This is a genomic window from Streptomyces sp. NPDC013157 (assembly GCF_042899865.1).
Taxonomy (GTDB): Bacteria; Actinomycetota; Actinomycetes; order Streptomycetales; family Streptomycetaceae; genus Streptomyces.
Window position 1 is genome coordinate 115,344 of the sequence record NZ_JBIBAK010000007.1, and the last position, 57,425, is coordinate 172,768.

The 57,425-nt window shown below is 71.3% G+C and carries 50 protein-coding genes and 1 pseudogene (1 of these 51 only partly in view); 39 read left to right on the forward strand and 12 right to left on the reverse strand.

What is annotated here, in order from left to right:
- From ACFY6U_RS21925 to ACFY6U_RS21960, 8 genes are all read left to right on the forward strand, one after another.
- Window positions 1-183, forward strand: the 3' portion of a protein-coding gene (locus tag ACFY6U_RS21925) for an enhanced serine sensitivity protein SseB C-terminal domain-containing protein (protein ID WP_390040605.1). Its footprint begins 615 nt before the window's first position; the window shows 183 of its 798 coding nt (coding positions 616-798); its start codon lies beyond the left edge, outside the window; it ends in the stop codon at window positions 181-183.
- 356 nt (window positions 184-539) lie between these two features.
- Window positions 540-1,538, forward strand: coding sequence for an ABC transporter permease (locus tag ACFY6U_RS21930; RefSeq protein ID WP_390040607.1), 999 nt, complete (start codon window positions 540-542; stop codon window positions 1,536-1,538).
- 37 nt (window positions 1,539-1,575) lie between these two features.
- Window positions 1,576-3,351 (forward strand): ABC transporter substrate-binding protein, encoded by a 1,776-nt coding sequence (locus ACFY6U_RS21935; RefSeq protein ID WP_390040609.1) that lies wholly within the window; start codon window positions 1,576-1,578, stop codon window positions 3,349-3,351.
- Between the two features lie 72 nt (window positions 3,352-3,423).
- Entirely contained in the window at window positions 3,424-4,431 is a 1,008-nt protein-coding gene (locus ACFY6U_RS21940) for an ABC transporter permease (protein ID WP_390040611.1), read from the forward strand.
- Window positions 4,428-5,519, forward strand: a complete 1,092-nt coding sequence (locus tag ACFY6U_RS21945; RefSeq protein ID WP_390040613.1) for an ABC transporter ATP-binding protein — start codon at window positions 4,428-4,430, stop codon at window positions 5,517-5,519. The genes ACFY6U_RS21940 and ACFY6U_RS21945 overlap by 4 nt, the downstream gene beginning before the upstream one ends.
- Window positions 5,516-6,892, forward strand: coding sequence for an ABC transporter ATP-binding protein (locus tag ACFY6U_RS21950; protein WP_390040615.1), 1,377 nt, complete (start codon window positions 5,516-5,518; stop codon window positions 6,890-6,892). The genes ACFY6U_RS21945 and ACFY6U_RS21950 overlap by 4 nt, the downstream gene beginning before the upstream one ends.
- Window positions 6,893-6,993: 101 nt before the next feature.
- The gene (locus ACFY6U_RS21955) at window positions 6,994-8,439 is read left to right on the forward strand and encodes a M1 family metallopeptidase (protein ID WP_390040617.1); all 1,446 of its coding nucleotides are present in this window, start codon (window positions 6,994-6,996) and stop codon (window positions 8,437-8,439) included.
- A gap of 47 nt (window positions 8,440-8,486) precedes the next feature.
- On the forward strand, window positions 8,487-9,146 hold the full coding sequence (locus ACFY6U_RS21960) for a trimeric intracellular cation channel family protein (protein WP_388924634.1): 660 nt from the start codon (window positions 8,487-8,489) through the stop codon (window positions 9,144-9,146).
- On the opposite strand, the gene ACFY6U_RS21965 is transcribed toward ACFY6U_RS21960, so the two are convergent.
- On the reverse strand, window positions 9,055-10,278 hold the full coding sequence (locus tag ACFY6U_RS21965) for an alpha/beta hydrolase (RefSeq protein ID WP_390040619.1): 1,224 nt from the start codon (window positions 10,276-10,278) through the stop codon (window positions 9,055-9,057). The two genes, ACFY6U_RS21960 and ACFY6U_RS21965, sit on opposite strands and share 92 nt — an antisense overlap.
- Window positions 10,279-10,443: 165 nt before the next feature.
- On the opposite strand from ACFY6U_RS21965, the gene ACFY6U_RS21970 reads away from it, so the two are divergent.
- Both ACFY6U_RS21970 and ACFY6U_RS21975 read left to right on the forward strand, forming a co-directional pair.
- Entirely contained in the window at window positions 10,444-11,295 is an 852-nt protein-coding gene (locus ACFY6U_RS21970; RefSeq protein WP_390040621.1) for a thioesterase family protein, read from the forward strand.
- Between the two features lie 234 nt (window positions 11,296-11,529).
- Window positions 11,530-11,895: a hypothetical protein gene (locus ACFY6U_RS21975; protein WP_390040623.1), complete on the forward strand. Its 366-nt coding sequence runs from the start codon at window positions 11,530-11,532 to the stop codon at window positions 11,893-11,895.
- Window positions 11,896-11,955: 60 nt separating this feature from the next.
- Here the strand turns inward: ACFY6U_RS21975 and ACFY6U_RS21980 are convergent, their stop codons facing one another.
- Window positions 11,956-12,630 (reverse strand): TetR family transcriptional regulator, encoded by a 675-nt coding sequence (locus ACFY6U_RS21980; protein ID WP_390040625.1) that lies wholly within the window; start codon window positions 12,628-12,630, stop codon window positions 11,956-11,958.
- 120 nt (window positions 12,631-12,750) lie between these two features.
- Here ACFY6U_RS21980 and ACFY6U_RS21985 point away from each other — a divergent pair, with 120 nt between their 5' ends.
- The 4 genes from ACFY6U_RS21985 to ACFY6U_RS22000 all read left to right on the forward strand — a co-directional run bounded on the left by ACFY6U_RS21985 (window position 12,751) and on the right by ACFY6U_RS22000 (window position 15,133).
- Window positions 12,751-12,918, forward strand: a complete 168-nt coding sequence (locus tag ACFY6U_RS21985; protein ID WP_390040627.1) for a hypothetical protein — start codon at window positions 12,751-12,753, stop codon at window positions 12,916-12,918.
- Window positions 12,919-12,953: 35 nt separating this feature from the next.
- Window positions 12,954-13,232 (forward strand): DUF4190 domain-containing protein, encoded by a 279-nt coding sequence (locus ACFY6U_RS21990; RefSeq protein ID WP_390041116.1) that lies wholly within the window; start codon window positions 12,954-12,956, stop codon window positions 13,230-13,232.
- A gap of 153 nt (window positions 13,233-13,385) precedes the next feature.
- Window positions 13,386-14,549, forward strand: coding sequence for a cysteine desulfurase family protein (locus tag ACFY6U_RS21995; protein ID WP_390040629.1), 1,164 nt, complete (start codon window positions 13,386-13,388; stop codon window positions 14,547-14,549).
- A gap of 143 nt (window positions 14,550-14,692) precedes the next feature.
- Entirely contained in the window at window positions 14,693-15,133 is a 441-nt protein-coding gene (locus tag ACFY6U_RS22000; RefSeq protein WP_390040630.1) for a hypothetical protein, read from the forward strand.
- Here ACFY6U_RS22000 and ACFY6U_RS22005 read toward each other — a convergent pair.
- On the reverse strand, window positions 15,120-16,748 hold the full coding sequence (locus ACFY6U_RS22005) for a multicopper oxidase family protein (RefSeq protein ID WP_390040632.1): 1,629 nt from the start codon (window positions 16,746-16,748) through the stop codon (window positions 15,120-15,122). The genes ACFY6U_RS22000 and ACFY6U_RS22005 overlap by 14 nt on opposite strands.
- A gap of 223 nt (window positions 16,749-16,971) precedes the next feature.
- The gene (locus tag ACFY6U_RS22010; RefSeq protein ID WP_390040634.1) at window positions 16,972-17,634 is read right to left on the reverse strand and encodes an N-acetylmuramoyl-L-alanine amidase; all 663 of its coding nucleotides are present in this window, start codon (window positions 17,632-17,634) and stop codon (window positions 16,972-16,974) included.
- Between the two features lie 60 nt (window positions 17,635-17,694).
- Here ACFY6U_RS22010 and mnmA point away from each other — a divergent pair, with 60 nt between their 5' ends.
- The gene (gene mnmA, locus ACFY6U_RS22015; RefSeq protein WP_390040636.1) at window positions 17,695-18,831 is read left to right on the forward strand and encodes a tRNA 2-thiouridine(34) synthase MnmA; all 1,137 of its coding nucleotides are present in this window, start codon (window positions 17,695-17,697) and stop codon (window positions 18,829-18,831) included.
- On the opposite strand, the gene ACFY6U_RS22020 is transcribed toward mnmA, so the two are convergent.
- A complete protein-coding gene (locus ACFY6U_RS22020; RefSeq protein WP_388924662.1) occupies window positions 18,807-19,133 on the reverse strand; it encodes a DUF427 domain-containing protein in 327 nt (108 codons plus the stop codon). The two genes, mnmA and ACFY6U_RS22020, sit on opposite strands and share 25 nt — an antisense overlap.
- 162 nt (window positions 19,134-19,295) lie before the next feature.
- Here ACFY6U_RS22020 and ACFY6U_RS22025 point away from each other — a divergent pair, with 162 nt between their 5' ends.
- Both ACFY6U_RS22025 and ACFY6U_RS22030 read left to right on the forward strand, forming a co-directional pair.
- A complete protein-coding gene (locus ACFY6U_RS22025; protein WP_390040638.1) occupies window positions 19,296-19,835 on the forward strand; it encodes a TIGR00730 family Rossman fold protein in 540 nt (179 codons plus the stop codon).
- A gap of 15 nt (window positions 19,836-19,850) precedes the next feature.
- Window positions 19,851-20,549 (forward strand): SDR family oxidoreductase, encoded by a 699-nt coding sequence (locus tag ACFY6U_RS22030; RefSeq protein ID WP_390040640.1) that lies wholly within the window; start codon window positions 19,851-19,853, stop codon window positions 20,547-20,549.
- 99 nt (window positions 20,550-20,648) lie between these two features.
- On the opposite strand, the gene ACFY6U_RS22035 is transcribed toward ACFY6U_RS22030, so the two are convergent.
- The 3 genes from ACFY6U_RS22035 to ACFY6U_RS22045 all read right to left on the reverse strand — a co-directional run bounded on the left by ACFY6U_RS22035 (window position 20,649) and on the right by ACFY6U_RS22045 (window position 23,984).
- Window positions 20,649-21,872: a cytochrome P450 gene (locus tag ACFY6U_RS22035; RefSeq protein WP_390040642.1), complete on the reverse strand. Its 1,224-nt coding sequence runs from the start codon at window positions 21,870-21,872 to the stop codon at window positions 20,649-20,651.
- A 157-nt stretch (window positions 21,873-22,029) separates the two neighbouring features.
- Entirely contained in the window at window positions 22,030-23,205 is a 1,176-nt protein-coding gene (locus tag ACFY6U_RS22040) for a cytochrome P450 (RefSeq protein ID WP_390040644.1), read from the reverse strand.
- Window positions 23,206-23,333: 128 nt separating this feature from the next.
- Window positions 23,334-23,984, reverse strand: coding sequence for an IclR family transcriptional regulator (locus tag ACFY6U_RS22045; RefSeq protein ID WP_390040646.1), 651 nt, complete (start codon window positions 23,982-23,984; stop codon window positions 23,334-23,336).
- Window positions 23,985-24,363: 379 nt separating this feature from the next.
- Between ACFY6U_RS22045 and ACFY6U_RS22050 the strand changes: the two genes are divergently transcribed.
- The 4 genes from ACFY6U_RS22050 (at window position 24,364) to ACFY6U_RS22065 (ending at window position 33,001) form a co-directional block, all read left to right on the forward strand.
- A complete protein-coding gene (locus tag ACFY6U_RS22050) occupies window positions 24,364-27,327 on the forward strand; it encodes a BTAD domain-containing putative transcriptional regulator (RefSeq protein WP_390040648.1) in 2,964 nt (987 codons plus the stop codon).
- Between the two features lie 9 nt (window positions 27,328-27,336).
- Entirely contained in the window at window positions 27,337-28,338 is a 1,002-nt protein-coding gene (locus ACFY6U_RS22055; RefSeq protein WP_390040650.1) for a methionine synthase, read from the forward strand.
- A 13-nt stretch (window positions 28,339-28,351) separates the two neighbouring features.
- On the forward strand, window positions 28,352-30,547 hold the full coding sequence (gene ligA / locus ACFY6U_RS22060; protein WP_390040652.1) for an NAD-dependent DNA ligase LigA: 2,196 nt from the start codon (window positions 28,352-28,354) through the stop codon (window positions 30,545-30,547).
- A gap of 213 nt (window positions 30,548-30,760) precedes the next feature.
- Window positions 30,761-33,001 (forward strand): putative bifunctional diguanylate cyclase/phosphodiesterase, encoded by a 2,241-nt coding sequence (locus ACFY6U_RS22065; protein ID WP_390040654.1) that lies wholly within the window; start codon window positions 30,761-30,763, stop codon window positions 32,999-33,001.
- A 151-nt stretch (window positions 33,002-33,152) separates the two neighbouring features.
- Here ACFY6U_RS22065 and ACFY6U_RS22070 read toward each other — a convergent pair.
- Window positions 33,153-33,727 (reverse strand): annotated as a pseudogene (locus tag ACFY6U_RS22070) (TetR/AcrR family transcriptional regulator).
- A gap of 96 nt (window positions 33,728-33,823) precedes the next feature.
- On the opposite strand from ACFY6U_RS22070, the gene ACFY6U_RS22075 reads away from it, so the two are divergent.
- From ACFY6U_RS22075 to gatB, 6 genes are all read left to right on the forward strand, one after another.
- Window positions 33,824-34,195 (forward strand): DUF4267 domain-containing protein, encoded by a 372-nt coding sequence (locus ACFY6U_RS22075; protein ID WP_390040656.1) that lies wholly within the window; start codon window positions 33,824-33,826, stop codon window positions 34,193-34,195.
- A gap of 38 nt (window positions 34,196-34,233) precedes the next feature.
- Complete coding sequence (locus ACFY6U_RS22080; RefSeq protein WP_390040658.1) at window positions 34,234-34,725, forward strand: cupin domain-containing protein; 492 nt, start codon at window positions 34,234-34,236, stop codon at window positions 34,723-34,725.
- Between the two features lie 103 nt (window positions 34,726-34,828).
- The gene (gene gatC, locus ACFY6U_RS22085; RefSeq protein ID WP_293990396.1) at window positions 34,829-35,125 is read left to right on the forward strand and encodes an Asp-tRNA(Asn)/Glu-tRNA(Gln) amidotransferase subunit GatC; all 297 of its coding nucleotides are present in this window, start codon (window positions 34,829-34,831) and stop codon (window positions 35,123-35,125) included.
- A gap of 6 nt (window positions 35,126-35,131) precedes the next feature.
- The gene (gene gatA / locus ACFY6U_RS22090; protein WP_390040660.1) at window positions 35,132-36,625 is read left to right on the forward strand and encodes an Asp-tRNA(Asn)/Glu-tRNA(Gln) amidotransferase subunit GatA; all 1,494 of its coding nucleotides are present in this window, start codon (window positions 35,132-35,134) and stop codon (window positions 36,623-36,625) included.
- On the forward strand, window positions 36,622-36,864 hold the full coding sequence (locus tag ACFY6U_RS22095; protein WP_123973960.1) for a hypothetical protein: 243 nt from the start codon (window positions 36,622-36,624) through the stop codon (window positions 36,862-36,864). The genes gatA and ACFY6U_RS22095 overlap by 4 nt, the downstream gene beginning before the upstream one ends.
- A gap of 15 nt (window positions 36,865-36,879) precedes the next feature.
- The gene (gatB, locus tag ACFY6U_RS22100; RefSeq protein ID WP_390040662.1) at window positions 36,880-38,394 is read left to right on the forward strand and encodes an Asp-tRNA(Asn)/Glu-tRNA(Gln) amidotransferase subunit GatB; all 1,515 of its coding nucleotides are present in this window, start codon (window positions 36,880-36,882) and stop codon (window positions 38,392-38,394) included.
- Between the two features lie 56 nt (window positions 38,395-38,450).
- Here gatB and ACFY6U_RS22105 read toward each other — a convergent pair whose 3' ends face one another.
- A complete protein-coding gene (locus tag ACFY6U_RS22105) occupies window positions 38,451-39,260 on the reverse strand; it encodes an SAM-dependent methyltransferase (protein WP_390040664.1) in 810 nt (269 codons plus the stop codon).
- A 186-nt stretch (window positions 39,261-39,446) separates the two neighbouring features.
- Between ACFY6U_RS22105 and ACFY6U_RS22110 the strand changes: the two genes are divergently transcribed.
- From ACFY6U_RS22110 to ACFY6U_RS22135, 6 genes are all read left to right on the forward strand, one after another.
- Window positions 39,447-39,773 carry a hypothetical protein gene (locus ACFY6U_RS22110; protein WP_390040666.1) on the forward strand — a complete coding sequence of 109 codons (327 nt, stop codon included), beginning with the start codon at window positions 39,447-39,449 and terminating at the stop codon, window positions 39,771-39,773.
- Window positions 39,774-39,874: 101 nt separating this feature from the next.
- The gene (locus ACFY6U_RS22115) at window positions 39,875-40,450 is read left to right on the forward strand and encodes a GNAT family N-acetyltransferase (RefSeq protein WP_390040668.1); all 576 of its coding nucleotides are present in this window, start codon (window positions 39,875-39,877) and stop codon (window positions 40,448-40,450) included.
- Window positions 40,451-40,485: 35 nt separating this feature from the next.
- Window positions 40,486-41,103 (forward strand): hypothetical protein, encoded by a 618-nt coding sequence (locus tag ACFY6U_RS22120; protein WP_390040670.1) that lies wholly within the window; start codon window positions 40,486-40,488, stop codon window positions 41,101-41,103.
- A 207-nt stretch (window positions 41,104-41,310) separates the two neighbouring features.
- The gene (locus ACFY6U_RS22125; protein ID WP_351501137.1) at window positions 41,311-41,514 is read left to right on the forward strand and encodes a hypothetical protein; all 204 of its coding nucleotides are present in this window, start codon (window positions 41,311-41,313) and stop codon (window positions 41,512-41,514) included.
- A 161-nt stretch (window positions 41,515-41,675) separates the two neighbouring features.
- Window positions 41,676-44,711 carry an AAA family ATPase gene (locus ACFY6U_RS22130; RefSeq protein WP_390040672.1) on the forward strand — a complete coding sequence of 1,012 codons (3,036 nt, stop codon included), beginning with the start codon at window positions 41,676-41,678 and terminating at the stop codon, window positions 44,709-44,711.
- A 22-nt stretch (window positions 44,712-44,733) separates the two neighbouring features.
- A complete protein-coding gene (locus ACFY6U_RS22135) occupies window positions 44,734-44,955 on the forward strand; it encodes a DUF6191 domain-containing protein (RefSeq protein ID WP_390040674.1) in 222 nt (73 codons plus the stop codon).
- A 21-nt stretch (window positions 44,956-44,976) separates the two neighbouring features.
- Here ACFY6U_RS22135 and ACFY6U_RS22140 read toward each other — a convergent pair whose 3' ends face one another.
- Both ACFY6U_RS22140 and ACFY6U_RS22145 read right to left on the reverse strand, forming a co-directional pair.
- Window positions 44,977-46,155, reverse strand: a complete 1,179-nt coding sequence (locus ACFY6U_RS22140) for a PQQ-dependent sugar dehydrogenase (RefSeq protein ID WP_390040676.1) — start codon at window positions 46,153-46,155, stop codon at window positions 44,977-44,979.
- Between the two features lie 135 nt (window positions 46,156-46,290).
- Window positions 46,291-47,292, reverse strand: coding sequence for an aldo/keto reductase (locus ACFY6U_RS22145; protein ID WP_390040678.1), 1,002 nt, complete (start codon window positions 47,290-47,292; stop codon window positions 46,291-46,293).
- A gap of 74 nt (window positions 47,293-47,366) precedes the next feature.
- Between ACFY6U_RS22145 and ACFY6U_RS22150 the strand changes: the two genes are divergently transcribed.
- The 6 genes from ACFY6U_RS22150 to serA all read left to right on the forward strand — a co-directional run bounded on the left by ACFY6U_RS22150 (window position 47,367) and on the right by serA (window position 57,321).
- Window positions 47,367-48,317 carry a 2-hydroxyacid dehydrogenase gene (locus ACFY6U_RS22150; protein ID WP_390040680.1) on the forward strand — a complete coding sequence of 317 codons (951 nt, stop codon included), beginning with the start codon at window positions 47,367-47,369 and terminating at the stop codon, window positions 48,315-48,317.
- 402 nt (window positions 48,318-48,719) lie between these two features.
- A complete protein-coding gene (locus ACFY6U_RS22155; protein ID WP_390040682.1) occupies window positions 48,720-51,722 on the forward strand; it encodes a putative bifunctional diguanylate cyclase/phosphodiesterase in 3,003 nt (1,000 codons plus the stop codon).
- Window positions 51,723-51,965: 243 nt separating this feature from the next.
- Window positions 51,966-53,816, forward strand: coding sequence for an acetolactate synthase large subunit (locus ACFY6U_RS22160; protein ID WP_390040684.1), 1,851 nt, complete (start codon window positions 51,966-51,968; stop codon window positions 53,814-53,816).
- Between the two features lie 20 nt (window positions 53,817-53,836).
- Window positions 53,837-54,361, forward strand: a complete 525-nt coding sequence (gene ilvN / locus ACFY6U_RS22165) for an acetolactate synthase small subunit (protein WP_046726929.1) — start codon at window positions 53,837-53,839, stop codon at window positions 54,359-54,361.
- 141 nt (window positions 54,362-54,502) lie between these two features.
- Window positions 54,503-55,501: a ketol-acid reductoisomerase gene (gene ilvC, locus ACFY6U_RS22170; protein WP_351961305.1), complete on the forward strand. Its 999-nt coding sequence runs from the start codon at window positions 54,503-54,505 to the stop codon at window positions 55,499-55,501.
- 230 nt (window positions 55,502-55,731) lie between these two features.
- Window positions 55,732-57,321, forward strand: coding sequence for a phosphoglycerate dehydrogenase (serA, locus tag ACFY6U_RS22175; RefSeq protein ID WP_390040687.1), 1,590 nt, complete (start codon window positions 55,732-55,734; stop codon window positions 57,319-57,321).
- The last annotated feature ends 104 nt before the right edge of the window (window positions 57,322-57,425 follow it).

A 57,425-nucleotide genomic window follows, 5' to 3' on the forward strand; every position in this document is an offset into this window, starting at 1 on the left:
TCGATCGGGGCGGTGCCGGACGGGCTGCCGGTGTCGACGGTCGCGATGACCGACGAGTACGACCCGGTCGTGATGTGGATGCGGGCGACGGCACGGCCGTTCTACGACCGCGAAGCCCACGCGGCGCTGCCGCCGGCGCCGGCGACGGGGTACGGGTATCCACCGGCCCAGGGCGGTTACTGACGCGACGGGGCGCTCTCCCCTCGGGTCGGCCGAGGGGGTTCACAAGATTTACGTAACGAACACATTTCTCCGCGCGTAGATGACGCCGGAACGTTCCGTTCCGACCGAATTCGGCGTTATGTCCCAACTGGCCTGCGTCCGAGGGGCGTTACCCACTGTTCGGATAACGGAATCCCTCGGACTGCATCACGGTTGCGCATACTTTCTTCGCCAGATCTGGCGGGTGATCGCGACGACGCTGAAGACTCGCCAGTCAGACATGAGGTCGGTTTAAACCTCATGATCGAGCAAGTCGACAAAGCCGCAATCCGCGGCTGGCGTAGGCCGGTCACCGCCGGCGAGAGGGGTCGCTCACCGTGACCGCACCGATCGAGACCACCGGGGCGGCAGCCGAGGCACAGCCGGAGGCTGTGCTGGAGGGTGCCGGTAAGGGGCAGATCGAGGGTCGTTCCCTCGGGCAGATCGCCTGGACCCGGTTCAAGAAGGACAGGGTCGCCGTGGCCGGCGGCATCGTTGTCGTTCTGCTGATTCTCGTCGCGATCCTCGCCCGCCCCATCCAGGCCCTCTTCGGTCTCGACCCCAACGCCTTCCACCAGGAGCTGATCGACGCCAACACCTCGCTGCCCAACGGCGGCTGGGGCGGTATGAGCCTTGATCACCCGCTGGGCGTGGACCCGAAGTTCGGCCGTGACATCGCCACCCGCATCCTGGAGGGCTCCTGGGTGTCGCTGGTGGTCGCCTTCGGTTCGACGATCCTGTCCAACGTGATCGGCGCGATCATGGGCGTCGTCGCGGGCTACTACGGCGGCCGGGTCGACTCGGTCATCAGCCGCCTGATGGACACCTTCCTGGCCTTCCCCCTCCTGCTGTTCGCCATCGCCATCTCCGCCACCCTCCAGGGCGGCGCGTTCGGCCTGAACGGACTGCCGCTGCACCTGAGCGTGCTCATCTTCGTCATCGGCTTCTTCAACTGGCCCTACCTGGGCCGGATCGTGCGCGGCCAGACCCTGGCCCTGCGGGAGCGCGAGTTCGTCGACGCCTCCCGCGGCATGGGCGCCAAGGGCCCGTACATCCTGTTCCGCGAGCTGATGCCCAACCTGGTCGGCCCGATCATCGTCTACTCGACCCTGCTGATCCCGACCAACATCCTCTTCGAGGCGTCCCTCAGCTTCCTCGGCGTCGGCATCCAGCCCCCGCAGGCGTCCTGGGGCGGCATGCTCCGCGAAGCGGTGACGTACTACCAGGTCGATCCCGAGTACATGATCGTGCCCGGCCTTGCCATCTTCGTGACCGTGCTGGCGTTCAACCTGCTCGGTGACGGTCTCCGCGACGCTCTCGACCCGCGCAGCCGCTGACGCCTGCTGTCACCGAGAGCCCGAAAAGTTTCCGACAATGGAGGGGAACCCGCCCATCATGCGAAGGTCAGCGCTGGCCGCGATCGCGGCCATCGGCTCCGCCACCCTGCTGGTTGCAGGGTGCAGCAAGGCCGATGACAACAAGGACGGCAACGGCGGCGGTAGCTCCGCCGCGGCCAACGCCGCTACCAAGGGTGTCGTCAACGCGTCCGACAAGAAGGGCGGGACGGTCACCTACGAGCTGTCCGACGTCCCGGACTCGTTCGACCCCGGTAACACGTACTACGCCTACATGTACAACTTCAGCCGGCTGTACGCCCGCCCGCTGATGACGTTCGAGCCCGGCCCCGGTTCCAAGGGCAACACCCTGGTCCCGGACCTCGCCGCGAGCAAGGGCGTTCCGAGCGACGGCGGCAAGACCTGGACGTACAAGCTGCGTTCGGGTCTGAAGTACCAGGACGGCACGGCGATCACGTCCAAGGATGTCAAGTACGCCGTCGAGCGCTCCAACTTCGCGCGTGACGTGCTCTCCCTCGGCCCGAACTACTTCCAGCAGTTCCTGGTCGGCGGCGACAAGTACAAGGGTCCCTACAAGGACAAGAGCGCCAAGGGCCTCGCGTCCATCGAGACCCCGGACGACACCACGATCGTCTTCCACCTGAAGCAGGCCTTCCAGGAGTTCGACTACCTGGTCTCGGCCCCGCAGACGGCCCCGGTCCCGCAGGCCAAGGACAACGGCGTCGACTACGTCAAGAACATCGTGTCCTCCGGCTCGTACCAGTTCCAGAGCTACCAGGACGGCAAGCAGGCCGTGCTGGTCCGCAACAAGAACTGGGACCCGAAGACCGACCCGCTGCGCAAGCAGCTGCCGGACAAGATCGTCGTCAACCTGAAGGTCAACGCCGAGACGATCGACAAGGACGTCCAGGCCGGCGACGCGATCGACCTCGGCGGCACGGGTGTCCAGGCCGCCACGCAGGCCCAGGTGCTCACCGACGCCAGCAAGAAGGCCAACACGGACAACACCTACGGTGGCCGTCTGGTCTACATGGCGATCAACACCAAGCTGAAGCCGTTCGACAACGTCGCCTGCCGCAAGGCCGTCGAGTACGCGATCGACAAGGTCTCGGTGCAGACCGCCGAGGGCGGCCCGATCCGCGGTGACGTCGCCACCACGGTGCTGCCGCCGGACATCCCGGGCTACTCGAAGGCGGACGTCTACGCCACCACCGGCAACAAGGGCGACGTGGCCAAGGCCAAGGAGCAGCTGAAGGCCTGCGGCAAGACGTCGATCAACACCAACATCACGGCCCGTTCGGACCGCCCGCAGGAGATCGACGCCGCCACGGCGATCATCAACTCGCTGAAGAAGGTCGGCATCAACGCCACCCTCAAGCAGTACCCCTCGGGCAAGTACTTCACCGACTACGCCGGTGTCCCGAACTTCGACAACAAGCAGAACGTCGGCCTGATGATGATGCAGTGGGGTGCCGACTGGCCGTCCGGCTACGGCTTCCTGCAGCAGATCCTGAACGGCCAGGCGATCAGCCAGTCCGGTAACACCAACCTGTCGCAGTACGACAACAAGACGGTCAACGGTCTGCTGGAGAAGGCGATCGGCACGCAGGACGACGCCGAGCGCAACAGCATCTACACGCAGATCGACAAGCAGACCATGGACGACGCCGCCCTGGTGCCGCTGACCTACTTCAAGGTCCTGCTGGCCCGCCCGACCACCTTCACCAACCTGGTCTCCACGGCGGCCTTCAGCGGCCAGTACGACTACCTCAACATCGGCGTCGCGTCGAAGTAGCAGCCCCGGAAGGCAGGTGAAGGCATTGGTGCCCGCGGGTCTCACGGCCCGCGGGCGCCAGCGCCGATCCCCGTGATCTCGTACATCCTCCGTCGGACGCTCGCAGCGGTGATCCTGCTGCTGGTCGTCTCCGCGGTCACCTTCGCCATCTTCTTCGTGCTGCCACGGCTGGCCGGGCAGACCGCCGACCAGTTGGCACAGCAGTACATCGGCAAGAGCCCGTCGAAGGCGGACATCGCCGCGGTCAAGCACAACCTCGGTCTGGACCAGCCCGTCTACGTCCAGTACTGGCACTTCATCAAGGGGATCGTCTCCGGCGCCACCTATGATCTGGGCCCCTCCACGGTGCACTGCGACGCACCGTGCTTCGGCTACTCCTTCAAGACCCACCAGGCGGTCTGGCCGCAGCTGACCTCCCGGATGCCGGTGACCCTGTCGCTGGCCCTCGGCGCGGCCGTGCTCTGGCTGGTCTCCGGCGTGGCGATCGGTGTGATCTCCGCGCTGAAGCCCCGCTCCTTCTTCGACCGCACCTTCATGGGTGTGGCCCTCGCCGGCGTCTCCCTGCCGATGTTCTTCACGGGCAACCTGGCGATCCTGCTCTTCACCTACCAGTGGCCGATCTTCGGCCGAACGTACGTCCCGCTCACCGAGAACCCGGCGCAATGGGCCAACACCCTGATCCCCGCCTGGTGCTCGCTCGCTCTCCTGTACTCGGCCATCTACGCGCGGCTCACCCGCTCGGGCATGCTGGAGACGATGAACGAGGACTACATCCGCACGGCCCGCGCCAAGGGCCTGCGCGAGCGCAAGGTCGTCGTCCGGCACGGACTGCGCGCCGCGCTCACCCCGATCATCACCGTCTTCGGCATGGACCTCGGTCTGCTGCTCGGCGGCGCGGTGATCACCGAGACCGTGTTCTCGCTGCACGGCATCGGCCAGTACGCGGTGCAGGCCATCGACGACAACGACCTGCCCCCGATCCTCGGCGTGACCCTGCTCGCCGCCTTCTTCGTCGTGATCGCAAATCTCCTGGTGGATCTGCTCTACGCGGCCGCCGACCCGCGGGTGAGGCTCTCGTGACCGAACTCTCCAAGACCGGCGCCGCCGTGGGCGAGCCCACGCCGGCCGCCCCGTCCGACGCCTTCCTCGAAGTCCGCGACCTCAAGGTGCACTTCCCGACCGACGACGGCATCGTCAAGTCGGTCGACGGCCTCAGCTTCTCGCTGGAGAAGGGCAAGACCCTCTCCATCGTCGGCGAGTCCGGCTCCGGCAAGTCCGTCACCTCGCTCGCCATCATGGGCCTGCACCGGCTCGGCGCCCGCGGCAAGAACGTCCGGATGTCCGGCGAGATCTGGCTCGGCGGCAAGGAGCTGGTGAACGCGTCCCCGGACGAGGTGCGCCGGCTCCGCGGCCGCGAGATGTCGATGATCTTCCAGGACCCGCTGTCCGCGATGCACCCGTACTACAAGGTCGGCGACCAGATCGTCGAGGCGTACCGGGTGCACCACAACGTCAGCAAGAAGGTCGCCCGTACCCGCGCCATCGAGATGCTCGACCGGGTCGGCATCCCCGAGCCCGCCAAGCGCGTCGACGGCTACCCGCACGAGTTCTCCGGCGGTATGCGCCAGCGCGCCATGATCGCCATGGCCCTGGTCAACAACCCCGAGCTGCTCATCGCGGACGAGCCGACCACCGCGCTCGACGTCACCGTCCAGGCGCAGATCCTCGACCTGATCCGCGACCTCCAGAAGGAGTTCGGCTCCGCGGTCATCCTCATCACCCACGACCTGGGTGTGGTGGCCGAGATCGCCGACGACGTCCTGGTGATGTACGGCGGCCGGTGCGTGGAGCGCGGCCCGGTCGACGAGATCTTCGAGAAGCCGCAGCACCCCTACACCTGGGGCCTGCTGGGCTCGATGCCGCGCATCGACCGGGAGACCTCCGACCGGCTCATCCCGGTCAAGGGCCAGCCGCCGAGCCTCATCAACGTCCCCTCGGGCTGCGCCTTCCACCCGCGCTGCCCGTACGCGGACCTCCCCAAGGGGAACGTCACCCGCACGGTCCGCCCCGAGCTGGAGCTGGTCGACGGCGGCCACTGGTCCGCCTGCCACCTCTCGGCCGAGGACCGCACGCGGATCTGGACCGAAGAGATTGCGCCGAAGCTGTGAGCGACACGAAGAAGACCGATGACGCCGTCATCCCGCAGCAGGCGTCGGCTCCCGAGAAGGCCTCCGGAGACCGGGAGGTGCTGCTGAAGGTCGAGGGCCTGCAGAAGCACTTCCCGATCAAGAAGGGCATCCTGCAGCGTCAGGTCGGCGCGGTGAAGGCCGTCGACGGCATCGACTTCGAGGTGCGCAAGGGCGAGACCCTGGGCGTGGTCGGCGAGTCGGGCTGCGGCAAGTCGACCATGGGCCGGGTCATCACCCGGCTCCAGGACCCGACCGGCGGCAAGGTCACCTTCGAGGGCCAGGACATCACGCACCTGTCCACCGCGAAGATGCGCCCGCTGCGCCGCGACATCCAGATGATCTTCCAGGACCCGTACGGCTCCCTGAACCCCCGGCACACCATCGGCTCGATCGTCTCCGCGCCGTTCCGGCTGCAGGGCGTCGAGCCGGAGGGCGGGGTCAAGAAGGAGGTCCAGCGCCTCCTGGAGCTGGTGGGCCTGAGCCCCGAGCACTACAACCGCTACCCGCACGAGTTCTCCGGCGGCCAGCGCCAGCGCATCGGCATCGCCCGCGCGCTCGCCCTGAAGCCGAAGCTGGTGGTGGCCGACGAGCCCGTCTCCGCCCTGGACGTGTCCATCCAGGCGCAGGTCGTCAACCTCATGGACGACCTCCAGGAGGAGCTGGGCCTGACCTATGTGATCATCGCCCACGACCTCTCCGTGGTCCGGCACGTCTCGGACCGGGTCGCGGTGATGTACCTCGGCAAGATCGTCGAACTCGCCGACAGCACCAAGCTGTACGAGTCGCCGATGCACCCGTACACCAAGGCGCTGATGTCGGCGGTGCCGGTCCCGGACCCGAAGCGGCGCGGGCAGAAGAGCGAGCGCATCCTGCTCCGCGGTGACGTGCCGTCGCCGATCGCCCCGCCGTCCGGGTGCCGCTTCCACACCCGGTGCTGGAAGGCGACGGAGATCTGCAAGACGACGGAGCCGCCGCTCCTCGAACTCCGTCCGGGCCAGCGGGTGGCGTGCCACCACCCCGAGAACTTCGCCGACCAGGCCCCGCAGGACACCGTTCTGCTGACGGCGGCGAAGGAGGCCTCGGAGCTGGTGGGCGAGGCGGTCCTGGAGGAGTCGGCGGAGCCGGCCGCGACCACGGAGGCCGCGACCACGGAGGCCGCGACCACCGAGCCGGCCGCGACCACGGACGCTCCCGAAGCCGAAGCCGAAGCCGAAGCCGAAGCCGAAGCAGCCGAGGAGCCGGTGGCCGACGAGCCGGTGGCCGACGAGGCTGCCCCCGAGGACGCGGAGAAGTCCGCGGCCGGTGAGGCCACAGCCGATGCACAGACGTCACAGGAGTCAACCGACAAGTAGCGCATGACACAACTGGGCAAAGTCATGTACATGCCTTAACGGGAGAGCGCAGAGTCGACCGTGTCCGTCCAACTGACCGGCACGCTCGAAAGGGACGACTCATGCGCCTCTCCCGTTCGGCACGTCTGGCGGCCGCCCACCCGTCGCCCGCCACCACCCTCAAGCGACGCGCTACGCGCGGAAGCGCCCTTTTAACCGCGGCGGCCGCCTCCTTCGTCATAGCCGCCGCCCCTGCCCCCACCCCGGGCGCCGACGGCATCGGCGACCCCTACTTCCCCCAGCTCGGCAACGGCGGCTTCGACGCCCGCCACTACGACCTCGACGTGGCCTACGCCCCGGACACCGGCCGCCTGGACGGCCGTACCACCCTCACCGCCCGCGCCACCCAGAACCTCTCCGCCTTCGATCTCGACCTCCAGAAGCTGGAGGTCACGAAGGTCGAAGTGAACGGCAGACGCGCCGGGTTCACGCGCACCGGCGACGAGATCACCGTCACCCCGCGGGACGCGCTCCGCAAGGGCCGTGACTTCACGGTCTCCGTCACCTACGGCGGGGTCCCCGAACCCCTCAACGGGCCCATCGTCTTCGGCTCCGACTACGGCTGGATGAAGACCCCCGACGGCGTCTTCGTCGCCTGTGAGCCCAACGCGGCCTCCACCTGGTTCCCGTCCAGCGACCACCCCTCGGACAAGGCCACCTACGACATCCGCATCAAGGCCCCCGCGGGCCTGACCGGGGTCTCCAACGGCCGGCTGGTCTCGACGTACGACAAGGGCGGCTCGACGTACACCCACTGGCACGAAGGCAGGCCGATGGCGACCTACCTCGCCACCGCGACCATCGGGAAGTTCGACGTGCGGACGGGGAAGACCCCCTCCGGGATCCCCATCTACGTCGCCATCGACCCGGTCCTCGCGAACAGCAACAGCGTCGACGTGTACGCCGTCACCGCGGCCGCCACCGACTACTGGTCGCAGCTCTTCGGGCCGTATCCCTTCGAGGAGACCGGGGCCATCGTCGACGACATGCCCGAGGCCGGGTTCTCGCTGGAGGTGCAGAGCAAGCCGGCCTACTCGGCGGTGCGCAGCGAGACGACGATCGTGCACGAGCTGGCCCACCAGTGGTTCGGGAACTCGGTGAGCGTGGCGCAGTGGAAGGACGTCTGGCTCAACGAGGGCTTCGCCACGTACGCCCAGTGGCTGTGGGCGGAGCACCAGGGCACCAGGTCCGCCCACGACTCGTTCCTCGCCGCCTACAACTCCCGGGCCGCCGACAACCCCTTCTGGCAGACCGTCGTCGCCGACCCGCAGCGCGACACCATGTTCGCCTCGGCCGTCTACCAGCGCGGCGCGATGACCCTCCAGATGCTGCGCGAACGCATCGGCGACACGGCGTTCTTCAAGCTGCTCCCGGCCTGGACGAAGCTGCACCGCTACGGCAACGCCGACACCGCCGACTTCGTCCGCCTCGCGGAGAAGGTCAGCGGGCAGCAGCTGGACGACCTGTTCCAGACCTGGCTGTTCACCACAGGGAAACCCGCCCTGTAGACCTGGGTTTGTAAGGTTCATGCACCCTGACAGGTCACAATGTCAGGGTGCAGCTCCAGCAACTCTTCTCTCCCTCCGTCCAGCACACGCTCGACGTCATCGGCATCTTCGTGTTCGCCATCTCCGGCGCGCTGCTGGCCGTCCGCAAGAACTTCGACGTCTTCGGCATCGGAGTGATGGCCGAGGTCACCGCGCTGGGCGGGGGGATCTTCCGGGACGTGATCATCGGGGCCGTGCCCCCTGCCGCCTTCACGGACCTCGGGTACTTCATGACCCCGCTCATCGCCGCCCTGGTGGTGTTCTTCCTGCACCCGCACGTCGAGCGGATCCAGTCGGCGGTCCTGGTCTTCGACGCGGCCGGCCTCGGCCTGTTCGCCGTCAGCGGCACGACGAAGGCGTACTCCTACGGCCTCAACCTCACCGCCTCCGCCGCCCTGGGGCTCGCCACCGCGGTCGGCGGTGGCGTGCTCCGGGACGTGCTCGCCAACGAGGTTCCCTCGCTGCTGCGCTGGGACCGCGACCTGTACGCGGTCCCGGCGATCGTCGGGGCGACGACGGTGGTGCTGTGCATCCGCTACGACGCGCTGAACCCGTTCACCAGCGGGCTCGCCGTCGTCACCGCTTTCGTACTGCGCCTGCTCGCGATGCGGTACCACTGGCGAGCGCCGCGTGCGTGGAACCGGCGCTCGACGGTTCGAGAGGAGTAGTGGAGCGGCCCCCGACGTGGCTCTGGCCCATGTTCACCGTGAGCCACTCGAACACGGTCGTCACCTGGGGCCGCCACAGCGCCATGTTGTGGCCGCCGTCGCTGCGCGGCAGGTACACCACGTGCACGGTGGTCGGCGCCTTGGCGATCTGTTCGAGCGCCACCCCGGCCTGGTAGCCGTCGCCGGACTCGCCGGAGAGGTAGAGGGCGATCCGGGGCGGGCTGACCGCCTTCCGCAGCAGCAGGTAGGGGTTGTTCTGCTCGCGCAGGGTCACGCTCTGCGCGGCGAGCGAGTTGCGCTCGCCGATCGGGTCGTTGTAGCCGGACAGGCTGACCGCGGCCCGGTAGCGGTCCGGGTGGGCGACGGCCAGCTTGACCGCGCAGTGCGCGCCGGCCGAGTAGCCGGCGGTGGCCCAGTTCGCCGGGGCGGCGGCGGCCCGGAAGTTGTCGGTCACCATCTTCGGGACGTCGATGCTCAGCCAGCTGTCGGCGTTGACCGTGCCCGGGATGTTGGCGCAGCCGGTGTCCACGCCGGCCAGCAGATTGGTGCGCGGCGCGACCAGGATGAAGGGCGCGACCCTGCCGCTCCTCATCAGCGGTTCCAGCTGGGCGGTCACCTTCATCGAGCCGAACCAGGCCTTGGCCGAGCCGGGGTAGCCCGGCAGCAGCTCCACGACCGGGAACTTGTGGTTCCGGTACTTCGGCTCGTTGTACTGGGGTGGCAGCCACACGTAGACCTCGGCGTTCACCCCGGAGATCCGGCCCTTGAGCTGGGTGACCCGCACTCCGCGCATGCCCGGTCCGCTGGCCGCGGTGAAGGACTGCTTCACCTTGGGCAGCGTTTTCAGCGCTATGCCGCCGGTACCGTCCTGGCCGAGGTTCGCGGCCTGCTGGACGTGGTTGCCGGTACCGAGGAGGTCGGCCCAGTTGTCGTACAGGTTGTTCTCGTTGTTGACCAGCACGAAGATCAGCGTCACCGCCGTGGCCTGGGCGAACAGCAGCATCAGGACCCGGGCCGTGGTACGCACGACCTTGGGGCCCCGCATCCGCGACCACAGGAAGAGCGGCAGTATGAGGGCGACCACCGACAGGACGATGGACGTGTAGAGGAACGGAGTCCCGGTGAGGCTCATGTCCCCATAGAGGGGAATCACGGGCCCCGGGTTACGGACGTGTCCGGACACTTACCTAGAAATTGCCGGAACCTCACTCGGTGGAGGGATCCCTTACCGGACGGCACGCTGGTGCGTGGATCACAAAAGCTACCGCTTAGTAATCACTTCTTGTACTGTTCAGGCATGCCAGAAGCAGCATCAACGCGGGCCGTGATCGGTGACAGCGAGTTCGACCGCGACACCGCGGTCATCCGGCGAGCTCCCGGCGTCTACGACATCGACCTCTCGGCCGGCTGGACCATCATCAGTGCCGTGAACGGCGGCTATCTCCTTGCCGTGCTCGGCCGGGCGCTCGCGGACACGCTCCCGCACCCGGACCCGTTCACCGTCTCGGCGCACTACCTGACCGCGTCCCAGCCGGGCCCGGCCGTGATCCGCACGGACACCGTCCGCACCGGCCGCACCCTCTCCACCGGCCAGGCCTCGCTCTTCCAGTACGACGACGAGGGCAACGAGGTCGAACGCATCCGCGTCCTCGCCGCCTACGGCGACCTCGCCACCCTCCCCGACGACGTCCGTACGACGGCGACCCCGCCCGCCTTTCCGCCCATGGAGCACTGCTTCGGCCCGGAGGACGGTCCGGCGCCGGTCGACGGCAGCTCCGCCATCACCGAGCGCCTGATGCTCAAGCTGGACCCGGCCACCCTCGGCTGGGCTCTCGGCGCGCCCTCCGGCAAGGGCGAGATGCGCTCCTGGTTCGGCCTCGCGGACGGCCGTGACGCGGACCCGCTCTCCCTCCTCCTGGCGGTGGACGCGCTGCCGCCCACCGCGTTCGAGATCGGCCTCAAGGGCTGGGTCCCCACGGTCGAACTCACCGTCCACGTCCGCCACCGCCCCGCCCCGGGCCCGCTGCGCGTCTCCATCACCACCCGCAACCTGGCCGGCGGCTTCCTCGAGGAGGACGCGGAGGTCTGGGACACCGAGGACCGCCTGGTGGCCCAGTCCCGCCAGCTGGCCCGGGTCCGGCTCGGCTGAGCCCGGCCCCGGACCGGCGTGTCACCGTTTCGACAGCGGGTACCTCGTTCTGTCACGGGCGTGTACCAGCGAGTAGGTGCGGCCTCAGCGTGAACTGCCAGGTCAGCGCTGCCTCTTGGGAAGCGCTTTACCTCGTTGACAGGCGGCGAACAGTGCGGGCCCAAGAAGGCCTTAAGCGCCGTTGATTGAGTGCCACTCCTCAGGACTCCCTCATCCTCAATGGAGTTGTCTCTCATGAAGCGTGTACGTCTCGTCCCCGCCGTGGCTCTGCTCGCGCTGTCCCCGCTGCTGCTGACCGCGTGCGGCGGTTCGGGCGACTCGTCGTCCTCCGGCAGCGGCAACTCCGGTCAGTCGCAGTCCTGTCAGGCTCCGTCCGGCATGCCCACCGGCAACGCCTCGGGCAGGCCCAGCGGCGCCCCGACCGGCAACTCCACCGCCAAGCCGACCGGTACCCCCACCGGCATGCCGAGCGGTGCGCCGGGCGGCGGCCAGGGCGGCCCCGGCGGCGGCATGGGCGGCTGCGGCGGTGGTCAGGGCGGCCCCGGTGCCGGCGGCGCGGCTCCCAGCGGCGCGCCGACCGCGCAGGCGACGAAGAGCTGACCGCAGGGGTCGTACGACAGGGGCGGCGCGTCCGGCGGACGGACGCGCCGCCCCTGTGCGTCACGGCTCCTGGTCCAGCCAGTGCTGCCGGCCGAGGCTGATCAGCCGCAGCTGCCGGGTGGCGACCTGGACGACGCGCTGCCGCTGCGCCTCCGAGGGCTCCGGGCACTCCGGCGACTCCGCGGACTCCGGCGACTCCGCGGACTCCAAGGTCTCCAGGAAGAGGGAGGCGGTGATGAGCATCTGGTCCACGTAGAGGTGGGCGAGCATCAGCAGGTCGTCGTCGTTCCACCCCTCGGCCTCGGGGTCCTTGGCCAGCTCGGTCTTGACCTCCTCGGCGAACCGGGCGAGCTGGGCCCGTATCGCCTCCCGCACCGGCTGTACCCCGCCGTGCCGCTCCCGGGCGATGAACCGGACGTGCGCCGGGTGCGCGGCCACGTGGTCGGCGATCAGCTGCACGGCCCGGGTGATGCGCTCCGCGCCGGCCGTCGCGACCGTGGTGCGGACCATCGGATGCAGGCTGCCCAGCGCCTCGTCGACGAGGGCGACGCCGAGGTCGGCGGTGGAGCGGAAGTGCCGGTAGAAGGCGGTCGGGGCGACGCCCACGGCCCGGGTGACCTCGCGCAGTCCCAGGCTGCTCAGGCTCTGCTCCTCCAGCAGGGCGAGCGCCGCGTCCAGGAAGGCCTGGCGGGTCTTCTGCTTCTGGGCCTGTCGGATGCCGAGGGTGTGACTCATGTCATCCAGTTAACAACTGTTCTCCGGAATTGAAAAGCCGTGCGAGTTGCTAGACTCGAAGTCAGTGAACAACTGTTACTACAACCGTTCACCCAAATGTAACGGAGGGGGATCGACCCCATGCTGTTCCTCGTCGCCGCACTCATGCTGCTCGGCGTGGTGCTGGGCACCGTGGCCCACGCGCCGCTCGACGTCACCGCAGGACTCGCCGCCGTGATCGTCGTCTGGCTGGCCGGCTTCGCAGCCCGCGAGCGCCTCGCCCGCCGCCGCCACACCCCGACCAACTGACCTTCCGTCCCCGCTCGCTTGAGGAGCTGAGCATGATGCAACTCACCGCCCCGGCCAACCCCCGCCCCGAGACCCGCACCGGCACCCGCGACGCCGACGGCATGGCCGTCGCCTCCTTCATCCTCGGTCTCCTCGGCCTCCTGGTCCTGAACCTGTTCCTGGGCCCGATCGCGATCATCCTGGCCCTGGTCTCCCTGTGGCGCCGCACCGCCCGCAAGGGCCGCGCGTACCTGGGCCTGGCCCTGGGTGTCGCCGACCTCGCGGTCCTGGCGATCGCGGTGGAGGCGTCGAACACGATCTCCTGGAGCCTGTAGACGTGATCTCTGAAGCGCCGTTCGCGGGGGCGCCCCTTCAGGGGCGCGGGGAACTGCGCGACCGGCCAGGAACCACCGGCACCCGCACACCGGCACAGGCCACCTACGGCGGCTAGGCGACCCTTACCCCGCCCCCCGTAGAATCGACCCACCATGGCCTACCTCGACCACGCAGCCACGACCCCGATGCTCCCGGAAGCGGTGGAAGCACTCACCGCCGCCCTCCGCGTCACCGGCAACGCGTCCTCCCTGCACGCCTCCGGCCGCAAGGCCCGCCGCACGGTCGAGGAATCCAGGGAGACCCTCGCGGAAGCGCTCGGCGCCCGCCCCAGCGAGGTCGTCTTCACCTCCGGCGGCACCGAGGCCGACAACCTCGCGGTCAAGGGCCTCTACTGGTCCCGCCGCGACGCCGACCCGGCCCGCACCCGGGTGCTCGCCAGCCCCGTCGAACATCACGCGGTCCTGGACGCCGTCCACTGGCTCGGCGAACACGAGGGCGCGACGGTGGAGTACCTCCCCGTCGACACCTACGGCCGGGTCCACCCCGAGGCGCTGCGCGAGGCGATCGAGCGCAACCCGGACGACGTGGCCCTCGCCACCGTCATGTGGGCCAACAACGAGATCGGCACGGTCCTGCCGGTCCGCGAACTAGCCGCCGTGACCAACGGGTTCGGCATCCCGCTGCACGCCGACGCGGTCCAGGCCTTCGGCCAGGTGCCGGTGGACTTCGGCTCCTCCGGCCTCGCCGCGATGACCGTCTCCGGCCACAAGGTCGGTGGCCCGTACGGCATCGGTGCCCTGCTCCTCGGCCGTGAGCACACCCCCGTGCCGGTCCTGCACGGCGGCGGCCAGGAGCGGCACGTCCGCTCCGGCACCCTCGACGTCCCGGCGATCGCCTCGTTCGCGGTGGCGGGGCGGCTCGCCGCCGAGCGCCGCGAGTGGTTCGCCCGGGAGATCGGCGCCCTGCGCGACGCGCTGATCGACGCCGTCCGTACGGCCGTACCGAACGCGATCCTGGGCGGCGACCCGGTGGACCGCCTGCCCGCCAACGCGCACTTCACCTTCCCCGGCTGCGAGGGCGACTCGCTGCTCCTGCTGCTGGACGCCCAGGGCATCGAGTGCTCGACGGGCTCCGCGTGCACCGCCGGGGTCGCCCAGCCGAGCCATGTCCTGCTGGCCACCGGCACCGACCCGGACCTGGCCCGCGGCACCCTGCGCTTCTCGCTCGGCCACACCTCCACCCAGGCCGACGTCGAGGCGGTCGCGAAGGCGATCGGACCGGCGGTGGAGCGGGCGCGGGCCGCCGGACTGTCGTAGCGGACGGCTCCCCGCAGCCCTCCCCGACACGCGGAGTTGGTCCCAACTGCGGTCCATCATGCGCAACTTGACGGGTTCTTCCGCAGCGACCCCACGGTGCGCGGCCATGGCTGACCTCAGCTCGGTCCGTAGGTTCTGCTGACATGACGGACAATGCCTCTGGCTCCGGGCAGACCCCCGAGCCCCTTTCCTCCGACGACTCCGCCACCGAGGCAGGCGGCCGCCACCGGATGGACAACACCATGAAACGGCGGCGCGTGCTGATCGGCGGCGCCACCATGGCCGCGGCCGGCGGGCTGATGGCCGCGGGCCTCGCCTCCGCCGACACGACCACCTCGGAGACCGGCTCCGACGCCTCCACCACCGCCACCGGCGACGCCTCCTCCGGCGTCTGCAGCCTCATCGCCGAGGTCACCGAGGGCCCCTACTCGCTCACGGGTGCGCTGGTGCGCGAGGACGTCCGCGAGGACAAGGAGGGTGTCGAGGTCCAGTACACCTTCACCGACGCGAACGGCTGCCGCCGGCACTTCCACTGCCGGCGGCAGCCTGCTCAGGAGGCCCGGGCGGCGGCTAGCTGTCCGTGACCATGAGGGACGCCATCATGCCCTCGTCTTCGTGCTGCAGCAGATGGCAGTGGAGCATGTACATGTACGTGTCGTCGGAGAAGTCCGTGAACTCCATGGCGATCTCGATGGAGCCGCCGCCGACCACCTCGTAGGTGTCGTACCAGCCGAGCTGGACGCCGGTCGGATCCGCTCCGTTGATGGAGATCAACTGGTAGGGCACGTCGTGCAGATGGAACGAGTGCTCCAGCTGTGTGCTGTTCTTGATCGTCCAGATCTCCTTGGACCCCAGCGTGGTGCTGATCATGGCCATCGAGGACATGCTCGTCCCCGCGGAGCCGTTGATCAGCATGGTGCCGCCGTTGTTGCCGAGGGTGATCGTGCGGGCGGTGAAGTCACTGGTGTCGTACCGGTCGATGGTCCGCAGCGAGGTGGGCAGGTCGTCCGGCGAGTCGGTGCCGCTCGCGGTGACGGCCAGGAAGTCGTACGTGCCGCTGCCGCCGCGGATCCAGCCGGTGGTGATGACCGCCTGGAGGGTGACGTCGTCCGACATATCCATGACCATCTCGGCGCGGGCGCCGGCCACCAGCCGGATCGTGGTCACGTCCGCCGCCTCGGCCAGGTAGCCCTGGTCGCTGGCGATCTGCGTCATCGTGCCGCCGTCGCTGCGCTGGATGACGATGATGTCCGACGGTGAGGCGTTGAGCAGCCGGAACCGGGTCCGGGTCTTGGTCGCGGTGAAGGTGAGGGTGGTGTCGTCGACGTTGGTGCCGTTGACCAGCAGCGGGAACTGCGTGGCGGCCAGATAGCCGGTGACGTCGTACTTGATGTCGCCGGCGTCGTCCACGGCCAGGGACTGGAAGATCAGCGGGATGTCGTCCGTGCCGTAGGTGGTGGGCAGCGCGGCGCTGGTGGTGTTGTCGCTGTCGTCGACGATGATCATGCCGGCCAGGCCGTGCACCGCCTGCTTCGCCGTGGTGCCCAGCGCGTGCGGGTGGTACCAGAGCGTCATCGGCTCGTCCTTGACCGTGAAGGTCGGCGACCAGGTGTCCCCGTCGGAGAACGCGACCTGGGGACCGCCGTCCATCTTGGCCGGGACGTGCGCGCCGTGGAAGTGGACCGTGGTGTCCTCGCCCAGGCTGTTGGTGATGTTGAGGACGTTGACGTTGCCCTTGGTCCACTTCATGGTGGGGCCGAGGAACGACTGGTTGTAGCCGGCGGTGGTGCTGGTGACGCCGCTGAGCACCTCGGCGCTGCCGGTCTTCGCCTCCAGGGTGAAGGTGGTGGTGCTGTCGGAGGTGGTGCCCTCCAGGAGGTCGGGGATGCTCAGGGTGGCGGTGTTGGTCGCCGCGCCCGCCTTGTTGCCGTTCGCGTCGGTCAGGAGGGCGAAGGTGGAACCGGCCGCGGCGACGGCGCCCAGACCGACGCCGGCCATGCCGCCGAGGAACTTCCGCCGGTGAACTCCCTTGCCGCGCTTGGCCGTCCCCTCCCTGGAGTGCTCGGCGTCCGTGACGCGCTCCGCCTTCGAGTGCTCCGCCTTGGCGGGCTGCGTGCCCTTGGCGCGCCGGCGCCTGCCGCCGGTGACCTGCTCTTCGTTCCTGTCCGCCCCGGAGGCGGGATCTGTGGTGTGGGTCATGGCCCCGGATGTTTGACCTGGGGACTGTGTGAAATCTGAGGCGAAGTTAGGAGCGAACCCGCCGGACTGTGAGGCGGCCGTGAACGCTGGTAATGCTTAACTTCCTTGAAAAAGGGCCGAGTTGAGCAGCCGCAGCTGGCGCCCCGGGTGCGGGACGCAACGGACACAGACCGCGTGCAGCACAGACACAGGATAACGATTGAGTCACAGGTGGAACCGGGGGTCAGGCCTGTCCGACGCGCCGAACAAGCCCCATGTAGCGATCCCAGTCCCAGTGCTTTCCCGGGTCGGTGTGATCCGTCCCCGGCACCTCCACGTGCCCGATCACGTGCTCGCGGTCCACGGCCATGCCGTACCGCCGGCATATCGCGGCCGTCAGCCGCGCCGAGGCCGCGTACATCGCGTCCGTGAAGTCCTCCGGGCGGTCCACGAACCCCTCGTGCTCGATCCCGACGCTGCGCTCGTTGTACGACCTGTTCCCCGCGTGGAACGCCACGTCCAGCTCGCGGACCAGCTGGGTGATCCGCCCGTCCTTGCGCACGATGTAGTGCGCCGCCGCCTGGTGCGCCGGATCCTGGAAGGCCTGCACCGCGCTCGCGTAGCCGCCCTGGGTGACGTGGACGACCACCCGGTCGACCGGGTAGTCGGACGGCCGGTCCGCCGTCCGGTAGTTCGCCGGGGACGCCGCCACCCAGCGCGCCCCCTTGAAGTCCACCGCGCCCGCCACCCGCGCCTTGCGCACCCCCGGCAGCCGCCAGTACAGCCGCGCCAGCTCGTCCCTGGTCAGCGCCACCGTGCCCGCGGCCGCGGCCGCCCCGCCGACCAGCAGCGCCCGCCGCCCGAGCCTGCGGTCACCGTCACCCGCCACTGCCTGATTCGCCCCCATGCGATCCCCAACGGATACTCGCGCGCCCCGGTTCCCGCGCCCCCGTACCCTGGAGGGGCTATGACTGACACCCCGCAGCGCACCCGCCCCCTCCGCGTCCTCGCCGCCATGTCGGGCGGCGTGGACTCCGCCGTCGCCGCCGCCCGCGCGGCCGAGGCCGGCCACGACGTCACCGGCGTCCACCTCGCGCTCTCCGCGAACCCGCAATCCTTCCGCACGGGCGCCCGGGGCTGTTGCACCATCGAGGACTCCCGCGACGCCCGTCGCGCCGCCGACGTCATCGGCATCCCGTTCTACGTCTGGGACCTCGCCGACCGGTTCCGCGAGGACGTCGTCGAGGACTTCGTCGCCGAGTACGAGGCCGGCCGCACCCCCAACCCGTGCCTGCGCTGCAACGAGAAGATCAAGTTCGCGGCCCTGCTGGACAAGGCCCTCGCGCTCGGCTTCGACGCCGTCTGCACCGGCCACTACGCGAAGATCGTGACGCTCCCCGACGGCTCCCGCGAGCTGCACCGCGCCTCCGACATGGCGAAGGACCAGTCGTACGTGCTCGGCGTCCTGGACGAGCGGCAGCTCGCCCACGCCCTCTTCCCGCTCGGCGACACCCTCACCACCAAGGACGAGATCCGCGCCGAGGCCGAGCGCCGGGGCCTCGCGGTCGCCAAGAAGCCCGACTCGCACGACATCTGCTTCATCGCCGACGGCGACACCCAGGGCTTCCTCGCGAAGCGCCTCGGCAAGGCCGAGGGCGACATCGTCGACGAGTCCGGCACCAAGGTCGGCACCCACGAGGGCGCCTACGGCTTCACCATCGGCCAGCGCAAGGGCCTGCGCATCGGCCACCCCGCCGCCGACGGCAAGCCCCGCTACGTCCTCGACATCTCGCCGGTGGACAACACGGTGACGGTCGGCCCGGCCGCCGCCCTCGACGTCACCGGCCTCACCGCGATCAAGCCCCGCTGGTGCGGCACCGCCCCCACCGCCCCCGGCGTCTACACCGCCCAGCTCCGCGCCCACGGCGGCGAGACCGAGGTGAGCGCCGAGCTGGTCGCCGGCGAACTGCACGTCACGTTCACCGAACCGGTCCGCGGCGTCGCCCCCGGCCAGGCGATCGTCCTGTACGACGACACCCGCGTCGTCGGCTCGGCGACGATCGCCTCGACGGTCCGGCGTCAGCCGGTGACGTCGACCTCGTAGAAGCAGAGGTGGTCCTTGATCTGGGCGACATCCGCCTTCGGCTCGGGATACGCCCAGACCAGGTCCGGCGCGTCCGGCAGGGACCAGTAGGACGCGGTCCCCTTGAAGGGGCAGACGGTGTGCGTCTCGGAGGGCGTGAGGAGGTCCAGACGGACGTCCTCGGCGGGGATGTAGTAACGCACGGGCGACCCGGTCTCACGCAGCACGAGAGGCCGATCGCTCTCGGCGAGGACGAGGTCCCCGTGCGTGACACGGACGTGCTGCTGGGACTGCTCGATGGTGATCGTGTGTCCAGAGGCCATGTAAGGGTGACGCCGACGGAGGCTCACTTGTTCCCGCCCGGTGCGCAAGCGCCCTGCTTCTAAGGGGCGCGGGGCTGTATTCGATGAGCGGCTGCCGCCGCGTGGGCGCGACCAGCCCCCACGCACCCGCACCCGCCGCACCACGGGTCCTACCCTGACCGCATGCGAATCTGCGTCTTCCTCTCCGCCGCCGACCTGGACGACCGCTACACCCGCCCCGCCCGCGACTTCGCGAAACTCATCGGCAAGGCCGGCCACTCCCTGGTCTGGGGAGGCTCCAACGTCGGCCTCATGAAGGTCGTCGCCGACGGCGTCCAGGAAGCCGGCGGCAAGCTGATCGGCGTCTCCGTCGGCTTCCTTGCCAACAAGGCCCGACCCGGCGCCGACGAGATGGTCGTCGCCGCCGACCTCGCCGAGCGCAAGCGACTGCTCCTGGAGAAGGCCGACGCCGTGGTCATCATGGTCGGCGGCACCGGCACCCTCGACGAGGCCACCGAGATCCTGGAGCTGAAGAAGCACGGCCGCACCGACAAGCCCGTCGTCCTGCTGAACACCGCCGGCTTCTACGACGGCCTGAAGGAACAGTTCCACCGCATGGAGGCGGAGGGCTTCCTGCCCCGCCCCCTGGCGGAGCTGATGTTCTTCGCCGAGGAACCCGCCGAGGCGCTCGCGTACCTGGAGACGGGCCGCAGCACCGGCTGATGCGAGCATGGCCCCATGGCAACTCATGTGATCACCGGCGCCGGTTCCGGCATCGGCGCCGCGGTGGCCCGCCGCCTGCACGCGCGCGGGGACGACGTCGTACTGCACGCGCGCGACGCGGGCCGCGCGAAGGAACTGGCCGCCGGGTTCCCCGGCGCCCGCACCCTGGTCGGCGACCTGGCGGACCCGGACAAGCTCTCCTGGGCCTTCTCCCACCAGACCCTCCCGGACCGGGTGGACTCGCTGCTGCACATCGCCGGCGTCGTCGACCTGGGCGAGGTCGGCGAGCTGACCCCGAAGTCCTGGCGCCACCAGCTCAACGTCAACCTGATCGCACCGGCCGAGCTGACCCGGCACTTCCTGCCCCAGCTCCGCGCCGCCCGCGGCCACGTGCTGTTCGTGAACTCCGGCGCGGGACTCAACGCGCACGCGGGCTGGTCGGCGTACGCGGCCTCCAAGCACGGCCTGAAGGCCCTGGCCGACTCCGTCCGCGCCGAGGAACACGGCAACGGCGTCCGCGTCACCTCGGTCTACCCGGGCCGCACGGCGAGCCCGATGCAGGCCAAGGTCCACCAGCAGGAGGGCAAGGAGTACGACCCGGCGCGCTGGATCGACCCGGAGTCGGTGGCGACCACGATCCTGGCCGCCCTGGACCTGCCGAGGGACGCGGAGATCAACGACCTCACCGTGCGCCCTGGCCCGCTTCCCGGCTGAGCCTTTTCGCAGCGCCCCAAAGGGGCGCGCGGCTGTATTCGATGTGCGGCTGCCGCCGCGTGGGCGCGACCAGCCACGACGGCGCCGCGGACGACATGCTCACCGCAGGACCAGTCGCCCCCGGAAGTTCTCCGGTACCGGCGCGAACCGGAGAGCCATGGTGATCGCCTCCGGGCGGTCCACGGTCAGCCGGTAGCGGGTGCACAGCAGGTGGCACAGGGCCATCAGCTGGACCACGGCGATGTTCGCGCCGATGCACTTCTTCGGCGCCCAGCCGAACGGCACGTAACAGCTCCGGTCGGCAGGGCCGTGCGGCGCGCCCGGCAAGAAGCGGTCCGGGTCGAAGACGTCGGGCTGCTTCCACACCCGTTCGTCACGGTGGATCAGGTGCGGGCTCAGCAGGTACCACTGCCCCGGCTCCAGCCGGGTCGTCCCCAGGTCGAACGCGAACGTGGAGCGGCGCACCAGCAGTAGCGGCGGGCTCCACATCCGCAGCACCTCCTTCACGAACCGGTGGGTGACCGGGGCCGCCCTGGTGGGTGCCGTACGGAACTCCACCGGGTCCACCGCGCCCAGCTCGGCCTCGAGCCGGCGCCGCCACTCCGGCTGCCGTACGAACTCGTACAGGACGCTCGCGGCGGCGGTGCCGGGCGGCCCGCCGATGGCGGTGAGGACGGTGGTCACCACGTCCAGGGCGCGGTCCATGCCGAGCTCCGGCAGCAGGTCCACGAACGGGTCGGCGAGGTCGGGCTCGCGCCCGCGCCGGCCCCGGGCCCGCTGCCGCAGCACCCGGCGCACCACCAGCCCGGCCCGCACCTGGACGGCGACGTGCCGCAGGTGGTGCAGGACGCCGCCCGGCGCGGGCGACACCAGTCGCGCCAGCTTCATCTCCAGGTCCCGGCGGACCAGGTCCGCCTCGCCGTCGGTGAGCCCGCCGAGCGCGACGGGCAGCAGCGACCGCAGCGCCACGTCCTGCATCAGCATGGTCAGGTCGGTGTCCTGCCCGGTCCGCGCGTCCAGCACCCGCTCCATGCGCTCGATCAGCAGGCCGTGCTGCTCCGCCGTCGCGAGCGCGTGCAGCCGGGTCATCCAGGCGGAGCGGATCCGGCTCCACCGCATCTCGGGGCTGCGCCGCCGGCGCACCATGTCGACCAGCCGGTCGTGCATCACGTACCGCTGCCAGTTGACGGCGCTGACCCTGCGGGCCGCCTCCGGCTCGAAGACCCCGAGCCGCTGGTCGTCGACCCAGAAGATCCCGTCCTCCTGGGCGCTGCGCAGCCGCATGGAACTCAGGAAGTCCTCGGGGTGCTGCGGGGTGGTCATCGTGAGCGTTCCCCTCGTGGGAGCGCGGGGAGCCGACCGGCTGTCGCCTCCCCGCGCGGGCCGGTCAGATGTGGTGGTACAGGTACCAGAACTGCCCGTACGTGCGTCGGACGTTGAGGACCGACTTCGTCTTGAGGTACAGCGCGCGCATGCTGGTTCACCTCCTCTCGGGACAGCCGTCGGGACGGCTCAGCACCGCGGTGAACCGCGGCGGAGCCAGCGCCGGACCCACCTGGGGCCCGCCGCCGTCAGAGGTGACCGACACCCGCCAGTCACGGGTGAGGAGGCCGACCAGGTCCTCCAGCAGCCGTACGGTGACGGTCGCGCCGGCACAGGTGTGCGGACCGAGGCCGAACGGCAGGTACGCCCCGTCGGGCGTGCCCGCGGCCCAGCGCTCCGGGACGAACTCGTCGGGCCGCTCCCAGTGCCCGGGGTGCCGGTGCACCAGGTAGCTGCAGACCATCAGCGGGTCCCGGGGCGTGACCGGCGTGCCGCCCAGCTCCTGCGCGCGGCTCGGGGTACGGGCGAACAGCCACGCCACCGGCCACAGCCGCAGGGCCTCGCGGACGGTCCGGCCCGGGTCCGCGGCGGCCCGGTCCGGGTGCGTGCCCAGCAGCAGGACCGACCAGCCGAGCGCGAACCCGATCGAGCCGGCCACGGCGAACAGGAAGGAGAGGTAGACCTCGACGAGTTCGTCCGGATGCCCGGCCGGGCCGCTCCCGCCGACGACGACGTCGAGGAGGTCGCGCGGGCCCGCCGGGTGGTCGAGCGGCCGGGCCGCGCGCTGCCTCGCCCGTACTTCGGTGTGCAGGGCGTGCAGCGCACGGCGCCGGAACAGCAGCCGGGACGGGGCGGAGCGGCGCTGCCTGGCGCCTGCCAGCACCGAACGGGCGACGATCGCCTCCACCGTCCGGTGCAGGCGGGGCGGGGCGTCCGGGTGCAGCAGCACGTCGCGCAGGTGCTCCAGGACGAGCAGGTTGCCGGCGTCCGGCCACTCGCTGCGCGGCGCCAGCCGCCCGGCGACCAGCCCCGGCAGGTCGGCGCGCCGGGCCTGGAGATGACGCTGCATCAGGCTCCGGGCGGCGCGGCCGATCGTGATCTGTGCCGGGCGCGGTCCGAAGACGCCGTGCCGGTGGTGGTAGAAGTCGGAGGTGTCCGCGACGACGCCGTGCCGGTTTCCCATCACCGCGCGGGCCGCCTCGGGACCGGCCACGCACACGGCGCCGCCCAGCGCCGAGCGCCACACGTCCGACCCGCCCTCGAACGCGGTCGCGAACTCCGCCTTCAGCAGCGCCAGTTCGTCACCGGGCGCGGGACGTTGCGACGACGTCATGAGTGTCCTCCCTGAGCGGTGGCGGGGCCACGGAGCCGGTCCGCGATGCCCGACCCAGACTGCGGAGCGGGCCGCGCCCTGTCGCCCGCTGTGCCGTTGAGCGGAACGAGCGGGGCGGAGAGCCCGGGTCAGCGGCGGCCGAGCCCGGCCGTGACGGCCGACGCCGCGCGGCGGGCCGTGTCGGCGAGGCGCTCCAGGTGGTGTCCGGGGCCGGTCAGCAGGCACAGCGCCGCCACCGGGACACCGCCCGGCGCGGCCACCGGGACGGCGGCGCAGCACACCCCCTCCAGCACCTCCTCGCGGTCGTAGGCGGCCCCGGTCTCGCGGATCCGCGCGGCCTCCTGCGGCCAGGCCCGGGGCAGCGGGCCGGACGCCGCGCCGGGGCGGGCCCAGGCGGCCAGGACCTTGCCGGCCGCCGTGTACCAGGGCCAGACCGGCCGGTCCTCGGGCAGCGGGTACGGCGCGTCCGCGGGCGCCGTCGAGTCCAGGAGCAGCGTCTGACCCCGGTGCAGCACGGCGAGGGCCGCCGTCGCCCCGGTCACGGCCGTCAGCCGCCGCAGCGGCCGCCGGGCGGCCGGCCGCAGCCCCGGGTGCGGCTGCCAGCCCTGGCCCAGCCGGAACATGCCCGGTCCGATGCGGTAACGGCCCGCACTGCGCTCTACGGCACCCAGCTCCGCCAGCTGGTCGAGCAGCCGGTACGCGGTCGTCTTGGGCAGACCGCACACCTCGGCCAGCGCGGTCACCCCGGCGTCCTGCTCCTGCTGCACGGCGTGCAGCAACGCGAAGGCTCCTTCCAGAACCCCGCGCCCGGCCGCACCGGACAAGGGCCCGTCGGGTCCGGCCGGGGACACCGTCCCCGGTGGCCTGGTCCGTGGCGGTGCCGGGGCGGTCGCGGTCGCCCTCTCCGATCGGTGCACGTGTCTACCCCCGTGGTCACGTGTGAGCCCCGTCCGGTGCCGGACCGGGGTGCGGTGGCGGGTGCGACACGCCGACGAACCGGCGCGGCACCGCCCGGACCAGGGTGGGTTGCGCGCATGGGCTGATTCTTTGCCGAAAGGTTGTCGCCCAGCCCAGGGATGTGAGGAGACTGTGAAACCGGGGCGGACGGGGGTGGGCCCAATGCTGCGGTTGTGTCTGTCGGGACCGGTGGAAGTGCTCGTGCGCGAGGCGCCGGTCGATCTCGGTCCGCCCCAACGCCGGGCGGTGCTCGCCGCGTTGGCCGTGGACGTCGGCCGGCCCGTGCCGGTGGAGGCGCTCGTCGACCGGGTCTGGGGCGCCGATCCTCCGGAGGGCGCCCGCCGCGCCCTGTACGCGCACATCGCCCGCATCCGGCGGCTGGCGGAGCGCCTCGACGACAGCGGCGAGGGACGATTACCGGTGCTGCGCCGCGCCGGCGGCTACCAGCTCGACCTCGACCCCGACTGCGTGGACCTGCACCGCTTCCAGCGCCTGGCCGAGACCGCCCGCGACGACGCGCTGTCCGGCCGCACCCGTGCCGCGCAGCTGCGCGAGGCGCTCGCCCTGTGGCGCGGTGAGCCCTTCGCGGGACTGCCCGGGACCTGGCCGGCCCGGATGCGCGAGACCTGGCGGCGACAGCGCGTGGACGCCGCCGTACGGCTGGCGGACATCGAGATCCACAGCGGTGACCCGGCCGCCGTCGTCGGCCAGTTGACGGACCTGCTCGGCGAGTACCCGCTCACGGAGCCCCTGGCGGAGGCCCTCATGCGCGCCCTGCACGCGGCCGGCGACAGCGGCGAGGCGTTGCGCTGCTACGCACAGACCCGACAACGCCTGGTGGAGGAGCTCGGCACGGAACCCGGCCGCCGCCTGTGGGAACTGCACCGGCGGATCCTCCGGGACCACCCCACGACCCGGGCCCCCGCCCGCGCACACGAGCCGCTCCCGGCCGGCGAACACCCGGCGGCCCCCGCGGCCGTAGGGCCAACCCCCGCCACCCCGGCCACTCCCGCCACTCCCATTCCCGTCACTCCCGCCGACCGGGACCCGGCCGGACCCCCCGCTGAAGAACCACGGCCCGCCCCCGCCGGACCTCGGACCACCCCCGCCGGTGACGGCACCCCGTACACCGCGCCCGCCCAACTCCCGCCGGGCGCCGCTGGTTTCACCGGACGTGTCGACGAACTCGCCCGGCTGGACGCGCTGCTGGCGGACCTCGGACGGCATCCCGCGGCGGTCGGGGTGTCCGCCCTGTCGGGCATGGGCGGCGTCGGCAAGACCGCACTCGCCGTGCACTGGGCCCGGCAGGCGCGCCCGGCCTTCCCCGACGGGCAGTTGTACGTGAACCTGCGCGGCTACGACCCGAGCGGCACGCCCCTCCCCCCGGACCGTGCCCTGCGCGGATTCCTGGAGGCGCTCGGGGTGCCGGCCGCCCGGGTGCCGGAGTCGCCCGACGCCCAGGTCGGCCTGTACCGCAGCCTGCTGTCCGGCCGCCGGGTCCTGGTGGTCCTCGACAACGCCCGGGACGCCGACCAGGCCCGGCCGCTGCTGCCCGGCGCGCCGGGCTGTCTGGCCCTGGTGACCAGCCGCGCCCCGCTGACCGGGCTCGCCGCCGCGGAGGGCGCCCGGCTGCTCGCCCTCGGCCCGCTCGGCGCCGAGGAGAGCCGCGAACTGCTCGCCGCCCGGCTGGGCGCCGCCCGGGTGGCCGCCGAGGCCGCGGCGGTCGACGAGATCGTCGTACGGTGTGCCGGGCTGCCGCTCGCCCTCGCGGTCGTCGCCGCCCGTGCCGCCGCCCGCCCCGGCGTGCCGCTGGCCGGTTCCGCCGAGGAACTGCGCACGGCCGAGCGGATCCTGGACCCCCTCGACACCGGCGACCCCGCCACCGCGGTACGGACGGTCTTCGACTGGTCGTACCGCACCCTCAGCCCGGCGGCGGCCCGGCTCTTCCGGTTCCTCGGCCTGCATCCCGGCCCCGACGCCGACCCGACCTCCCTCGCCGCGCTGGCCGGCACGTGCGTGGTGCGGGTGCGGGCGCCGGTGGCCGAACTGACCGCGGCCCACCTGCTGACCGAGGCCACCCCCGGCCGCTACACCTGCCACGACCTGCTGCGGGCCCACGCCGTCGAACTGGCCGCCGAGCACGACGACGCACGCGCGGTACGGGCCGCGAGCCGCCGCGTCCGGGACCACTACCTGCACACGGCCTACGCGGCGGACGCCCTGCTGACCCGGCGCCGCCACCCGATGACCCTCGCCCCGGCCGAACCCGGCGCGCTGCCGCGCCCGTTGGCGGACTGCGACGAGGCGCTGGCCTGGCTGATGGCCGAACAGTCCGTGCTGCTGTCGGCGGTGGAGCGCCCGGCCCCGGGCCTGGACGCCCACACCTGGCAGCTGGCGGCGACCCTGACCACGTTCCTCGAACGCCAGGGCAACTGGCAGGCCCTCACCGACGTCCACACCGCCGCCCTGCGCACGGCCGAGCACCACGAGGACCTGGCCGGCCAGGCCGCCGCCCACCGAGGCCTGGGCCTGGCCCGCTTCCAGCTGCGGGACGCGCTCGGCGCGCGGCACCACCTCACCCGTTCCCTCGGCCTCTTCCGGCGCCTGGACAACCACCCCGGCCAGGCGCGCACCTGCCAGAACCTGGCCAAGATGACCTGGGCGCACGGCGCGCCCCGGGAGGCCCTCCAGTACGCGCGCCGCTCACTCGAACACTTCCGGCTCGCGCACGACCGCGGCGGCCAGGCGGTCGCCCTCAACGACATCGGCTGGTACCTCGCCGAACTCGGCGAGCTGCGCGAGGCACTCGAGTACTGCCGGCAGGCCCTGCCGCTCGTCCAGGCGACGGGCGACCTGAGCGGCCAGGCGCACACCTGGGACAGCCTCGGCTACATCCACCGGCACCTGGCCCGCTGGACCACCGCGGTGGAGTGCTACGACCGGGCCCTCGCCCTCTTCCGCAAGACGGGCGACCTGCGCAGCGAGGCCATCGGCCTCACCTATCTCGGCGACACCCACGAGGCGGCGGGCGCGCCCGGCCCCGCGCTCGACGCCTGGCGCCGGGCCCTGGACCTCTTCGACGAACTGGGCCTGCCGGAGGCCCAGGCCCTGCGCACCAAGATCCGTACCCACACGGGAACCCACCGCACCGCCCACCCCGCATAGGCTCCTCACGTGAACGCAATCTCCGACTTCGGTCCCGCCACAGGCGTCGGCTCGCTTCCCGGCACCGACGCGCGCGAGGCCGCCAAGACCGCGACCGGCAGCTTCGAGGACTTCCCCTTCCTGCCCGAGCTGCCCGCCCGCGGCCCCGGCGCCGACATGATCGGCCGCACCGCGGGCCTGCTCGTCGAGCTGTACGCGCGCGTGGAGCCCAGCGGCTGGCGGCTCGGCGACCGGCCGGGCCGGGACACCCGGCGGGCCCGGTCCTGGCTGGGCGAGGACCTGGACGCGCTGGAGGAGTTCACCCAGGAGTACGCGGGCCCGCTGAAGGTCCAGGCGGTCGGGCCCTGGACCCTCGCCGCCGCCCTGGAGCTGCGCAACGGCGAGTCGGCCCTCTCCGACCCCGGCGCCTGCCGCGACCTGGCCGCCTCCCTCGCCGAGGGCCTGCGGCTGCACCTGGCCGAGGTCCGGCGGCGCATCCCCGGCGCCCGCCCGGTGCTCCAGCTCGACGAGCCGTCCCTCACCGCCGTACTGCGCGGCCAGGTGAAGACCGCCTCCGGCTACCGTACCCACCGCGCGGTCGACCGCCAGGTCGTCGAGTCCACCCTGCGCGACGTGTTCGGCGTGCACGCCGACGGCCCGGTCGTCGTCCACTCCTGCGCCCCGGACGTCCCCTTCGCCTTGCTCCGCCGCGCTGGAGCGGCCGCCGTCTCCTTCGACTTCTCGCTCCTCACCGAACGTGACGACGACGTGATCGGCGAGGCGGTGGAGGCGGGCACCCGGCTCTTCGCCGGTGTCGTGCCGGGCACGGACACGGCATTGTCAGACCCTGCCGGTAGCGTCATGGGTGTCAGGACGCTGTGGCGCAGGCTGGGGCTGCGACCGGGGCTTCTCGCGGAGTCCGTCACGGTCACCCCGGCGTGCGGGCTGGCGGGCGCTTCCCCCGCGTACGCCCGGGAGGCACTCGCTCACTGCGTCCGGGCGGCGAGATCACTCGCGGACAACCCAGAGTAACGGGAGGAACACGGTGGCCGGCGACAAGCAGCAGGCGGAGACGGCGGTGCCCGCCGAGGCACGGGAGAAGCACGCGCGGCTCGCCGAGCAGATCGAGGAGCACCGCTTCCGGTACTACGTGAAGGACGCCCCCGTCATCAGCGACGCGGAGTTCGACAAGCTCCTCAAGAGCCTGGAGGCGCTGGAGGACGAGCACCCCGGGCTGCGCACGCCCGACTCGCCGACCCAGAAGGTCGCGGGGGCGTACGAGACGGAGTTCACGGCGGTCGAGCACCGCGAGCGGATGCTGTCGCTGGACAACACGTTCAACGACGACGACCTCGCGGCCTGGGCCGAGCGGATCCACAAGGAACTGGGCGACCAGGAGTACCACTTCCTGTGCGAGCTGAAGGTCGACGGTCTCGCCGTCAACCTCACCTACGAGCACGGCCGCCTCACCCGCGCGGCGACCCGCGGCGACGGCCGCACCGGCGAGGACATCACGCCCAACGTCCGTACGATCGCGGAGATCCCGGACCGGCTGGACGGTGAGCGGGTCCCCGACCTGGTCGAGATCCGCGGCGAGGTCTACTTCCCGATGGAGAAGTTCGCCGAGCTCAACGAACGCCTGGTCGCGGCCGGCGACAAGCCGTTCGCCAACCCGCGCAACGCGGCGGCCGGTTCCCTGCGCCAGAAGGACCCGCGGGTCACCGCCTCCCGCCCGCTGCACATGGTCGTCCACGGCATCGGCGCCCTGGCGGGCTTCGAAGGCCTGAACCGGCTCTCCGAGGGCTACGACCTGCTGAAGACCTGGGGACTGCCGACCTCCTCGCACAACAGGGTGGTCGACGACCTCGACGGCGTACGGGAGTTCATCGCCTACTACGGCGAGAACCGGCACTCCGTGGAGCACGAGATCGACGGTGTCGTGGTCAAGCTGGACGAGATCCGGCTCCAGGGGCGCCTCGGCTCGACGGCCCGGGCACCCCGGTGGGCGATCGCGTACAAGTACGCGCCGGAAGAGGTCAACACCAAGCTGATCGACATCAAGGTGGGCGTCGGCCGCACCGGGCGCGTCACGCCGTACGCCCAGGTCGAGCCGGTCACCGTGGCGGGCAGTGAGGTGGAGTTCGCCACCCTGCACAACCAGGAGGTCGTCAAGGCCAAGGGCGTGCTGATCGGCGACACCGTGGTGCTGCGCAAGGCCGGTGACGTCATCCCGGAGATCCTCGGCCCGGTCGTCGACCTGCGCGACGGCAGCGAGCGGGAGTTCGTGATGCCGGCCGAGTGCCCGGAGTGCGGGACGCCGCTGCGGGCCATGAAGGAGGGCGACATCGATCTGCGGTGCCCCAACGCCCGTACCTGCCCCGCCCAGTTGAGAGAGCGGGTGTCCTACCTGGCGGGCCGTGAGTGCCTGGACATCGAGCACTTCGGCGGGGTCGCGGCGGCCGCGCTCACCCGGCCGCTGGAGCCTGCCGACCCGCCGCTGGTCGACGAGGGCGACCTGTTCGACCTCACCGTCGAGAAGCTGCTGCCCATCAAGGCGTACGTCCTCGACCCCGACAGCGGGCTGCCCAAGCGCGACCCCAGGACCGGCGAGGAGAAGGTCGTCACGGTCTTCGCGAACCAGAAGGGCGAGCCCAAGAAGAACACCCTCGCGCTGCTCCAGAAGATCGAGGAGGCGAAGACCCGCCCGCTCGCCCGCTTCCTCAACGGCCTGTCCATCCGGCACGTCGGACCGGTCGCCGCCCAGGCGCTGGCCCGAGAGTTCCGCTCCATCGACCGCATCGAGCAGGCCACCGAGGAGGAGCTGTCGAACATCGACGGCGTCGGCGGCATCATCGCGACCGCGCTCAAGGAGTGGTTCGCCGAGGAGTGGCACCGCGAGATCATCCGAAAGTGGAAGGCCGCCGGCGTCCCGCTGGAGGACGAGTCCACCGGAGAGGACGAGGGACCGCGTCCCCTGGAGGGCCTCACCGTCGTCGTGACCGGAACCCTTGAGCACTACACCCGGGACGGCGCCAAGGACGCACTGCAGACCCGCGGGGCCAAGGTGACCGGCTCGGTGTCGAAGAAGACCGCGTTCGTGGTCGTGGGTGACAACCCCGGATCGAAGTACGACAAGGCGATGCAGCTGAAGGTTCCTGTTCTGAACGAGGACGGATTTGTCGTTCTTTTGGAGCAGGGGCCGGACGCGGCGGCCGAAGTGGCCCTTCCGACCGAGGAGTAGCGGTTGAAGGCCACCCGTTCGGCGCATATCAGATGCATACGGGTGGCCGGGTCGCAATCGGGCAACCGTCTACGACCGCTGCCCGTGGAAGCCTTCTGCGGCCTACTGTTGAGACGTGCGCCTGCCGTGCCCAGCTGCGGTCGGGGCATTCCCGTGCTCCGGCAGGGCACGGACCGCATGGCGTGGGCACCGCCGGCTGTGAGAGGGACGGGAATGGAACCGACCGAGAGCGCCGCCACGGGCGCGCGGCTGACGCTGCGCCGCCGGGCGTGCGCGTGGCGGGGGAGCCTGTGGGCGGTGCGGGGCGACCGGCGCCCCGGCCTGCCGAGCAGGCCGGCGGTGGGCGCCGCGGCGGACGCGCGCGACCCGCTGCCGCTGGCCGCCGTCGAACCGCCGCCCGGCCTGGTCGGCACCGAAAACGAACGCCACCTGTCCTGGCCCGCGCTGCCCGCCGGTGTTGTCGCGGCCGCCGCGTTCGTCCTCGGCGCCGGTTTCTACCGGGCGTTCTCCGACGACCACGCCCTCTTCCCGTCCGGCACGGTCGGCTGGTCGCTGGCCGTGCTGACCGGCATCATCGTCGGCCACCTCGTCCTGCTCGGCCGCGCCCGCTGGTGGGGCGGCACCGGCTCCGGCGCCGCCCTCACCCTCGCCGTCCTCCTGCTGTACGGCTGGGTGCCGGCCGGCATGGTCAGCCTCACCGTCGTCGTCCTGGTCGGCATAGCCAGGCGCCACCGCTGGCGGCAGGGTGTCCTGCACGGCGCGGTGGACATCCTCGGCATCGGCGCCGGCGCGCTGGTGCTCCTCGTCTGCGGACGTGTCCCGACCGTCGAGTGGCCCTGGAACCCCGGCAGCTGGAGCGTCGCCACCGCTCCCGAGGTCGTGCTCGTCGCGGTCGCCTACCTCGCCGTCACCCGCGCCCTGCTCTGGTACCTGCACGCACCGCGCGGCGGCGGCCTGCCCACCGTCGCCCGTACCGCCCTGATGCGCCAGGGCCTGGTCGCCGTCGCCCTGCTCGGCATAGCCCCGCTGATCTGCGTGGTCGCCGTCGCCCAGCCGCTGCTGCTCCCGCTGTTCTCCATCCCGCTGGTCGCCCTCGACTCCACCCTGTGGATAGCCCGGGCCCGCGCCGAGGAACAGTTGCGCGACCCGCTGACCGGACTGCCCAACCGGCAGTGGCTCCTGGAGCGGATCTGGACCGCCCTCGACGACGCCGAACGCATCGGCGCCCGCTCCGCCCTCATGCTGATCGACCTCGACCGGTTCCGTTCGGTCAATGACACGCTCGGTCATCTCGCCGGTGACCGGCTGCTCCTCCAGATAGCCGACCGGCTGCGGGCGGCGCTGCCACGCGGTGCGGAGGCGGCCCGGCTCGGCGGCGACGAGTTCGCGGTCTTACTCCCGGTCGCCGACTCCACGACCTCGGCCACCCGGGTGGCCCGAGGCCTGGTCACGGCCCTCTCCTCCCCGCTCGACCTCGACGGCCTCACCCTCGTCCTGGAGGCCAGCGCGGGTGTCGCCGTCTTCCCCGACCACGCGCTCGACGCGGAGGGGCTGCTGCGGAGGGCGGACGTGGCGATGTACCAGGCGAAGCGGGACCGTACGGGCGTCGAGGTGTACGAGTCCAAGCGGGACTCCAACACCCCCGACCGGCTCGGCCTGCTGGGCGACCTGCGGCGCGCCCTGGACGCCCACGAGGTGCAGCTGCACTACCAGCCGAAGGTCCGCTTCGACGGGCAGGTGGCGGGGCTCGAGGCGCTGGTGCGGTGGGTGCACCCGGAGCGGGGGAAGGTGCCGCCGGACGAGTTCATAGCGATCGCCGAGTCGTCCGGGCTGATGCCCCATCTGACGGAGTACGTGCTGGAGACCGCGCTCGGGCAGGTCGCCGAGTGGCGGGCGCAGGGGCTGCGGGTGCCGGTGGCGGTCAACGTCTCGCCGCGCGACGTCCACACACCGGGGTTCGCGGGCCTGGTGGCGGCGCGGCTGGCGCGGCACGGCGTTCCGGCCGGGGCGCTGCAGCTGGAGATAACCGAGCATGTGCTCCTTGAGGACCCGCAGCGGGCCGCCGACACCCTCGCGGGGCTGAACGGGCACGGTGTGAAGATGTCCCTCGACGACTTCGGCACCGGGTACTCGTCGCTCGTGCATCTGCGGCGGCTGCCGGTGAGCGAGCTGAAGATCGACCGGTCTTTCGTGGCCCGGCTGGCGGTCGACAACGAGGACGCGGAGATCGTGCGCTGCACGGTCGACCTCGCGCATTCGCTCGGGCTGCTGGTGGTCGCGGAGGGGGTGGAGGACGACGAGACGTGGGAGCGGCTGCGGGACCTGGGGTGTGACGCCGTGCAGGGGTGGCTGGTCGCGGCCGCGATGCCGCCGGAGGAGACCACGGCGTGGTTGCTCGCGCGGGGGTCGCGGGGGTGGCAGCGGCCGCGGGCGGCGTTGCCGGCGGCCGAGTAGTCGCCCACCCGCCCGCCCGTTCACCGTTTCTCAAGAGGTGAGCGTCTGCCGTGGGGGTGCGGTGTCGGTGGCGGCTGCGGGTGCGTTGTGGTTGCTCGCGCAGTTCCTCGCGCCCCTGAAAGACAAAAGACAAAAGACGGGGCGCTGACAGCTACTTGGCGCTGAAGCGGTCGACCAGCAGCGCCAGCCTCGTCTCGTGGGCCTCCTCGGGGAGGCGGCCGCTGCGCATCAGGGTCACCAGGCCGTGCAGGGCCGCCCAGAAGGTCTCCGTCAGGATGCCGGCGTCCTCCTCGTCGCCGGTGATCGGCTGGACCACCCCGAGAATCTCGCCGAACGCCGCCTGCAGGGCCTCCGGGGCCTCGGGGGTCGCGAAGGCAGATCCACCAGGTGGGTGAACATCGCGTCGTAGAGGGCCGGGCGGCGGCGGGTGAACGAGGTGTACGTGGCCGCCACCGCGGCCAGTGCTTCCCGGGTGCCCTTCGCCGAAGCGCGGGCCGCCCGCAGCTCCACCGCCAGGTCCGCGCGGCCCCGGACGGCCACCGCCGCCATGATCGCGTCCTTGCCCTTGAAGTGGCTGTAGAGGACCGGCTGGCTGTACTCGATCTCGGCGGCCAGGCGACGGGTCGTCACCGCGTCCCAGCCCTCCGTCTCGGCGAGTTCACGGGCGGCCGTGACGATCAGCTCGCGCTCTGCCCGTTCGCGTTCCCGGCGGTTCTGAATCGACATGCTCTGGATTCTAGCGGCGCTAGCCAATCTGTCGATGCTCTGCTAGCTTCGCTGTCAGTCCTAGCGCTGCTAGAAAACGACCCACAGGGGGCCCTCATGACCGTCACCGCCTACACGCTCGCCGTCCTGCTCGACCTGTTCTGCCTGTTCCTCGGCTACCGGTTCCTGTTCCAGCCGGGGCCCGCCGCCGCCGGCTACGGCGTCCCCGCCGACCCGAAGGGCGACGCCGCCGCCTACCTCACGGTCAAGGGCCTCAGGGACGGCACGCTCGGCGTCATGGGGCTCGCGCTGCTGGCCTTCGCCGGTGCGCACGCCGAGGCCTGGTTCATGCTGTGCGTGGCACTCATACCGTTCGGGGACACGGTGACCGTGCTCCGGAACGGCGGGGCCAAGGCGGTCGCCTACGGGATCCACTTCGCCACCGCGATCGTTGTACTGATCAGCGCCGTCCTGCTGTTCCTCGTCTGACCGCTCGCGACACGCCGTCATCAACAGGGGGTTCTGCAATGTCGTTGTTCGTGCCGAAGTTCGACGAGTCCGTGATCGTGCGGGAGGCCGAAGCCGAGGTCGTCGGCGGTGACCCGCTCGGTGTCAGGTTGCTCGCCGACAGCAGTGCCACCGGCGGCGCGCTCTCCACCGTGCGCGTCACGCTCGGCGAGGGCGCCGACGGCGCCGTACCGCATCTGCACCGCAACTCCGCCGAGCTCTTCTACCTGCTCGACGGCGCCGCCGAGCTGCTCTCCGGGGACGACGTGGTCACCGCCGAACGCGGCGACCTGGTCGTCGTCCCGCCCGGCAGGCCGCACGCCTTCGCCGCCGTCCCCGGCAGCACCGCGGACCTCCTGATCGTCATCACCCCGGGCGTGGAGCGCTTCGAGTACTTCCGCCACCTCCAGCGGCTGCGCCTCGGCGAGGCCACCCCGGAGAGCCTCCTGGAGGTCCAGGAGCGCTACGACAACCACTTCCTGCGCAGCACGGCCTGGGAGAAACGCCGCTGAGACCCGATGGATACGGGGCCCGGGCAAACCGTTTAACAGCCACCGGGCCCCGCCCCATAGGATTGGCTCCAAACCACACACACTCACCCCAGAGGAACGCTGCATGCCTGGCATCACGCGCGAGGAGGTCGCCCACCTCGCCCGGCTGGCGCGTCTGGAGCTGAAGCCCGAAGAACTCGAACACTTCGCCGGCCAGCTGGACGACATCATCGGCGCGGTCGCCCGCGTCAGCGAGGTCGCCGACCAAGACGTACCGCCGACCTCGCACCCGCTGCCCCTGACGAACGTCATGCGCGCGGACGAGGTCCGTCCCTCGCTCACCCCCGTGCAGGCGCTCTCCGGCGCCCCGGCCCAGGAGCAGCAGCGTTTCAAGGTGCCGCAGATCCTGGGGGAGGACTAGACAGCCATGACGGACATCATCAAGCTCGGCGCCGCCGAGATCGCCGCGAAGATCGCCGCCGGCGAGCTCACGGCAGTCGAGGTCACCGAGGCCCACCTGGCCCGGATCGAGGCCGTCGACGAGAAGGTGCACGCCTTCCTGCACGTCGACCGCGAGGGCGCCCTGGCGCAGGCCCGTGCCGTCGACGAGAAGAAGGCCAGGGGCGAGAAGCTCGGCCCGCTCGCCGGCGTACCGCTCGCGCTCAAGGACATCTTCACCACCGAGGGCGTGCCGACCACGGTCGGCTCGAAGATCCTCGAAGGCTGGATCCCGCCGTACGACGCCACGCTCACCAAGCGGCTGAAGGCCGCCGACGTGGTCATCCTCGGCAAGACCAACATGGACGAGTTCGCCATGGGGTCCAGCACCGAGAACAGTGCCTACGGGCCGACCGGCAACCCGTGGGACCTCACCAAGATCCCCGGTGGTTCCGGTGGCGGCTCGTCCGCCGCCCTCGCCTCCTTCCAGGCGCCGCTCGCCATCGGTACCGACACCGGCGGCTCCATCCGCCAGCCGGCCGCCGTCACCGGCACGGTCGGCGTGAAGCCGACGTACGGCGCGGTGTCGCGGTACGGCATGGTCGCCTTCTCCAGCTCCCTGGACCAGGGCGGCCCGTGCGCCCGTACGGTCCTGGACGCGGCCCTCCTGCACGAGGTCATCGCCGGACACGACCCGATGGACTCCACCTCCATCGACGCGCCCGTGCCGCCCGTGGTCGAGGCCGCCCGCAACGGCAGCGTGGCCGGTATGCGCGTCGGTGTCGTCAAGCAGTTCCGCGGCGAGGGCTACCAGGCCGGTGTCATCCAGCGCTTCGACGAGTCCGTCGCCCTGCTGAAGGATCTGGGCGCCGAGATCGTCGAGCTGGACTGTCCGTCCTTCGACCTCGCGTTGTCGGCGTACTACCTCATCGCACCCAGCGAGTGTTCCAGCAACCTCGCCCGCTTCGACGGCCTGCGCTACGGCCTGCGGACCGGCGACGACGGCGGCCACTCGGCCGAAGAGGTCACCTCGCTCACCCGTGAGGCGGGCTTCGGCCCCGAGGTCAAGCGCCGCATCATGCTCGGCACCTACGCGCTGAGCTCCGGCTACTACGACGCGTACTACGGCTCCGCCCAGAAGGTCCGCACGCTCATCACGCGCGACTTCGAGAAGGCCTTCGAGCAGGTGGACGTCATCGTGTCGCCCACCACGCCGACCACCGCCTTCCCGATCGGCGAACGTGCCGACGACCCGATGGCGATGTACCTGGCCGACCTGTGCACCATCCCGACGAACCTCGCGGGCAACGCGGCGATGTCGCTGCCCTGCGGTCTCGCCCCGGAGGACAACCTCCCGGTGGGCCTGCAGATCATCGCCCCGGCGCTCAAGGACGACCGGCTTTACAAGGTCGGCGCCGCCGTCGAGGCCGCCTTCGTGGAAAAGTGGGGCCACCCGCTCCTTGAGGAGGCACCGTCGCTGTGAGCAACGCACTGTCGAAGGCCAAGGGCTTCAAGAAGTCGAAGTCCGGTACGTACCTGTCCATGGCCACCACCGCGTTCGGCGCGGTCGGTGTCGCCAAGCAGATCAAGAAGGCCCGCGCCGAGCACGACACGCTCCGGCTCATCGACGCCACCGTGTCCGCCGTCGCGATCGTCACCGGCCTCGCCATCCTCTACCGCGAGCTGAAGCGGCTGGGCGACGACGACGTCCTGCTGGGCTGAGAGGGAAGTTTCACCGTGACCACCACGACCGACCTGGTGTCGTACGAGGACGCGCTGGCGTCCTACGACCCCGTCATGGGCCTCGAGGTCCATGTCGAACTCGGCACCAAGACGAAGATGTTCTGCGGCTGTTCGACCGAGCTGGGCGCCGAGCCCAACTCGCAGACCTGCCCGACCTGCCTCGGCCTGCCCGGCGCGCTCCCGGTCGTCAACGCGACCGGCGTCGAGTCCGCCATCAAGATCGGCCTCGCGCTGAACTGCGAGATCGCCGAATGGTGCCGCTTCGCCCGGAAGAACTACTTCTATCCGGACATGCCGAAGAACTTCCAGACCTCCCAGTACGACGAGCCGATCGCCTTCAACGGCTACCTCGACGTGCAGCTGGAGGACGGGGAGTCCTTCCGCGTGGAGATCGAGCGCGCCCACATGGAGGAGGACACCGGCAAGTCGACCCACGTCGGCGGCGCCACCGGCCGTATCCACGGCGCGTCCCACTCCCTGCTCGACTACAACCGCGCCGGCATCCCGCTCATCGAGATCGTCACCAAGCCGATCGAGGGCGCGGGCGAGCGGGCTCCGGAGGTCGCGCGGGCGTACGTCCGTGAGCTGCGCGAGGTCATCCGGGCGCTCGGCGTGTCCGAGGCCCGCATGGAGATGGGGCAGATGCGCTGCGACGTGAACCTGTCGCTGCGCCCCAACGGCACCGACAAGTTCGGCACGCGCTCCGAGACCAAGAACGTGAACTCGCTGCGGTCCGTGGAGCGTGCGGCCCGCTTCGAGATCATGCGGCACGCGGCCGTGCTGTCCTCCGGCGGGACGATCGTCCAGGAGACCCGGCACTTCCACGAGGACACCGGGTCGACGACCTCGGGCCGCGTGAAGGAGGAGGCCGAGGACTACCGGTACTTCCCGGAGCCCGACCTGGTCCCCGTGGCGCCCTCGCACGAGTGGGTCGAGGAGATCCGCGCCGCGCTGCCGGAGATGCCGCTGGCCCGCCGCAACCGGCTGCTCGCCGAGTGGGGCATCTCCGCGGTGGAGATGCAGGCGATCATCAACGCCGCCGCGCTGGACCTGATCGTCGCCACCATCGACGCCGGGGCCGACGCGGCCTCCGCCCGCAAGTGGTGGATGGGCGAACTGGCCCGCAGCGCCAACGAGTCGGGCACCTCGCTCGACGAGCTGGCGATCACCCCGGCGCAGGTCGCCCGGGTCACCGAGCTGGTCTCGAAGGGTGACCTGAACGACAAGCTGGCCCGGCAGGTCATCGAGGGCGTCCTCGCGGGCGAGGGCACCCCGGACGAGGTCGTCGACAAGCGCGGTCTGAAGGTCGTCTCCGACGAGGGCGCGCTCACCGCCGCCGTCGAGGAGGCCATCGCCGGCAACCCGGGCGTCGCCGACAAGATCCGCGGCGGCAAGGTGGCCGCGGCCGGTGCCCTGGTCGGCGCGGTCATGAAGGCGACCCGCGGCCAGGCCGACGCGGCCCGCGTCAAGGAGCTGATCCTGGAGAAGCTGGGCGTCAGCGAGGGCTGAGCGGCAGCACGCACCTGGTACGGCCCCGGAGGCGCTGTCTCCGGGGCCGTACCGTGTCACAGGCGGCGGCCCACGATCCGGGCGAAGCCGAGCAGCTGCCCCCGGTCCGCCTTCACCAGCTCCACCGACTCCCGGGCCATCCGCGCCATCTCCGGGTCCGGGCTCTCCGCGGCGCACACCTCGCTCCACAGCAGCCAGTCGCGCCAGCCGTCCTCCAGCCAGTCGGCGGCCTCGACCTGCACGGCCCCGCTGCGGGTCCAGTGCCGGTGCCACCAGCCGGGGGAGTGGAACGCCCAGAAGCCGGGGTCCCAGTGCGCCCTCAGGTGCTCGGGCGGCTCGGCGCCGGCCGGTTCCTCGCGCACCGCGGGTACGACGATCCCGATCCGGCCGCCGGGCTTCAGCAGCCGGGTGAGCGTGGGCAGATAGAGGTCGGCGGTGCCGAAGTACTGGTACGCGTCGACCGAGACGATCGCGTCGAAGCTGCCTTCGGCGAAGGGCAGGTCGTGCGCTTCCACGTGCACCGGCTGCACGCGGTCGGCGAACCCCGCCTCGGCGATCCGCCCGGCGTTGTCGTCGGGACTGATCCACAAATCCGCGGCGGTGACCTGTGCGTGGAACTCCCTGGCCAGGAAGATCGAGGTCATCGCCCGGCCGCAGCCCAGGTCGAGCACGCGCGCGCAGGGGCGCAGGGTATCCAGGCCGAGGGCGGGGGCCAGCCACTCCAGCAGCCACAGGGCGTGCGGGCCCATCTGGTTCTCGACGGCCCAGCGGGCGTCGTAGGTACTGCTGAGCGGGTACCGGGGCAGGGTCAGACGGTCAGTGAGTGAGGCGTCCTTCGACGGTGCGGGAGAGACGGCGTCGGACATGACTGAACGGGCTCCTTGTGATCTTCGTAGTGGAAGGCGATGCGTAGGAGCTCGTTCGAACCGTCAAACAATGCACCCGCTTCGGTCGTCGGCGAGGAGCCGGTCAGTGCTGACCAGCGGAAGCTAGCAGGTGTCCACCTGGTTCGCAGCCGGTTTCCTCAGCTGCGGGTACTACGCTCGCCCGCCATGACCGCACACGCCGAATCCGACGCCGAACCCGAGATACCCGGGGTGGAGGCCGCGGACGACGAGGGCGAGGACCTCTACGAGGACGCCCGTCGGGCCCGCTGGACCGCCACCGTGACCGGGGCGCTGCTGGCCCTGATGGGGCTCACCGCCGCGTCGATGAGAGTGGGCGGGAGCGTGCCCGCCCTGGTGCCGGCCGCCTACGGCTCCGGATCCGCCGTGTGCGTGCTCGCCGGATGGCTCGGGGCCCGCGGCCGGACCCGCTGGGCCCTCTGGCTGATGATCCTGGGCACCATGGTGATGGCGCTCGGCGACCAGTTCGACTGACGCACCCGCCCCCCGGACCGGCGTCGGGCCGCCCGGGTGCCCCGACGCGCATGAGAGGCTCGACGGGTCGGCCGAGGACGTGGTGGAACTGGAGAAGCACGATGTACGCGATATCGCTGGGTGACGACGGCGCCGAACTGCGCCCACTGGAGCCCTGGCACGCCGAGGAGTTCCTGGCCCACCTGGAGCGCGGGCGGGAGTTCATCGGACAGTTCATCTCCTTCGGCTCCAAGGAGACGGACGTGCCCGCCGCACGGGCCATGCTCCAGCGGTACGCCGACCTGCGGGCCGCCGACACCGGCTCCCTGCACGGCCTGTGGCTGGAGGGCACGCTCGTCGGCGGGGTGCTCTTCCTGAACTTCGACGCCGAACGCGGGAACGCCGAGGTCGGCTGCTGGCTGGAGCCGGCCGGCACCGGGCGCGGACTCGTCACGCGCGCGATGCGGGTACTGCTCGACTTCGCGGTCGAGCAGCGCGGCATCCACCGGATCGAGTGGGTCGCCGCCTCGGGCAACGAGCCCAGCCTGAACGTGGCCCGGCGGCTGGGGATGACCCGCGATGGCGTACGCCGCCAGGCGCACCCCTATGGTGGCCTACGGCACGACCTGGAGGTGTGGTCGATCCTCGCCCCGGAATGGCGTGAAGCACGCGCGCGTGCCGCAGAGAACGATCATTAAGACGCCTCTCAGACAGGATCCGTACGGTGCCGGACATGGGAACCAAGACAGCTGACGAGACCGGTGCCGAGACGGGCGCCGAAGCCACGACCGACGAGGAGAAGGTGAGCGTCACCAAGAGCGCCGACGACGTGGCGGAGTCCGCTACCGAGGCCGCCGACGGCACGGACGCCGACCTCGACGCGGAGGGCGCGCAGGACGCCGAGGACCTGGTGGACGACGCCGACCTCGCCGGGGACCCGGCCGAGGCCGAGGGCCCGTCCGGGGTCGGCCAGGGCGCCGCCGCCGTCGTCTCCGTCGCGCTCGGCCTGGTCTCCCTCACGGGTGGCTGGATCGGTACGGTGGCCGCCGCCCGCGAGACCCTCGTCGGCCAGCTCCAGACCTCGTCGACCGCGAGCGTCGCCAAGCAGGTCAAGGAGGTGTACGGCGACGCGTGGGCGACCACCGCGCTGTGGGCCGGCCTGTTCGCGCTGGCCGCGCTGCTCACCGGCGTCGTGGTGCTGGCCCGGCCCGCCTTCGGCGCCCCCGGCAGGCCGCAGGCGCCGTGGATCAAGTCGGTCGCCTGGGCGGGTGTCGCGCTCGGCGTCATCGGCCTGCTGCTGGCCGTCCTCAAGTACTCCGACGCACTCCTCGGACTGCCGTCGACCAGCTGAGCCGACCGCGACGGCGCAGGTCAGAAGGGGCCTTAGGGCGTCCGTAAGCACCCTACGGACGGTCTGAGGCCCCTTATGCGTGTCCGGGGCCGGGCGGCCCCGCGAAGATGCGGAACTCTCCCGATGTGGCGCACCCCCCTGGGAGACGAAGGTGGAGGCATCGCAAGAAGCGAAGCCCAACCACCCACTCTCACAAGGGAACCCACCATGTTCGAGTACGAACTCCACCGGATCCGCTCCGCCGAACTGCGTCGGCAGGCCGACGACGCCCGTCTCGTCCGCGAGGCCGTCCGCTCCCGCCGCGCCGCCCGCCGGGAGGCACGGGCAGCCGGGACGGCGGGCGACGTCCCGGCGGCGCAGGAGGCCCATACCGACCGCCGTGGCCGGCGCCGGCTCCCGCGCGCCGCGTGAACAGGGGACGGCCGGGCGGGGCAGACCGCCCGGCGACCGGGAACGGGGAAGCCGGTGGCCGCACGGGGGTCGGCCACCGGCTTCCCCCGTTGCCGTCCACCGGTACGACCGGCGCACCGGTGCTGTGGAAAACCGCTGCCGTGGGCTCCGGGCTCCATGCCATGCTCTGGCCTGTGGAAACCAGGTCCGTGAGTCCCGTGTTCGTAGGCCGCAACGACGAGTTGGACACACTGAACGACGCGCTCGACCGCGCCGGGGCCGCCGAGCCGCAGGCGCTGCTGCTCGGCGGCGAGGCCGGCGTCGGCAAGACCCGGCTGGTGGAGGAGTTCGCCACCGCCGCCTGCCGCAGGGGCGCGGTCGTCGCCCTGGGCGGCTGCGTGGAGATCGGCGCCGACGGGCTGCCGTTCGCCCCCTTCTCCACTGCCCTGCGCGCGCTGCGGGCCGCCCTGCCCGACGAACTGGCCGAGGCCGCCGCCGGCCAGGAGGACGAGCTGGCCCGGCTGCTGCCCGAACTCGGCGAGGCCACCTCCGGCCGCCACGACGAACAGGGCATGGCCCGCCTCTTCGAACTCACCGCACGCCTCCTGGAGCGGGTCGCCGCCGAGCGCACGGTGGTCGTCGCCCTGGAGGACCTGCACTGGGCGGACGCCTCCACCCGCCACCTCCTCGCCTACCTGCTGCGCACCCTGCGCACCGGCCGGCTCGTCGTCCTCGCCACCTACCGCTCCGACGACATCCACCGCCGCCACCCGCTGCGCCCCCTGCTCGCCGAACTCGACCGGCTGCGCACCGTCCGCCGCCTCGAACTCGCCCGGTTCACCCGCGAGGAGGTCGGCCGCCAGATCGCCGGCATCCTCGCCGCCGAACCCGACCCCGCCCAGGTCGACGACATCTTCGAACGCTCCGACGGCAACGCCTTCTTCGTCGAGGAACTCGCCGTGGCCGGTGCCGAGGGCTGCTGCACCGGACTCACCGACTCACTGCGCGACCTGCTCCTGGTCCGGGTCGAGGCACTGCCCGAGAGCGCCCAGCGGGTGGCCCGGATCGTCGCCGAGGGCGGCTCCACCGTCGAGTACCGGCTGCTCGCCGCCGTCGCCCAGCTCGCCGAGGACGACCTCATCGAGGCGCTGCGGGCCGCCGTCGGCGCCAACCTCCTCACCGCCACCCCCACCGGCGACGGCTACCGCTTCCGGCACTCCCTGGTCCGCGAGGCCGTCGCCGACGACCTGCTGCCCGGCGACCGCTCCCGGCTCAACCGCCGCTACGCCGAGGCCCTGGAGGCCGACCCCCAGCTGGTCCCGGCCGACGCGCGCGTGACCCGGCTGGCCAGCTACTGGTACCAGGCCCACGACCCGGCCAAGGCCCTGCCCGCCGCCCTCGACGCCTCCGTCGTGGCCCGCCGCCGGCACGCCTACAGCGAGCAACTGCGGCTTCTGGAGCGGGCGATGGAGCTGTGGGACACCGCCCCCGAGGAGATCCGTGCGGCCCTGCGCCCCGTCGACTACACCGACGTCTACCCGCCCTGCGGCTGCGATCCCGCGACCACCCCGCTGCGCTATCTCGACCTGATGGCGGAGGCGGCCGTCGCCGGCCGCTTCTGCGGGGAGCGCGAACGCGCTCTGAAGATCACCAAGAAGGCGCTGCGGATCCTCCAGGACGAGCACGACCCGCAGCGCGCCGCCTGGTTCTGGGTGCAGCGCTCCCGGCTGGTCCAGGGCCTCGCCCGCGGCGACGGCTGGCAGGAACTCGGCACCGCCCAGGACCTCGTGCGCGGCCTGCCGCCGTCCGAGGTGCACGCCGACGTGCTGGCCAACGCCGCCGCCTGGTCCATGCTGCACGAGCCGGGCCCCGAGGCCTTCGCCGCCGCCGAACGGGCCGTCGAGTACGCGCGGATGGTGGGCGCCCGCGAGATCGAGCTCAACGCGCGCGTCACTCTGGGCTGCCTCATGGTCGACGCGGGTGACGTCGACAACGGCCTGGCGGAGCTGGAGCGCGTCAAGGACGCCGCGCTCCAGGAGGGCGTCGCCCATGTCGCGGGCCGCGCCTACACGAACCTCCCCTCCGAGCTGGAGTCGGTGGGCCGCTCCCGGGAGGCGGTGCCGATCCAGCGCGAGGGCATCGCCTTCGCCCGCAGATACGGCCTGCTGGACGCCGAGGCATGGATCTGGGGCAACCTCTCCGAGTCGCTGTACGCGCTCGGCCAGTGGGACGAGGCCGCCGAAGCCGCCGCGGGCGCCCTCGGCTCCGCGGCCAGCGCCAAGCCCCGGGGCGCCGGCGCCCTGCACTTCGCCCATGTCGCCCTCGCCCGGGGCGACTCGGCCGAGGCCGCCCGCCGGCTGGCCGTCGCACGCGCCCACTACGGCACCCACGACCCGATGCCCCAGGCCCAGCTGCCGGTCGCCCGGATCGCGATCGGCGTCGCCGCCGAGGAGGGCAGGATCCTCGACGCCCGCGCCGAGCTGGACCGCGCCCTGGCGGCCGGCTTCCCGCCCGGCACCCATCGCTACGGCTGGCCCCTGCTGCTGGCCGCCGCGACCGCCGAGGCCGACGCCCGCGCCCTGCCCGCGGCGGCCGAGGGCCGCGCCGACGCACTCGACCGGCTCGCCGAGGCCGCTCGCAAGCTCACCACCGGCGCACCCCTCTGGCAGGCGTACGAGCGCTGGACCCGCGCCGAGCTGCTCCGCGCGCGGGGCACCGGCACCGCCGCCGTCTGGTCGGACGTGGTCACCGGTTTCGAGTGCCTGGACCGCCCCTACGACCTCGCCCGGGTCCGCCGCCGCCTCGCCCAGGCCCTGCTCGAAGAGGCCACCGGCGACGACGAACGCGACCGCGCGACGGAACTCCTCCGGCTGGCCGGGGCCGTCGCCGACCACCTGGGCGCCCGCCCGCTCGCCGAGGCCGTCGCCCTCCTCGCCCAGCGCGCCCGCCTCACCCTCACCACCCGCGCCGCCCCCCGGGCCCTCGACCCCGCCGAGAGCCTCGGCCTCACCAGCCGGGAGCGCGACGTCCTGCGCCTGGTCTCGGCCGGCCGTACCAACCGCCAGATAGCCGAGGAGCTCTTCATCTCCCCGAAGACCGCGAGTGTCCACGTCTCGAACATTCTGGGCAAGCTGGGCGTTGCAGGGAGGGGCGAGGCGGCGGCGGTGGCACACAGACTGGGGATGTTCCCCGTCGAGGCCCTCGGCCCGACCAGGTAAGGGGACCGGCACAGGAGGCACCGTGTTCAACATGTTCGAGGAGCTGTTCGCACCCGGCCGCAAACACACCCACGAGGAGCAGAAGCGGCTGGAACTGACCAGGGAGGACGTGGGGGACACGGACCCAGGACGCGGGCCGATAGACCTCGCGTCCGGCAAGGTCGTCATACGGCTCCCGCAGGAGGAGCCCGCGGCGGAGTCCGAAGGGGAGCCTTCAGCGGACTCGGGGGACGACGAGACGTGAGCGGCGCCGACCCCGCCGCGCCTACCTCACCTCCAGCTCCAGGATCCGGTCGTCGCCCGCCTTCGGCTTGCCCCGTCCGTCGGTGTTGCTGGTCACCAGCCACACCTTGTCGCCGCCGGCCGCGACGACCGTGCGGAGGCGGCCGTACTCACCTGTGAGGAAGGCCTGCGGAGCCGCGGCCGCGGTCGTGCCGTCCAGCGGGATGCGCCACAGCCGCTGCCCCTTCAGGCCGGCCATCCAGATGACGCCGTCGACGTAGGCGATGCCGCTGGGCGAGGCGTCGTCCGTGTGCCACTGGGCGATCGGGTTGACGTACTTCGGGTCCGACGACCTGCCCTCCGCGTTCGGCCAGCCGTAGTCGCCTCCGGGCTTGACGGCGTTCAGCTCGTCCCAGGTGTCCTGCCCGAACTCCGAGGCGAACAGCCGCTGCCGGTCGTCCCAGGCGAGGCCCTGCACGTTGCGGTGGCCGTAGGTGTAGACGGGGGAGTCCGGGAACGGGTTGCCGGGAGCCGGGTCACCCTCCGGCGTCAGCCGCAGGATCTTCCCGCCGAGCGAGCCCTTGTCCTGTGCGAGGCCCCGCTGCCCGCTCTCGCCGGTCCCCGCGTAGAGCATGCCGTCCGGGCCGAAGGCGATCCGCCCGCCGTTGTGGATGAACCCCTTCGGAATGCCCTTGAAGATCGTGTCGGGCGCGCCCAGCTGCTCCTTGGCCGGCTTGCTCCCGTCCCAGAGCATCCGGACGATGCGGTTGTCGGAGGCCGACGTGAAGTACGCGTAGATCATGTGGTCGGAGGCGAAGTCGGGGGAGAGCGCGATCCCCAGCAGGCCCCCTTCACCCGCCGCGGACACCCCGGAGACCACCCCCAGCTCCGTGATCTTCCCGGTCTTCTCGTCGACCTTGCTGATCGTCCCGTCGTCCCGGTCGGACACCAGCAGCCCCGCCCCGTCCGGCAACGGCGCCAGCCCCCAGGGCGACTTCAGCCCCTCGGCGACGGTACGCAGCACTTTCACCGACCCCTTGGCAGGCGCGGCGGACTCGGTGGCCCCGGCCGACGCGGAGGCCCCGGAGGAGTTCGCCGACGGCCCCCCGGCCCAGGACGGCGTGGGCAGGTCCCCGCCCCCGCCCCCGGAGGAACACCCTGCGACCACCAGCACCCCGACCACGACCAACACGGCGGGCACACCTCGACGTCGCACGACCACGATCCCTTCGAACGGCCTGGCCCCTCCGACCGACGGTAGTACAACACGCCCCTTCAGGGGCGCGGGGAACTGCGCGACCAGCCCCCACGGCGCCGCACCGAACCACCGGCAGAACGCGGCACCTTCTACGACCGCTCAGTCCCAGGAGCCCTGCGCAGCAGGCAGCCCGCCCAGCTCCGCCAGATCCTCCGCACTCAGCCGGACCTCGACGGAACCCGCGTTCTCGGCCACCCACCGCCCCCGCTTCGTCCCCGGCACCGGCACCACGTGCGCCCCCTGCGCCAGCACCCACGCCAGCGCCACCTGAGCGGCGGTGACACCGTCGCCGTCCTGCCGGCCCGCAACCCTCCGCAGCCCCGCCACGATCGGCTGGTTCGCCGCCATCATCTCCGCCGTGAAGCGAGGGTGCCGCGCCCGCAGGTCGTCCGGCTCGAACCCCTCACCCGGCGTGAGCGTCCCGGTCAGGAAGCCGTTGCCGAGCGGCATCGCCGCGAGGAACCCCACCCCCCGCGCCGCACACCACGGCAGCAGCGACTCGAGCGCCTCCGGCGACCACACCGACAGCTCCGCCTGCACCGTGCTCACCGGAAACACCTGCTGCACCCGCCGAAGCTGCCGCAGGGTCGCGTCATGCAACCGCGCGCCGGACCTGCGCCCCCCGCGCGCCCCCACGGCGCACAACCCCAGCGCCCGCACCTTTCCCGCCTGCACCAGTTCCGCCATCGCGCCCCAGGTCTCCTCGACCGGAACCTCCGGGTCGGCGCGGTGCAGCTGGTAGAGGTCTATGACATCGGTCTGGAGCCGGCGCAGCGACGCGTCGCAGGCCCGCTTCACATATCCGGGCCGGCCGTTCGCCACGATGTGCTGGTCGCCCACCAGCAGACCCACCTTCGTCGAGACGAAGGCCTCCGCACGCCGCTCCCTGAGCACCCTCCCCAGCAGCAGCTCGTTGGTGAACGGACCGTACATGTCGGCCGTGTCCAGCAGCGTCACGCCGAGGTCCAGCGCCCGGTGCACCGCTCTCAGCGACTCGTCACCCCGCTGCCGCGACCCGCTGTACGCCCAGCTCATCGGCATGCACCCGAGTCCGACGGCCCCCACCGCGAGCGCCCCCGCGCCGATCGTCCTGCGCTCCACCAGCCCGTGAACCTCCTTCTCCGGCCCCCAACCTAACCCGCCCGCCGCCACACCCCTGACATAGCCTCCTGACCATGACCCAGGACGCATGGCTCCCCATCCCGCCCGACGAGTTCACGGATCTGCCCGAAGGGCTCAATTACCTCTTCTGGGACGGTGACCAGGAGTTCCCCGGTGACCCCGCCGACTGTGCCGTCTACGTCGTCCCCTACATGAAGCGGCAGGACGTGAAGGTGCGGCCGCTGGTGCGGATGCGGAACCTGCGGCTCGTCCAGACCCTCACGGCCGGTGTGGACGACATGATCGCGGCCGGCGACCGCATCGTCCCCGGCGTGCCGCTGTGCAACGCGCGCGGTGTGCACGAGGCGAGCACCGCCGAACTCGCGCTCGCGCTCACCCTGGCCTCCCTGCGCGGCATCCCGGGATTCGTGCGCGCCCAGCAGCAGGAGCACTGGCAGGGCGGATTCCACCCCGCTCTCGCCGACAGGTCCGTCCTCATCGTCGGCTACGGCGCCATCGGTTCGGCCATCGAGGACCGGCTCGTGCCCTTCGAGGTTGCGCGGGTGGCGCGCGTCGCGCGCTCCGGGCGCGCCTCGGCGCGCGGTCCCGTGCATCCGCTCACCGAACTGCCGAATCTGCTTCCGGAAGCCGATGTCGTCATCCTTTCCACGCCCCTCACGGACACCACGCGTGGCCTGGTCAACGCGGAGTTCCTCGCACGGATGAAGGACGGCGCACTGCTCGTGAACATCGCGCGCGGGGCCGTCGTGGACACCAAGGCCCTCCTCGCCGAGCTGGAGAGCGGCCGCCTCACCGCCGCCCTGGACGTCACCGACCCCGAGCCGCTGCCGGCCGGACACCCCTTGTGGCAGGCGCCCGGAGTCCTGATCAGCCCTCATGTCGGCGGCCCCACCTCGGCCTTCCTGCCGCGCGCCAAGCGCCTCGTCACCGAGCAGTTGAACCGTTTCGTGAACCGGGAGCCGTTGCGGAACGTGATTTTGACGACGGGATCCACCGACAACTGACCATCACGGCAATACGCGTGTAATCCGCTTCCGGTACGGTCCGCAACCTTCCGGGCGCGGTGCGTGCGCGCATAGCCCCTGGTCGTCACGGAGCGTAGAGAAGCTATGTCCCTGAGTGACGAGACTGGTGTATCGTCCCGGAAGGGGCTGCGCCGCGCACCGTACGGCGCCGGGGATGGACATTTCAGATTTGTGAGGGGGGCGACGGGCGATGCACGGCCTATGGACGAACGATCCGACGCGGCGGAGCCGCCGGCGGCGACCCTGGCGCACAGCTGCGCGCAGACGCGGCCACCACACCAGCCATCACCACCACCGCAGGCACAGCGGACGCCGGAGGCACGCACATCCAGCGCACCGGGACCTGAGGGACACGGGAGCGACGCGGACCTGGAGGGTCCCGTGACAGCGCCGACATCCGTGACGACCACCCTCCCCGGAGCGCTGCGGGCACAGCCTCCGGCGGGGATGCCGCACCTCCGGCCGCCGGCCACCGGCGGCGGGACCGGCGTGGTCCGCCAACTCGTCCTGGCCCTGATCTGCGCGGGATACGCCGTCGGTTCCGCGTTCGACTGGGGCTCGAACCAGATCGCCCTGTTCATGGGTGACTTCGGTCTGACCGCGGCCGCCGGCACCGCCGCCGTGTCGTGCTTCCTCTACGCCCGCTCCCCGCGGGTCCGCTTTCGACCCGCCTGGCTGCTGTTCGCCCTCTCCTCGGCGATGGCGGCCCTGGGCAACGCGGTCTGGGGGTGGTACGAGGTCGTGCTCCAGCGGCCCGTGCCCAGCCCCAGCTACGCCGACCTGTTCTTCCTGTGCTTCGCGCCGCCCGCCATCGTGGGTCTGCTGGTGCTGGCCAAGCGGCCGGTGACCAAGGCCGGCTGGATCTGCCTCGCGCTGGACGCCTGGCTGATCGGCGGCTCCCTGCTCACCCTGTCGTGGAGCCTCGCGCTCGCCCAGGCCGCCCGGTTCGACGGGCCCAGCGTCGCGCACACCGCGCTCTCGCTGGCGTACCCGCTGCTGGACATCGCCCTGGTCAGCATGGTGCTCGCGCTGCACTTCCGGCGCTCGCCGGGCAACCGCACCGCGGTGAACACCGCGATCGGCGCCCTCGCCCTGACCGTGATGTGCGACGCCCTGTTCACCTCGCCGCTGCTGCACAGCAGTTACCGCTCCGGCCAGCTGCTGGACGCGGGCTGGTTCGCCGGATCGCTGCTGCTCGCGTACGCCCCCTGGGCCGCCCCCCGGTCGCAGGGCGCCCAGGATCCCGACGGGCACACGCGCGTGGTCCACGAGCACGTGCCCGGCGGCCGTGCCCCGGCGCCCAAGCAGCCGCCGGCACCGGCCCCGGGCGGCGACCACAGCCGGTACCCGTCCGGACGGCCGATCACCGGCTCCCTGGCCGCGCTCACCCCGTACCTGGCCGCCGCCGTGTGCACCCTGGGCATCCTCTACAACGTCCTCGACGGCCGCAGTCCGGACCACGTCGTCCTGATCACCGCCGGCTGCGTGGTCCTCGCGCTCGTCGTACGCCAGGGCATCATGCTGCTCGACAACATCACCCTCACCCAGGAACTGGCGCAGCAGGAGAACCACTTCCGCTCCCTGGTGCAGGGCTCCAGCGACGTCATCATGATCGCCGCGCCCAACGGCATCCTCCGGTACGTCTCCCCGGCCGCCGCCGGGGTCTACGGCCGGTCCGCCGAGGACCTGGTGGGCTCGGAACTGGCCAACCTCATCCACCCGGAGGACCTGGGCTGCGTGGTGCACGAGGTGCGCCGCTTCCTCGCCGCGAGCTCCCAGGAGGAGCCCACCACCCGCATCGAGTGCCGGTTCCGCTCCGGCGAGGGCGGCTGGCTCAACGTCGAGTCCACCGTCAACCGCCACCACGGCGGCCTCATCTTCAACAGCCGGGACGTGACCGAAAGAGTGCGGCTGCAGGCGCAGCTCCAGCACAACGCCGAGCACGACCCGCTCACCGACCTGCCCAACCGCGCCCTGTTCACCCGGCGCGTGCAGCAGGCCCTGTCCGGCCGCCGCTCCTCCGACCGGGGCCCCGCCCTCAGGAACACGGCGGTGCTCTTCATCGACCTGGACGGGTTCAAGGCCGTCAACGACACGATCGGGCACCAGGCCGGGGACGAACTGCTCGTCCAGGCCGCGCGCAGACTCCAGGACGCGGTCCGCCAGGGCGACACCGCGTCCCGGCTGGGCGGCGACGAGTTCGCGGCGCTGATCGTCGGCGACGGCACCCGTGACCGCAGTGCCCGGGAGCGGCACATCCTGGAGCTCGCCGACCGCCTCAGGGTGACCCTCTCCCAGCCGTACGCGATTGACGGCAACGATGTCCGTGTCAACGCGTCCATCGGTGTCGCCTTCGCCGAACCGGGTCTCGGCGCCGGTGAGCTGCTGCGCAACGCCGACCTGGCGATGTACCGCGCCAAGTCGGCCGGAAAAGGCCGCGTCAAGCTGTACAAGCCGCAGATGCAGCAGGACGTCGTACGCAAGGCGGAACTGGCCACCCGGCTGCGGGCCGCCCTGCACGACGGCGAGTTCACGCTGCTCCACCAGCCCGTGGTGTGCCTGGAGGACGGCCGGATCGAGTCGGTCTCCGCACAGGCGCGCTGGCGCTCCTCGCAGGGGGTGCTGTTCACGCCGGCCGAGTTCCTGCGGGTCGCCGAGGACAGCGACAAGACGGCCGAGCTGGACCGCTGGATCCTCCAGGAGGCGATCGAGCAGGCCGCCGAGCGGGCCGCGAGCGGGCTCGTGGTGCCGGTCGCCGTCCGGACGTCCGCCCGGCGGCTGCTCGACCGGTCCTCGCCGCTCGGCTCCGTGGAGGTCCTGCTCACCCGGCACGGGCTGCCTTCGGGGGCGCTGCTCCTGGAGCTCTCCGACACCGACCCCAGGGTCCCGCTGGACGAGCTGGAGCGGCGGCTGACCGCGCTCAGCCGGCACGGTGTCCGGATCGCGCTGGACGGCTTCGGCAGCGGCTACGCGGCGATCACGGCGCTCCGCAAGCTCCCCGTCGACGTGCTCAAGCTCGACCGCAGCCTGGTCGAGGGGGTCGTCGAGTCGGCCCGGCTGCACAAGATCACCAATGGGCTGCTGCGGATCGCCGGAGACCTCGGCCTGCAGTCCGTGGCCGAGGGCGTGGACCTGCCCGAGCAGGTCACCGCGCTCCGCACGATGGGGTGCACGCACGGTATGGGCATGGCGTTCTCCGGCCCGGTGGACGAGTACCGGCTGCGCCGGGCGCTCGGTTCCGGCCACTACCCGGTTCCGCACGCCCCGGCCGAGCCCGCCTTCGCGGGAGGCGGTCCGGGGGTGTACACCGGTGGTGTGCCCGCCGTACTCGGAGGGGGAAGTGCCCTACGCTCACATAATGAGACTCCCGTCCCACCCGCTTGACACGTGGTGCGCGTCAGAGGGAGGGTCAGTCCCATGCGCACCCGAATTCTCGTACTTGGACAGCGCGTCGGCTGAGCTGGGGCCCACCGGAGGACGATCCGGAATCCCCAGCGACCACACCGGCGCGCTCCCCTCGCTTGCCTTTTGGCACGAGGGGTTTTTTGTTGCACCAGCACCAGACGTACGGCAGCGAAAATCCGTACGAACCTCGCAAAAACCCTCAGCATCGAGAAGAGAATGCCGATGACCGAGCAGGCCACCGGGGCCCACCATCCGCAGCCGCGGCCCCGTTCCGGAGGACAGCAGACCCCGACCGTCGAGCACGTCACGGGTGCGAAGTCCCTCATCCGCTCGCTTGAGGAGGTCGGCGCTGACACGGTATTCGGCATCCCCGGTGGCGCGATCCTGCCGGCCTACGACCCGCTGATGGACTCCACCCGGGTGCGCCACGTCCTGTGCCGGCACGAGCAGGGCGCAGGCCACGCGGCCACCGGCTACGCGCAGGCCACCGGCAAGGTCGGCGTCTGCATGGCGACGAGCGGCCCGGGCGCGACGAACCTGGTGACGCCGATCGCGGACGCGCACATGGACTCGGTGCCGCTCGTGGCGATCACCGGACAGGTCGCGTCCTCCTCGATCGGCACAGACGCCTTCCAGGAGGCGGACATCGTCGGCATCACCATGCCGATCACCAAGCACAACTTCCTCGTCACCAAGGCCGAGGACATCCCCCGGGTGATCGCCCAGGCGTTCCACATCGCCTCCACCGGCCGCCCCGGCCCGGTCCTGGTCGACATCGCCAAGGACGCCCTCCAGGCGAAGACCACCTTCTCCTGGCCGCCGGTCATGGACCTGCCCGGCTACCGCCCGGTGACCAAGCCGCACGCCAAGCAGATCCGCGAGGCCGCCAAGCTGATCACCTCCGCGAAGCGGCCCGTCCTCTACGTCGGTGGCGGTGTCATCAAGTCGCACGCCACCGCCGAGCTCAAGGTCCTCGCCGAGCTCACCGGAGCGCCCGTCACCACCACCCTGATGGCGCTCGGCGCGTTCCCCGACAGCCACCCGCTGCACGTGGGAATGCCGGGCATGCACGGTGCGGTCACCGCCGTCACCGCGCTGCAGAAGGCCGACCTGATCGTCGCCCTCGGAGCCCGTTTCGACGACCGCGTCACCGGCAAGCTGGACAGCTTCGCCCCGTACGCGAAGATCGTCCATGCCGACATCGACCCCGCGGAGATCGGCAAGAACCGCGCCGCCGACGTGCCGATCGTCGGTGACGCCCGCGAGGTCATCGCCGACCTGATCCAGGCGGTGCAGCGGGAGCACGGCGAGGGCCACCAGGGGGACTACACCGCCTGGTGGAAGGACCTCAACCGCTGGCGCGAGACGTACCCGCTGGGCTACGACCTGCCCGACAACGGTTCGCTCTCGCCGCAGCAGGTCATCGAGCGCATCGGGCAGCTCGCCCCGGAGGATACGATCTTCGCGGCGGGCGTCGGCCAGCACCAGATGTGGGCCGCGCACTACGTGCAGTACGAGAAGCCCGCCACCTGGCTGAACTCCGGCGGCGCCGGAACCATGGGCTACGCGGTCCCGGCCGCCATGGGGGCCAAGGCCGGACAGCCGGGCAGGACCGTCTGGGCGATCGACGGCGACGGCTGCTTCCAGATGACCAACCAGGAACTGACCACCTGCGGCCTGAACAACATCCCGATCAAGGTCGCCATCATCAACAACGGCGCCCTCGGGATGGTCCGCCAGTGGCAGACCCTGTTCTACAACCAGCGGTACTCCAACACGGTGCTGCACTCCGGGCCCGACGACGTCAACCCGGACGCCCGCGGCACCCGGGTCCCCGACTTCGTCAAGCTGTCCGAGGCCATGGGCTGCTACTCCATCCGCTGCGAGTCCCCGGACGACCTCGACAAGGTCATCGAAGAGGCGAACTCCATCAACGACCGCCCCGTCGTCGTCGACTTCATCGTCCACGAGGACGCCATGGTGTGGCCGATGGTCGCCGCCGGCACCTCCAACGACGAGATCCTGGCCGCCCGGGACGTCCGTCCCGACTTCGGCGACAACGAAGACGACTGAGCGAGAGAGACGCAGAAAAAATGTCCAAGCACACGCTCTCCGTCCTGGTGGAGAACAAGCCGGGCATCCTGGCCCGGATCGCGGCCCTGTTCTCCCGCCGCGGCTTCAACATCGACTCGCTCGCCGTCGGGGTCACCGAGCACGCCGACATCTCCCGCATCACGATCGTGGTGAGTGTCGAGGCGCTGCCGCTGGAACAGGTCACCAAGCAGCTCAACAAGCTCGTCGAGGTGCTCAAGATCGTCGAACTGGAGCCGGGTTCGGCCGTTCAGCGCGAACTCGTTCTGGTGAAGGTGCGCGCCGACAACGAGACGCGCTCCCAGATCGTCGAGATCGTCCAGCTGTTCCGGGCCAAGACCGTCGACGTCTCCCCGGAGGCCGTCACCATCGAGGCCACCGGCAGCAGCGAGAAGCTGACGGCCATGCTCAAGATGCTGGAGCCGTTCGGCATCAAGGAACTGGTGCAGTCCGGCACCATCGCGATCGGACGCGGGGCCCGTTCGATCACCGACCGTTCGCTGCGCGCCCTCGACCGATCTGCGTAAGGCTTGAGCAAGGCTTGATACGGGCGGCCGGCGTTCCTTCCCGGCTCGGCGGCCGCCCGTATACCGAGACCCCGAAACTTCCCTTCCGCCCGCCGTCATACGGTGGGACGCAACACCTGCACACCAAGGAGAGAACCCAAAGTGGCCGAGCTGTTCTACGACGCCGATGCCGACCTGTCCATCATCCAGGGCCGCAAGGTCGCGGTCATCGGCTACGGCAGCCAGGGTCACGCCCACGCGCTGTCGCTGCGCGACTCGGGTGTCGACGTGCGTGTCGGTCTGCACGAGGGCTCCAAGTCCAAGGCGAAGGCCGAGGAGCAGGGCCTGCGCGTGGTGACCCCGTCGGAGGCCGCCGCCGAGGCCGACGTCATCATGATCCTCGTCCCGGACCCGATCCAGGCCCAGGTCTACGAGGAGTCCATCGCCCCGAACCTGAACGACGGCGACGCCCTGTTCTTCGGCCACGGCCTGAACATCCGCTACGGCTTCATCAAGCCCCCGGCGGGCGTCGACGTCTGCATGGTCGCCCCCAAGGGCCCGGGCCACCTCGTCCGTCGTCAGTACGAGGAGGGCCGCGGCGTGCCCTGCATCGTGGCCGTCGAGCAGGACGCCACGGGCAACGGCTTCGCGCTGGCGCTGTCGTACGCGAAGGGCATCGGCGGCACCCGCGCCGGCGTCATCAAGACGACCTTCACCGAGGAGACCGAGACCGACCTGTTCGGCGAGCAGGCCGTCCTCTGCGGTGGTACCTCCGCCCTGGTCAAGGCCGGTTTCGAGACCCTGGTCGAGGCCGGCTACCAGCCGGAGATCGCCTACTTCGAGTGCCTGCACGAGCTGAAGCTCATCGTCGACCTGATGTACGAGGGCGGCCTGGAGAAGATGCGCTGGTCGGTCTCCGAGACCGCCGAGTGGGGCGACTACGTCACCGGCCCGCGGATCATCACCGACGCCACCAAGGCCGAGATGAAGCAGGTCCTCGCCGAGATCCAGGACGGTACCTTCGCCCGCAACTGGATGGACGAGTACCACGGCGGTCTGAAGAAGTACAACGAGTACAAGAAGCAGGACTCCGAGCACCTGCTGGAGACCACCGGCAAGCAGCTGCGCAAGCTGATGTCCTGGGTGAACGAAGACGCGTGAGCCCCAGGTGACAGGGCCGGGGCGAGCCGCCCCGGCCCTGTTGTCCGCCCCGTCGAATCTCGGACGGGTGATCCTTCCGCAGCGGCGCAGGACGACCTCCGTCACGCCACTACACTGCCGTACTACATACGCGTCAGGCCCACAGCGTCGTGCGTCTCCACGCGGCTAGCCAACCTCCACCGCCTGCGGCCGTCGGGACGGCCGTCCGCATTGGACATGTGAGGACTCACGTGAGCTCGAAACCTGTCGTACTCATCGCTGAAGAGCTGTCGCCCGCCACCGTCGACGCGCTGGGCCCGGACTTCGAGATCCGGCACACCAACGGAGCAGACCGGGCCGAACTGCTCCCCGCCATCGCCGACGTGGACGCGATCCTGATCCGCTCCGCCACCAAGGTCGACGCCGAGGCCATCGCCGCGGCGAAGAAGCTGAAGGTCGTCGCACGAGCCGGCGTCGGCCTGGACAACGTCGACGTCTCCGCCGCCACCAAGGCCGGCGTAATGGTCGTCAACGCCCCGACCTCCAACATCGTGACCGCCGCCGAGCTGGCCTGCGGTCTCCTCATCTCCAGCGCCCGCCACATCCCGCAGGCCAATTCCGCGCTGAAGAACGGCGAGTGGAAGCGCAGCAAGTACACCGGTGTCGAGCTGGCCGAGAAGACCCTCGGTGTCGTCGGCCTCGGCCGCATCGGCGCCCTGGTCGCGCAGCGCATGTCCGCCTTCGGCATGAAGGTCGTCGCCTACGACCCCTACATCCAGCCCGCCCGCGCCGCCCAGATGGGCGTGAAGGTGCTGTCGCTGGACGAGCTGCTCGAGGTCGCCGACTTCATCACCGTGCACCTCCCGAAGACCCCCGAGACGGTCGGCCTGATCGGCGACGAGGCGCTGCGCAAGGTCAAGCCGTCCGTGCGGATCGTCAACGCCGCGCGCGGTGGCATCGTCGACGAGGAGGCGCTGTACGCGGCGCTCAAGGAGGGCCGGGTCGCCGGCGCCGGCCTCGACGTCTACAGCAAGGAGCCGTGCACCGACTCCCCGCTCTTCGAGCTCGACCAGGTCGTCTGCACCCCGCACCTCGGTGCCTCCACCGACGAGGCCCAGGAGAAGGCGGGCATCGCGGTCGCCAGGTCCGTGCGCCTCGCCCTCGCGGGTGAGCTGGTCCCGGACGCGGTCAACGTCCAGGGCGGTGTCATCGCCGAGGACGTCAAGCCGGGCCTGCCCCTCGCCGAGCGCCTCGGCCGCATCTTCACCGCGCTCGCCGGTGAGGTCGCGGTCCGCCTCGACGTCGAGGTCTACGGCGAGATCACCCAGCACGACGTGAAGGTGCTGGAGCTGTCCGCGCTCAAGGGCGTCTTCGAGGACGTCGTCGACGAGACGGTGTCGTACGTCAACGCGCCGCTGTTCGCGCAGGAGCGCGGTGTCGAGGTCCGCCTCACCACCAGCTCGGAGTCGGCCGACCACCGCAACGTCGTCACCGTGCGCGGCACCCTCGGCAACGGCGAGGAGGTCTCGGTCTCCGGCACGCTGTCCGGCCCGAAGAACCTCCAGAAGATCGTCGCGGTCGGCGACTACGACGTCGACCTCGCGATCGCCGACCACCTGCTGGTGCTGCGGTACGAGGACCGGCCGGGCGTCGTCGGCACCGTCGGCCGCATCCTGGGGGAGGCCGGGATCAACATCGCCGGTATGCAGGTCTCCCGTGCGGCGGCGGGCGGCGAGGCGCTCGCCGTCCTCACCGTCGACGACACGGTGGCCTCCGGCGTGCTGGCCGAGGTGGAATCGGAGATCGGGGCCACGTCGGCTCGTTCGGTGAACCTCGTGTAACAGCCACTTCTGCGAACGGCGGGGGGGGGGGGGCCCCCCGCCCCGGCCCCCACCACCGGCGCCCTGACCTTCCGCGAGGCCCGCACGGGTGTGCTCCAGCAGAG

Coding starts and splice junctions, on each gene's coding strand:
- ACFY6U_RS21935 (WP_390040609.1), top strand. CDS start 1,576: ATGGAGGGGAACCCGCCCATCATGCGAAGGTCAGCGCTGGCCGCGATC.
- ACFY6U_RS21955 (WP_390040617.1), top strand. CDS start 6,994: ATGCGCCTCTCCCGTTCGGCACGTCTGGCGGCCGCCCACCCGTCGCCC.
- ACFY6U_RS21965 (WP_390040619.1), bottom strand. CDS start 10,278: ATGAGCCTCACCGGGACTCCGTTCCTCTACACGTCCATCGTCCTGTCG.
- ACFY6U_RS21970 (WP_390040621.1), top strand. CDS start 10,444: ATGCCAGAAGCAGCATCAACGCGGGCCGTGATCGGTGACAGCGAGTTC.
- ACFY6U_RS21975 (WP_390040623.1), top strand. CDS start 11,530: ATGAAGCGTGTACGTCTCGTCCCCGCCGTGGCTCTGCTCGCGCTGTCC.
- ACFY6U_RS21980 (WP_390040625.1), bottom strand. CDS start 12,630: ATGAGTCACACCCTCGGCATCCGACAGGCCCAGAAGCAGAAGACCCGC.
- ACFY6U_RS21985 (WP_390040627.1), top strand. CDS start 12,751: ATGCTGTTCCTCGTCGCCGCACTCATGCTGCTCGGCGTGGTGCTGGGC.
- ACFY6U_RS21990 (WP_390041116.1), top strand. CDS start 12,954: ATGCAACTCACCGCCCCGGCCAACCCCCGCCCCGAGACCCGCACCGGC.
- ACFY6U_RS21995 (WP_390040629.1), top strand. CDS start 13,386: ATGGCCTACCTCGACCACGCAGCCACGACCCCGATGCTCCCGGAAGCG.
- ACFY6U_RS22000 (WP_390040630.1), top strand. CDS start 14,693: ATGACGGACAATGCCTCTGGCTCCGGGCAGACCCCCGAGCCCCTTTCC.
- ACFY6U_RS22005 (WP_390040632.1), bottom strand. CDS start 16,748: ATGACCCACACCACAGATCCCGCCTCCGGGGCGGACAGGAACGAAGAG.
- ACFY6U_RS22010 (WP_390040634.1), bottom strand. CDS start 17,634: ATGGGGGCGAATCAGGCAGTGGCGGGTGACGGTGACCGCAGGCTCGGG.
- mnmA (WP_390040636.1), top strand. CDS start 17,695: ATGACTGACACCCCGCAGCGCACCCGCCCCCTCCGCGTCCTCGCCGCC.
- ACFY6U_RS22020 (WP_388924662.1), bottom strand. CDS start 19,133: ATGGCCTCTGGACACACGATCACCATCGAGCAGTCCCAGCAGCACGTC.
- ACFY6U_RS22025 (WP_390040638.1), top strand. CDS start 19,296: ATGCGAATCTGCGTCTTCCTCTCCGCCGCCGACCTGGACGACCGCTAC.
- ACFY6U_RS22030 (WP_390040640.1), top strand. CDS start 19,851: ATGGCAACTCATGTGATCACCGGCGCCGGTTCCGGCATCGGCGCCGCG.
- ACFY6U_RS22035 (WP_390040642.1), bottom strand. CDS start 21,872: ATGACCACCCCGCAGCACCCCGAGGACTTCCTGAGTTCCATGCGGCTG.
- ACFY6U_RS22040 (WP_390040644.1), bottom strand. CDS start 23,205: ATGACGTCGTCGCAACGTCCCGCGCCCGGTGACGAACTGGCGCTGCTG.
- ACFY6U_RS22065 (WP_390040654.1), top strand. CDS start 30,761: ATGGAACCGACCGAGAGCGCCGCCACGGGCGCGCGGCTGACGCTGCGC.
- ACFY6U_RS22075 (WP_390040656.1), top strand. CDS start 33,824: ATGACCGTCACCGCCTACACGCTCGCCGTCCTGCTCGACCTGTTCTGC.
- ACFY6U_RS22080 (WP_390040658.1), top strand. CDS start 34,234: ATGTCGTTGTTCGTGCCGAAGTTCGACGAGTCCGTGATCGTGCGGGAG.
- gatC (WP_293990396.1), top strand. CDS start 34,829: ATGCCTGGCATCACGCGCGAGGAGGTCGCCCACCTCGCCCGGCTGGCG.
- gatA (WP_390040660.1), top strand. CDS start 35,132: ATGACGGACATCATCAAGCTCGGCGCCGCCGAGATCGCCGCGAAGATC.
- ACFY6U_RS22105 (WP_390040664.1), bottom strand. CDS start 39,260: ATGTCCGACGCCGTCTCTCCCGCACCGTCGAAGGACGCCTCACTCACT.
- ACFY6U_RS22110 (WP_390040666.1), top strand. CDS start 39,447: ATGACCGCACACGCCGAATCCGACGCCGAACCCGAGATACCCGGGGTG.
- ACFY6U_RS22115 (WP_390040668.1), top strand. CDS start 39,875: ATGTACGCGATATCGCTGGGTGACGACGGCGCCGAACTGCGCCCACTG.
- ACFY6U_RS22120 (WP_390040670.1), top strand. CDS start 40,486: ATGGGAACCAAGACAGCTGACGAGACCGGTGCCGAGACGGGCGCCGAA.
- ACFY6U_RS22125 (WP_351501137.1), top strand. CDS start 41,311: ATGTTCGAGTACGAACTCCACCGGATCCGCTCCGCCGAACTGCGTCGG.
- ACFY6U_RS22130 (WP_390040672.1), top strand. CDS start 41,676: ATGCTCTGGCCTGTGGAAACCAGGTCCGTGAGTCCCGTGTTCGTAGGC.
- ACFY6U_RS22150 (WP_390040680.1), top strand. CDS start 47,367: ATGACCCAGGACGCATGGCTCCCCATCCCGCCCGACGAGTTCACGGAT.
- ACFY6U_RS22160 (WP_390040684.1), top strand. CDS start 51,966: ATGACCGAGCAGGCCACCGGGGCCCACCATCCGCAGCCGCGGCCCCGT.
- ilvN (WP_046726929.1), top strand. CDS start 53,837: ATGTCCAAGCACACGCTCTCCGTCCTGGTGGAGAACAAGCCGGGCATC.